The organism is Halodesulfovibrio sp. MK-HDV (assembly GCF_009914765.1).
GTDB lineage: Bacteria > Desulfobacterota > Desulfovibrionia > Desulfovibrionales > Desulfovibrionaceae > Halodesulfovibrio.
This window is the reverse complement of record NZ_WYDS01000008.1, coordinates 57,672-115,342: the sequence shown is the minus strand read 5'-3', so window position 1 is coordinate 115,342 and position 57,671 is coordinate 57,672. Positions and strand designations below refer to the sequence as shown.

Below are 57,671 nucleotides of genomic sequence, written 5' to 3'. Positions count from 1 at the left end.
CTGTTGAGCCAAAATCACGCAGACGTAAACGCTCTGCCAGAGTTTCTACAAAGTCCTGTTCATCATCCACAAGCAATAGCTTTATTTCGCGCATCTCTACTCAACTCCACGTTAAATGGTTACAAGACCATAGCGTATCTGATCTGGTCTAAGCCCTACTGTTTCCATAAAGGACACAAATTCGTACTCGCATTCAGGCTGCGGAACCTCTTTGCCCATAAGCTGCAATGCAACATCCGGCTGTCCAGCTTCTGCGAACGTCAACGGAACAAAATAGTTATCCATCATGTCAAAAACAGTAGATTTTTTTTCCCGATCAACGCAGGCAGTCCAGTCACCTTCTGTCATTGCTGCACACACCATCTGTTCTTCAAACCACCCTTCTGCAGGGCTTGGAAGTTTTGCAATATCCCGTGCTGTGGAATGAAAGCCAGCTTCCGCAAACGTAGCTGCCGTAAACGAATTCTCAAGAAACATAAAAACATTCTGCATAACGACCTCCTTAATGCTCTGTCGCTGCTGATACCGACACCCATGCGGCGAGGCGTATCAACAACGACTCAAAACAGCTCGTAATCCTAAGCCTTTGACTCAGCTGAGAACGGCAATGTTACGGTAAACACGCTACCGGTTCCCACATGGCTGATTACTGAAATATCACCGCCTAACTTTCGGATAATGCCGTATGAAATAGCCAATCCAAGTCCGTTTCCGGCGTTTCTCTTTGTGGTAAAAAACGGTTCAAATATTCGGCTCATAGTGTTTTCACTCATGCCGCAACCATCATCGCCGATAATAATTTTGACCCCGTTTTCTACGGTTTTACTCTCAACATATATGACTCCGCCCTCATCTACTGCTTCCAGAGAGTTGCTGACAATATTAAGAAATACCTGCTGCAACTGCCCCTTATCGGACTCAATTTCTGACAACGATTCTTCCAACATCATATTTATAGAGATTGAACGTTTAGTGATTTCTTTTTCCAAAAATTCAAGTACTTCGCTCACTATCTCATTTACGCTCAACCATTCATTTTTTGCTTCAACTTTACGGGCAAATCCAAGAAGCCGGTGCGTAATAGCGCTACACCGCTCTACTGACGAAGTAATTCCGTTTATCTGCCGTTCAAGCACACCAGTTACTTCTGTTGCGGGTGACCTCGCCAGAATATCCATCATCAATCCGGATTTCTCTTTTATGACAGCAAGCGGGTTATTGATTTCATGCGCAACACCAGCTGCCAAGCGACCAATTGAAGACAGTTTTTGCGTGTGCTCAATCTCTTTCAATATATTTTCACGGCATTCATCCGCGAAAATTAACTGGCGAATAAGTATATTTGTCAGCCCGAAGGCAACTATGGTGATAAGAATTGCGCCGCCAATAAGGACACCGAGCAAATCAGTCCGCAACGAAAACCATGCGCCGGTTGCCTGAGCCGCAGGACGTACCGCCATTAACACAAATTCAGGTTGCATAAAGTTTACGTAGGTAGCAGAAAAATCACCTTTATCAGTCGATAGAAGCGCATTGCCGCCTCGATACTCTGCGTGAGGCAATTGGAATGGAACAGGGCTTAAGACAGAGCCGAACAATCGAGATTCCGTTTGAAGCACTCTGTTTCGGTTAAGCAAAAACGCATCCACTCCCGGGGCTAAGTTCATGAAAGAAATAAGCTTCGAAAAGGGCTCCGTTGCGATGGTTGCCCGCAAAACCCACGGCTCACCACCTGCGGTTACACTTTCAACCGCTATGGCAATATGAGGTAACTTTCGATAGCCCAAAAACACACTACTTATATATGTCCCACGCACTCTGGTTTCATTGAACCAGTCATGCTCTGAGTAGTCATTTCCCAACAATTTATATGGTCCGGCATAGGCGACTTGTTTTCCTTCAGAATTGATCAGTCCTAGATCAACAAGCCCTTCAAATTCTTGTTTTGCCGTATGAAATATCTTCCTGATGCTCTGTGTATCTGACAGCTCTTCAAAGCTATGGGTTGCTGCAATAAAGCTCACAGCAGAAAGACGTTCATTCAAATACAATTCAAAAGAATATTTTGTTTTATTTACAAGGCTCAACATGGAAAGACGCTGTTCTTTATCCAACGAAGACTTGTAGATATGAAAATTAATTAACGCCATAAGGCATAATGGAACAAGAGCGACCAAACCAAACAGACCAATCATCTTAAACCGCAGCACATTGTACCGCCGCAATCCGGCTTCTTCTTTAGGTACAAAGTACTTCACAAAAAAATTTGATAAACGGCTTAATGCAATCATGTACGAATCCACACTATAGAAAGTCATTACAAGGCTTATGGTCATTCCACTTTATGAGATAAAGGCAAAACACATGCCATACTTTTAGTCTTTCAAAACAGATAGTTAGATTTTTACACCATTCCTATTACGCAAAAAAAACGTCAGGTCTTTTTACAATCGTAAAAAAAACTGACGCATACATCGGCAAAATATGAACCTACAGCAACTACTACAAATGGCTTCCCAAAGGGTATAAAACACCCAATCGCGTGGCTCATTCAACATAAACACTTCTGGCAGACAGGAGCCTGAAACTCCTTCAGCACGAACCCAAAAGATACGACCGTTTCGAGCACGTTTTCAAAAAATACCTAATCTTTTTTATAGTTATAAAAAATATGATCATAAAGAGTTCTCAACCTGCTAAATTAGTACGGAGAATCCCTTTAAACACACGGTTTCCGACGATTCAAGTTCCAAACTTCTAATTGGACTTTTCACGTCAGAGTCGTATATTTTATAATACGTTTTTTTTATAACTCAAACTTCAGGAGTCAGCCATGCTCGTTGATTGTTTCAAAGATGCTGACAATTCGTTTAAGGTGTATTTTTGTTCTGCGAGCAAAAAACATGAAGCCATTCCAGAGACGGCGCAACTTGTAAGTTCGCAGCCCATTGAAAAATGGCAATGTGCAGCGCTTTACAGAAGCTACAATATCTTTGAGGAAATCCAGAGCCAAGGGGTCTGTATTGTTGACCACGACGTTAAAGGTTAGCCCGAATTTCTATAAAAATGTCCCGCACGAGAACAACTCATGCGGGACATTTTGCGTTATGTAATAAATAAGGAACGAGCGTGAAGAACAGCGAATAAGCACCACTAGGTTACGTGGGCAGCTTTGCAGTTCGCTCAGTAGTTTGCTCTGTCGCTAGACTACAAGCTGAATTTCGCTCTCTGAAATGTTTTGTCCTATTGCAATCAAAAAGTCGGACATTGCATCTGAAGGATGCGGAGTAATATCGTACCGCCCTGCTACGTACTGAACAACGCTCGGATTTTCATCACCAATGAACGTCAGTGCACCTTTAACGCGATACACTTTTTCAGGAAGAGCCTGAATCCATGTCTCAAAAGCCTCCCTCTCAATTTCCTTCGGAAGTTTAATTGAGATTGAAGACATATTGTCGTGCGTATGGTTCCGCAAATCTGTCAGCAACAATGGCATCCTTTTTTCCCTCGCATTTCGGGGAACATCGGATTCCAATGCAGAAGGATGTACATCACCATGAACAGTTTCCAGAACAGATGCCCGAGGGTTCATTCTACGGATCTCTTCATGCAGAAGTGCCAGCTGCTCTTGTGTGACCAGATCAACTTTATTCAACAGAATTGTATCTGCCATAGCAGCCTGACTCCGTGCAACTTCAAAGTTTTTCAGGCACCGCACGCCTGCTTCAGCATCAAAAACCGTGGTTACAGAGTCAAAAACAATCAAGTCTTCCAGCTCTGCAATCTCTGAAAGCAAGTTAGCCGGATTTGCAAGCCCTGTCGTTTCCACAACAATATAGTCCGGCTGGAATATCTGTGTAAGTTCAATCGCTGCGGCTTTTAACGAGCCTACAAGCGAACAACATACACAGCCCTCATCCACCTCTGTTACGGCATATTCCTGCCCGAGGATTTTGCCATCCAGCCCTTGCTTGCCTATTTCGTTCTGCACAACTGCTACAAACTGATTTCGTGCAATCTGGTACTCTATGAATTCTCGTAAAAAGCTTGTTTTTCCTGAACCCAAAAAGCCAGTCAGAATAATCAGGCGTGGCTTATCCACAATTCCGAGTACTTTTTTATCGAGACTCTTGTGTTGTGAATCCGGTAGCGACTGCCACCAAGCTTCTTCAGCATATTCTTCAGGAACCTGCTCATTACGACACCAAAGATCATGCAACGAGTCACTCCATGACGGATCATGCAGGACGGTGTTTGCACTATCAGGAATGGTGCCGTACTCAAGTACCAATTGTTTTTCGTGCTCATCCGTGTCCGGAACCGCATAACATGCGCCCTTGGCAGTATAGTGAACCATACGCCCTTCGCGGATACGCTGCATCATCCTCCCCGGTTGATGCTGCATACAGTACGAAGCTGAGGCCGCAAGTACGCGGAAAAAATCGTATGCTATATCCCAAGCGGGAATATTCTGATCAAAATCTCCGGCAGCAATTACTTCTGCCAACTCTGTGCCCTCTCCAGCTACCACACCATCGACAGCAACAGATGCTAAACGCGATGAAGACTCCAAACCTAACGTAAAGCCTGTTCCATCAGGTAACACCGCAACATGCACGGCACCTATCGTAAAGGCATCACACAAGGCTTCATGCTTCACATATTCGCGCAGCAACGTTTTATACTCTTTCAATTGCGTAATCAGTCCTGCCTGAACAGAAAATGATTCAACTATGTCCTCATCCGGCTGTGGAAAATAGCTTACAGGAAAAACACCGACAGAAACTCCGTCCTGTTCCACAACAGTTGCTCGACGAATTCCGAATACACCGGAATACCCCGCGAGTTTCATCGTCCATGCATCAGAAGCGAAACAGCAGTCTTTGACACCGCGCCACCCTAACTGAAAACGAATTCCCGGAATAAAATTAGAACGGACAATGATTGCCTTCAGTACTTCTGATGCCGCAACATCCGGTTCCTGCAAGGCAACATGAGGACAGATTGAACTTGGAATCACGCGCATAAAAACTCCTGGGAGCCGCCTGAAGCCCCTTTCGGGAGCGTAGTGCTTCAGGCGGTTCAAATGACTTACTATCCCCTTTGTAGGGAGTGCAGGGGAGTTAGGGAGCTATCCAAATGTAATGGTATCACCATTACCAAGATAGGCTGTGTCTTTAGAACGGAATTGAGCGGTGCCTTCTACGACAGGGTAGCCGGCGTTAATGAACTTCTTGGCACACAACACACCCGTACAATGGTTGCAGCCAATGCGCTCAAATCCGTATTTCCCTAGGGAGATAACTAAGTCGTCATATTTTGGATCCCAGTCGTCAAACGGAGAGATATGCAGACCGCCATAGATTCCATGGAAATTGTCGTTCTCGTACGCAATTTCCTGATAGGCAGTTTCTGCGAACCGGATAATGCCCTGATGGCAACAGCCGGTAACACTTACAAGCCCTTTATCTGCAATGTTGAAGTACAATGACTGTTCACCGTACACTCGGCAGATAATCGGAACAGGGAATACGTAGGTTGCAAATCCCGGTGCGACTTCAAATAATCCGTTTTTAACGGTATGAACCTCACCTTTGTGCCCGCAGTCCTTAATGTATTGCAGCCCTTCTTCATAAAACCCTTCAGGTATATAAATGGTTATTTCCGGATCATATTTTAATGTAACCGGCAATCCCCAGTAATGGTCAAAGTGTTCGTGGGAAATGAACAACGCTTCAATTTCTTTGTTCCGCAGCATGGTATCGATGCCTTCGCGCTTAAAGCACTCGTCCATCCATTTGTATGACCAGCCGGAATCCAGCAGAAACTTACGCTTGTTACCATCCATTTCTTCCATTTCAACGAGGCACGAGTACCCACCAGCGTTCTCTGGATGAATGCAATTCTCTAAAACTACGTCCCACGCCTCATCAAGACGATCAGGAAGGAACTCTTTAATCTTGGCCATACCATCTGCGTATGAACCTTTGCCGAGTCCTTTTCCATTACCGAACGGTGGCCAGTTGTAGTCGTACTGGTTTACAAGCAACCCGCCACCTTTTTTAATATCACCAATCAATGTGGCGTTATCAAACCAGCTTGTTTCTGAAATGTTTGTAACGTGGATAGAACGGCATACACCGATATCTTTTTGCTTACGCTCCACTTTTGGAAACATTTCTTTACGGGCATCAGAGTATGAATACATACCCATGGCTGCGAATACACCAACGCCAACACCGGTGGCTGCGCCTTTTAAAAAGTCACGGCGTTTCACTTCTTTCTTTTTAGTAGTCATGACAGATATCTCCCTTGTACTACTTTAGAATATCGACGGCTGCGTACAAACCCGGAAGCGCGTAGATGGTAAATGCATAGAATGCTACCCCTGCGAGCGCGCCCATACCCAATCCGGCACCGAGACTTGGAGACCAGCGTACATCATCAATTTCTGCCTGATGCGCTACATGATCTGCTTCAATTTCTTCCACAGTTTTCGGAACCATTTTCCAACCCGGCCAGTTGTCCATAAACCAGTGGTTTACGAGCCAAATATTTACGAGCCAGATCATAGGAATCATAGGAAACTGCTGCGGATGCGAGAATCCTTTCTGTGTTCCGAGGAACAAGTGGGAAACTTTGTAGTAGCCGATGTACAGTGCAATAGTGGCAACCAAAGTAATGATGGTTCGCACAAGCACGTTAACAGGCATACTGAATTTTTTTGGCCAGTTACCGCAATAGAAATGAAGGAAAAGAGCCGGAACAAGGAAGAAAATAGCCATCTCGCCTACGTGTAACCAACGCCAGTCCGGTGCAAAGGCACGACGGGTACCGCGAATAGCCTCACCCCATGTCAGTTCCTGTGCAAAGTACAAGAAGAAGTGCATGGCAAGAGAAATAGCAATAATACCAAAGAATAACGCGAAGCGTCGTAACCACGGATGACGGATAAGATTGAACGGGTAGCGTTGCCAGATAGTTTCAACCAGCCAGACAACAACCGTACAGCACATAATCCATGAAACATGGAAGTTACCGGAAACAGTATTAGCAAACTTTTCCCAATATGGCGGTGCAATAGATGTAAAAGACTGCCAAGGGTGGTAGAGAATACCCATGTGTGGATGCATGGTTACAAAATACACAATGGTTGAAAGGAAGAAGGTGCAGATAAGCATACTGAACCCTTTTGCAGGCTGTGGGAGTTTACTCCACGGCTCTTCTTCCATTGCAACAACCCATGCAGGACTAAGCCATGATGCAATAGCTGCAAACATGAGAATAGCTAGACAGGAATATTCTACTGCAAAAAATTCTGTAATTCCGGGAAGCTTTACCAGCTGATCCGGATTAAAATATGCGAGCCCGTAGTTACCGAGCAAGCCTTCAAAAAAGCCTTTGATGAGGATATACAACACACCCACAGATACCGCACTGAGCACGATCCCTTTAGTGAGAGGGTGAGTAGATTCTAACCATTTGCGTTTAAACGGCCAGAAGTTGAACAAGTATACCATCCAAATCATAACGATCAGCCACCAGCGTGTGTACATGTACCCAACATACGGAGTATACATGCGCATAACACCTCGTGGATCATGGAAGAACCACCATGTGGCGTAAAACACGATCAACGTGAAAAGTAGATTAAGCAGAGCTGGGGTTGGTCCAGACCACCGTTTTACAAGCTTTCGCTCTTCTAAATAATTAGTCCCGTACCGTTCCATTAGCGACCTCCTATTCCCTTGCGGAATGCATTTGTTCTATCAACAAGACTCTATGAAGAATTTTTGCAGCTTTCCAAGGCAGCTTGGATAGCCCGACACACCTCGTCGCTATCAGCATCTGGCGATAGCCCCAGTCGTTCTGCTTCCATTGCAAGCAACTCGGCTGGAAACTCGCTGAAGAGCTCCGTACTGACTTCAATAGAGTCCGGATGTTCATTCACAATATCAACCGGTGTCTCATCAACGGATGATGCAAATGTAAATGGTGCAGAGAGAAAGCCCCTTCTGGTCAGTTTCATGACCAATCCCCCTCATACTCCTGCATTGCAGCAAAAACCAAATCTGTTGCTTTCACATTGCAATGCACTTCGGCTGCGTATGAAAAAAACAAGATATACCTTTTCATTATCTCAGCAGCGTGACCCCTATCCCGCTCCCGCAGTGCATGAATTAACTTCACATGGGATGCGAACAACTTGTTTCGTTGCTCTTGCGTCAATCTGGTAATCGTTGTTCCTAACGAATCTGAATAAGCGAAAAGATGCTCAACAACCGCCACTAAATATTGGTTATTAGTACCTTGCGCTAAAATACGGAAAAAGCTCAGCACATCGTCGTAGATCATGGGTGTAGCACCGGACAGCAGGCTGCGAGACAGCGCAATATTTGCCTGCTGCAATTTATCAATAAGCCGCACCCCTATATTATCTGCACTCTGTGCCGCAACAATTGGGAGAATCAAAAACGACCCCTCATTTCGTTCTGCCATTTGCCTTTCAGAGTCATGTCCGCTTGATTCCTGTACATCTTCAAATTCGAGTAAACATGTATGTAAAAAGGTACCGCTACCTTTTCGAATGGAAACAAGCCTGCATGCTTCAAGCTTATGCAAAACATTCCTCAGCGTATTTCGGGAGACTCCCAGAAGTGGTGCAAGCACCCTTTCCGGTGGCAGGCGGTCTCCGGGCTGAAGATTATGTTCGTGCACAATGGCTGATAGCTTTTTCAATAACTCCTGATAACCTTTCACAGTCCCTCCAGCACAGATTCTGCTGTATTGCTACAGGTTAGAGTAAGTAGGTAATTACATGCGCAAAAAATCAATAACAATAAAAAGTGTTTTTTTATGCTACTATTGACCCAATCTAATCAATTTGTAACCCAAAAATACAATTGGGTGAGCCAATTATAATAAAAAACCACCCTAACTCTCGTTAGGGTGGTTTAATTGTGGGTCATTTATCTTAAACCCGATATATTTAGTCGACTATATTTTAGCGTGATCCTGCCTACGCCAAGGACGTGCAACCTTCATGAAAGGCTCTAAAACATCATCATACGAATCAATCAATTTATCTTTAAAGGCAGCCGTCTTTTTAGAACAGATAATTACCACGCTACGAAGCACTCCCCGTACATAATACGGTTTGGCATAGTAGGAACGAATCCCACGCGGAACAAACAAAGCCCAGTCGATGGGCTTAATGCTGTCCAGCGTGTCATCCACAATAAGATAGTTAAGATTGTACCGTTCAATATCTTGAGCAATTGTTCCCTTGTATGGGTAAATTTCTCCCTGAACAGCACCTTCAAAAACTTTACCACTGTAATGCACGCTTACTTTATTTTTTCGGGTCTGCACATCTGAAAACAACAAACCATCCGTATGTTCCTGCTGATGCAACCGTTCGTGCATAGCCATCAACGCATCCGAAATATTGATTTCATACTGGCTTCCGGTTGGCGCCACAACTGCCGCGGCCTTATCTTCCTTCAAAACAATTTGTGCACCTTCGACAAGCTCTTCTTCAGCTATCTTTGTTACCACTGCGGCAGTGTCTGTAACATCGCTTAATGTGCCGTGGTAATAATTAGGGTCGCAAGAACTACGTGTACCAATGAGCTTAAGCCACATGAGCACACCAGATTTGTTGATAATACGAAAAACAGTAGAAGCACTTTTGCGCTCCTTCATTTTATCAAAAAAAGCATCTACACGCCCTTTTTCACCAGGCAGCAATAACTCATCCCTAAAGGATATATTCTTCATAAAAAGTGAAGTATCCTCACCTAACCCTTCGATGACGAATTCATTCAAAATCTCAATTCGAGAACGGGGAATCTCAACTCTCCATAGCAGTGCTTGAAAATCGTTCACAAAACATAACAGATCCTGATCTGATATATTTACTAAGGCTCTGATACACCCATTTTGTTCCTGATACATGCTCAATCCGTCTTTAAAAAATGCGAGTTGGTGAAACAATACGTACAAGAGGCAAAGATATGAAGCTCTCTGTACAAATTGCAAGCTCTAAAAAAATAAGTTCTTACTTTTTTCTTCAACTAAAATAACATATTGTTTTTAAAAAGAAAAAATAAAATATAAATCTTAAATCAAATTCATTGACATAACAACATATGACATAGCAAGATTATGGTTCTGCAAATTTATTGCACATTACACGTCATCAATCTGGTACTTTTAGACTAGACAACTTCCTTGCGAAGAAAATCTTATGAATAGCCCATCGGTAACAACCTTCTATGGAAAGTCACACTTTCCTCACAAGCTTGACATGATGAAGTATCTATGTCGGATTATGTATGTCATCCTTTTTGCCTTAGATGTCCATACTAAGCATTTCAAACAAAACTTGATCTTTTTTAGGTACAATCAACAAGACCCAACGAGATAATTATGCACTCTCCATTACCAGAACCACAAACCGGCACGCACAGTAATACTCCGGTGTTGACATTTAAGAACGTCAGTTTCACATGGCCCGGTGGAGCCGGTCTACACAACGTTTCATTCAATATTCCGCAAGGCCAGTTTGTTCTCATCTCCGGCGCATCCGGTTCTGGAAAATCAACACTCCTACGGCTTGTTGTTCGTCTTGAAGAAGCCTCTGGTGGGGAGATACTATTACGCGGCACTCCAATTACGTCATTCTACCCGCCCACCTTGCGTGCGCATATAGGATTCGTGCAACAACAGCCGACACTTGTACCAGGCTCTGTACGTCAAAACCTGCTATTCCCATTTGCACTACACAGCAGAAAGAACTGTATGCAGCCAGAAGAAGGAAGACTTCTTCAATGGCTTAAAAAATTAGCGTTGGAGAATGTTTCGCTGGATGCACCTGCCGAAACACTGTCGGTCGGGCAGCAACAGCGCCTCTGTTTCATCCGTGCAGTACTTACCGATCCTGACGTAATCTGTTTTGACGAACCAACAAGCTCTCTTGATCTTGAAAGCAGAGAGCGCGTTGAACAAGCAGCTGAAGAACTGGTGCAGCAGGGAACATCAATCATGATGGTGAACCACACAAGTTACCATCCAACCTGTCCGCATATGCATATTTCCGTTGCAGACGGCACTGTGAGCATACTTCCATGACATCATTCATCTCCATATCATGGATACAGCTTGTCATAGCTCTCGGGCTTGTAAGCATATCCGCAGCAGCATCATTGTATTATCATTTAAAGCTTGAGCGCGACTTATTTGTAGGCGTAATCCGCACCTTTGCCCAGTTGCTGGCAATGGGGTATTTGCTGAACATTCTTTTCGGCCTCGACAACGCATTCCTTGTACTGACAGTCTACGCCATCATGACATTCTTCTCTGTGCATATTGTCTACGGGCGAGTGAAAGAAAAGCAAGTGGCCTACTTTGCTCCCACAACTCTTGCAGTAATGATCAGCTACACGCTCATCACAATTCTTGTTACGAAGATTATTATCGGCGCAGATCCTTGGTGGAGCCCGCAATATTTTATTCCTATTGGTGGAATGGTGGCTGGTAACTCCATGAATGCCCTTTCCCTTACCTTGGAACGGTTCTTTTCAGAACTACGCTCAAAGCGCGATCAGGTTGAAATGTATCTATGCCATGGTGCAGACTACAAAGAAGCCACAGAAGAAATTTTTCGCACATCACTTCGCGCAGGTATGATTCCGGCAATTAACTCTATGATGAGTGTCGGACTGGTCTCCATTCCCGGCATGATGACCGGTCAGATCCTCGCTGGAGTTGATCCACAGGAAGCCGTCCGCTACCAGATCGTCGTTATGCTTATGATCGTCGGATCAACAGCCCTTGCGTCAATTCTAGTACTACTGCTGGTTCGCAAACGCTGTTTCACTTCAGCAATGACACTTGTACTGACAAAGCACATCCCGTCATAATATTTCACTGTACGTTACTGCTGAATAACATCCGCAATGTTGATCAACAGACAAAAAAAGAGCCTGACACCAATGTGTCAGGCTCTTTTAATAGCAGTGTTTATCGTCTAAACGCGTTTCAATCCTTCAATTACCTGTGATAATTCACCGGAAAGACGCGCAAGTTCTGTCATCGCCAATGCTGACTGACTCATAGATTCAGCAGTTTCACCAGCGATTCTGTTCACCTCTTCTGTGTTCTGACTAATCTGTTCAGAAGCAGCAGACTGCTCTTCAGCAGCGGTAGCAATTGTTCGCACCTGATCAGAAGTATCTTCTACGATACGGACGATAGCACCAAGGGCTTCACCGGCCTGTTCAGCCAGTTCTGTACTTGAGCCAACGGTTTTAACTGCACCCTGCATACCTACGATATTTTCGCGGGTTCCTTGCTGGATTGCAGATACTGCTCGCTCAACCTCAGAGGTTGCCTGCATGGTTTTTTCGGCAAGTTTACGAACTTCATCCGCTACTACAGCAAAGCCTCTACCTGCTTCACCTGCACGTGCAGCTTCAATCGCAGCATTGAGGGCAAGTAAGTTAGTCTGATCTGCAATATCAGAAATAACGCTCATAATGTTACCGATACCTTCAGCCTGTACACCCAAATCACCTAAACCGGATTCCAGTCTACGCGCCTCTTCGTTCACACGCTGAATCGATTTGACCACGCCTTCAACAATTTCTCCACCGGACTCTGCATTAACACGGGCTTCATCAGCACTTTCAGCTGCCCGACCTGCGTTCTGTGCAACTTCAAGAACGGTCACGTTCATCTGTTCCATTGCGGTAGCAGCTTCTGTCGTGCGTTCGCGCTGAACATCAGCTCCACGGCTTGCTTCATCAACCTGAGCTGCAAGTTCATCAGAGGCAGAAGAAATCTGCATAACAATACCTTCAAGTTGTGATGCCGCCTGAAGCATACCTTCACGCTTTGCAACTTCAGCCTGAGCACGGGCTTCTTCAGCCTGCCCCAAAGCAACCTCGGCCTCGCGGCTTTTAGTCTCGGCTTCCTGTGTTTTATCATCAGCCATGCGCATATTCTGCACCAGCTTGAGTACCATGTCTTTCATGGCAAGATGCAATGTCAGAAACTCACTAGAGAAACGGTCGTCCTCCGGCAATGCATTGTAATCACCAGCTGAAACATCCTGTGTAGCTTTAATCAATAATGCAAACGGCTTGGTGAGATAAGTGACAATACCAAAAATCACCAATGAAATAAGCAAGATTGCTATAACTGAGAAAATCAAACTGAAATTAAGAAACTCGTTTGCGTCCTTAAGAATAGTCTCTGTAGGGATAATAACGAGGATACTCCAAGGGCTGTCTGTTCCTGTAATAGTGATCGGCTCAAAAACGTACATGTTCTCTTTGCCGTCCAAAGGAGATACTGCTGTAAACTGGAGAAACTCTCCGTTCTTTACGGCATTACTTACCTTGTTTCTATCTTCAGGAGAAAATGCTTCTGTAATGTTCTTGCCTACAAGATCCGGATTTGGATGCGCTACAAGGTAGCCGCTTGTAGACATAATTGCAGCACGCCCTGTGCCCATCGGCTTAATTCGCTGAATCATCTCGTCAAATGAAGACAAGGTAAAATCGACACCGACAATACCTAAGAATTTTCCTGCTTCAAACAACGGAACACAGATGGTAGCCATGTATTTTTTCGCAACAGGTGCAAAATATGGCTCTGTTAGTACAATAGAACGTTTGTCTCTAGGTTCCATGTACCAGCTTCTGTTTGTTTCAGGACTGTGCTGTGTTAAATCTTCAGCCTTAAATGTTCCGTTAGCTTTCCAGAAATATGGACCATATCGTCCGTCTGCCCCCCACCACTCACGTTTGCCAGCATGTTCAGCGTCACGACCATCAAGACCGTTCGGCTCAAATACTGCCTGAATACCATAAAAAGATTCACCGTTACGAATAGACTCTTTCATCATGGTATCGATTACGTCTCGATCCATTGTCTCAGGATTGGTGCGCATTGACCGGATAACTTCGATCAATGTCTGTGAGACGTTAAGCGCTTCTTCGATCTCCAGTTTTACCTCGTTACCGTATTTCCCCCCAACAAGCTTAGCTTGTGCCTTTGCCTGTGCAACAGACATGTCACGTGCTTCTCCAGAAAGCTGGAATGAATACACGCCAAAAACAACACACATTGCAATACACAAACAAAGAATAATCTTATTCCTAAACTTCATGCGATCGAACATAGTATACCCTTCTAACAAATACGAACGTCACTGCCCCCAGTGCCTGTTCATTTGTGTTAACCGTGGATAAGCAAAGGGAATAACCACCCCATGTTTCAGCCATTGTGCCGGTCGCAATAATCCAGACTTGATGCTATAAAAAGCATCAACTGCCCTCTTATGCCTTTAATATTGTCAACAAAACAGTCAGCATACGTCTATACTGACTGTTATCCAAGTGAGCTTTGAAAAACTAAGTGTTTATTCACATATTACCACTATGGAAATATGGCTCTATATTCAGCACATACGTCAGCAAAATCTGCCGACATCTTCCTATCGGCTAACAAATAGATAACATTACTAGAAAAAACGCACTGTATCGTTGCAATAATCCAACATATAGAGTTAACCTCTTAATTACTATGAGGTTAACTCAACGCATTATTTTACCGATACCTTTCAATAACCCCTGAAGTGAATACATCTTTACTAAGTAGTTACGTACTACAGAGGTAGATAAAGAGTTCTGAAACATTAGTTTTGCAAGGAAACGAGAGTTCTTCTGTGCCATTTCAACCCGTTCCTTTTGGCGTATTACATACTTTTCCAATGCTAAAGCAAGATACTCTACATCAGTACGAGACAATTCATCTGCAAGAACAGACGCTGAGTTCATCGCCATAGACGCGCCTATACCCGCAGTAGGTAAAAAGGCAGTCGAGGAATCCCCCAACAGCACAACGCGCTTAGAAAACCATTGTGTTGCACGGCAATCTTCCATGTCCCAAAAATATGCATAATCAAGCCCTTCCAAAGACTGCAAGGCAGAATGCAGGATTCCGGCAGGTAATTTCTTGCGCAGCATCTCTACAAACTCTGCGGCTGTGGTTGTAGAGAGTTCTTTCTTATTTCCGCCCAAAAAAACGGCAAGCTTGTTCTGGACTGGATAGAGTCCGATAAACCAACCATCAGCCCACAGTTCTCTATAAGTCGCTTCATCAAAACCTTCCAAGGAACGCCACACGCCCCAGCCACCCCAGCCCGTCGCCTTGTATGCGAACTCATTTTGGGAAAAGATCATTCCTCGAACCTCTGAATGCATCCCGTCTGCTCCGACAACAAGATCAAACTCATGCGCTGAACCATCAGAAAAAGTCACAACGGCACCATGAGGGTTGTTCTGTATATGCTGAACCGTTGTATTGTAGAATACGTTTTCCTGGGGAACGGTGCTTCGTAACAAAGCAAGTAATAAGCCCCTATCCACTCCGCGGATATCCCCGTACCTATCTGTGAATTCGGCCAGCGGAAATTCTTTCAACACATCACCGGTTGACTCGTGCAGTACATACCGCTCCATTCTCCGGCTTATCTGCCGGTACCTGCGGTACATACCAAGCCCATGCAGAACTCGCGCGCCTAAAGGATACAAACCGAGAGCATACCCACCTGCATCATCTTTACTTCCTCGCTCAACAACTACAGGAGTTTCGCCGTGCTGATACAGCAACGCTGCCAGCGTACTACCTGCTATGCCGTTACCGACAATAAGAATGCGTAGCCGAGCCTGAGCCAGCACAGAGTTCACACAACCACCAACAGTCAAACGACACTCTTTACTTTGCGTACTCATAACACTCCCCCTTATGTAAAAGGACTTGCCCTATAATACGAAAATAACGGCCGGACGACCTGTATATTGTGCTCCCCAAGCTATAAATCCGTTGAATTTGCTCCCTCGTGATCCACAAAAAAAGCCTCCCTATTTAGGAAGGCTCTTTATAACAATGTAAATTTATGGCTACAGTCGGTCACATGCTTCAGCATTTTTTTTATCATCTTCCAATGCCTGTTCCCATGCAACTCTACTGATGGCTCTAATTTCAGTATCTCCATATTCCTGAACCCATGTATCCGCCGAAGTTGTGCCGTCTGTAATAAAGTAAATACGCTCAGGTGCCTCTGTATTTGTTACAAGTACATCAGCATTAGGAAACATTTCTTCAAGAGCAGTGCGCACCACTTTACAGTATTCTTCCCGTTCTTTTATAGAAGGATTCTGAACATCAGTACGCAACACATTATATTCAATTCCTTTAATCCGTGCATAGTCGTCGTACATTTTTTGCCCCTTTTTGGTGACAATTTTACCACACCCTTCGGACAGAAACAGCAGAACTCCACCCATTGCTTACGATTAATCATCCCTCACAGTAAAACAGACTATGTAGTTAAGAATTATTAAGCACAGTTAACGACACTTATACCAAAAATGACTCAGTATTAAGTCACCTCCATATTCATAACCTCAGAAAAACCCATGTCGCTCTCTGTGGCGTTGTGGAGCGTGACGTATGCAGGGACGCATCCAACCTCGATATTTCCAATTCTAGTTTTTTACCTTACCCAGATGATTATCGATAGCTTCATCATTTCACGCCTCAAATTACGCGATTACACAGAAATCGAGTAACAAAAAAGCGCGGCCTGATTTGACCGCGCTCTTGGTATCGTATCTATTTTTAGATCGAAAATCCGGCTCGCTTCCAAGCACGAATTCCGCCATCAAGATGTATGAGCGAAAGCCCCGCATCTTTCATAATCTTTTTTGCATGTTGACTGCGATTACCGGAACGGCAATACACTACATACGTTACATTTTTGGGCAGACTGAACACAGAACGTTTAAAGCTGGATGCTGAAACAGGGAAAAATTCCGCACCCGCAATATGCCCTTCAGAATATTCCTGAATGGTTCGCACATCGAGAATAAGAAACTTCTCTGTTGTCGTATTAATGTAGTCATGCACCTCAACCGGAGAAGCATCAATAACCTTTTGTGCCTGCGCAGTTACTGCAAGCAGCAAAAACCCCAATACCAGAACAATCTGTAGTCTCTTCATATGTTGCGGCTACCCTGCAATGTTATCTACCGGTTGTCTTTGAAAGCTATTTGACTGAAAAGACAAGCTCAACACGTACACTGCATGTAGATGCCTGCGGCTCGTACATGTTTTCATCTGCTACCATAGCAGATTTTGCCAAGTACATACGCGGTGCAGCATCTGAATTGATAACTGCAGTGTTGATTCCACCAAGCTTGCTATCCATCAACATTGCCATAACTTCAGCACGTTCTTTACCACGCTCAACAGCCTGTTTTAACGCTTCTTTCTCACATGTGCGACGGGAGGCTTCATCAATCAGGGTATAGAGCTGTGAAACTTCTTCCACACCACTTTTCAAAACAGCCTGAGTTACATCCTGAGCTTTTTTAAGATCAAGTACTGTAATTGAGTAGCTGGTTCGAACCTGATAGCCAATAATCGTATTTTGAGAATCTATCCGCTTGTAGTGAGGGGAAAAGGACGCATTTGCATCAAAATCTTTAGTGAAGGACTTTGCAAACTCCAAATTCTTTTTAATGGTGCCCGTTAATGCTTTTGCCTGCTCAGCAAGTTTATCTTTTGCTTCCTGTGCAGTCAGAGCTTTACCCTGATCCTGTTTAAGAAGCACAACAGTCACCTGAGAAAAAGAAAGAGTACCGGATGTCGGCATAACTTTAGATTTGCCAGTTTCATTCAAAATAATCTGTTTCGGAGGCTCCGGCGCTGCCGAAGAGGTCTGGGTGAACACCGGTGCCAACAATAAAGCAAAAACAATAAAAGCTGAAATATATCGCATACGTTTTCTCCTGATTATTTCTAAGATTTTCAGACGCCGCACAAAGTAGGCTTTGCACTGCGTTACTATATACGCATTCTTCTCAAAAGTTCATATTTTTTCAATGTGTTTTTTGGCTACACAAAATTTTCTAGCTGCAAAAAAGAGTAAAGCTATCATTAAAAGATTCCTGACGCTAACTTTTGCCATTACAGCAACACCTATTGGAACAGTGTTCACAAAAACTACAATTTAGGAGCTATTATCCACCCGATTTGTGCAATTTCTTTCAACATTTTCTCACATTGTATCCTCGTACCAATAAGAACAGATAACATACATTAATAAATAATCTTCTTGTTATTTTTTTGACATAATTTTGACATGTTTCTAACCACTAACTTGAAAAACTTTTTCCGATTCTATTGTCTTAACCGGTTACATACTCTATTAGAGGCGAAGAATAGGTCGTTCGAGTTTTTTTCGTTTAACGATGTATCGCACACTGTTCTGGTAGTGCGAATTGCTTAGCTCTATGCTGGAGAAACACATGAAAAAAATTATGTTGCTTGTTGCCATGGCATTTCTGTTAGCGTCTGTTCCTGCTCTCGCTGCAGACTGCACCAACCGTAGTGGTTTGGATTCCAAATACTGTGATGAGGACAAAGACCTCGTTGCTGACCTCGCTCCTGCTGACGAGTGTAAGGATCCTAGCACGTTGGTGTTCACCTACACTCCTGTTGAAGACCCTGCTGTTTACAGAGATGCTTTTGCTGATTTCCAGGAATACCTCGAAGAAGCAACCGGCAAGCGTGTAATTTACTACACCGTACAGTCTAACGCTGCTGAAGTTGAAGCAATGCGTTCCGGCAAACTTCACATTGCTGGTTTCTCAACCGGCCCTACCGGTTTTGCTGTTAACCTCGCAGGTTATGTACCAATGGCTGTTAAAGGCTACCCGGAAGGCTTCCAGGGCTACAACCTTATCGTTGTAGTACCACAAGACAGCCCTATCCAGTCTTTAGCTGACCTTAAGGGTAAGAAAGTAGCACACACATCTGCTTCTTCTAACTCCGGTAACCTTGCTCCACGTGCTATCTTCCCTAATGAAGGCATTACACCTGATGCAGATTACACTGTTGTTTACTCCGGTAAACATGACCAGTCTATTCTCGGTGTAGTACATGGTGACTACGATGCAGCACCAGTTGCTTCTGATGTATATGACCGCATGGTAGCCGCTGGCCGCGTTAAAGCAGATGCTCTTCGCATCGTATACCGCAGCCCTAAATTCCCTACCTCATCTTTCGGTTACTCAAGCCAGCTTTGTGCTCCGCTTGCTCAGAAAATCGTTGGCGCATTCAGCACCTACCGTTTCCCTGAGTCCATGCAGAAGTCATTCCACGGCGCTGATCGTTTCTACCCAATCACCTACAAGGCTGATTGGAAAGTTATTCGCGACATCGCTGATGCAACTGGCACTAGCTACAATGCTGAAGGCCTGAAAAAAATGGCTGCTAAAGAAGCAGCTAAAAAAGCCAAAAAAGCTAAAAAGAAATAAGAGTCATACGTGCCTGTTGAAAATACCATTAAAGGGAACGAGGAAACTCGTTCCCTTTTGATCGAGAATTTGGAAAAGGAATATGTAAAAGGAAAACCTGTTCTTAAAGGTCTTTCTTTTGAAGTTTCTGGCGAAGAAACTGTTGGTATTATCGGACCTTCCGGTACCGGTAAATCCACTCTTTTGCGCTGCATCAACCGCCTTATCGAACCGACTAAAGGTTCCATCACCGTAGCTGGCCACGACCTTACTACCTGCTCTGGTAAAGAACTGCGCCTTGCGCGCCGTCGCATCGGCATGGTTTTTCAGGAATACAACCTCGTTGAGCGCTTATCCGTCATCGAAAACGTACTCTGTGGTCGTCTCGGATACATTCCTGTTTGGCGTGCTTGGCTTCGTAAATTTGAACCAACTGACATTGCCCGCGCGTTTAAACTTATCGACCACGTAGGTCTTGGTGAGTTTGCAACACAGCGTGCAGACAGTCTTTCTGGCGGTCAGCGTCAGCGTGTTGGTATTGCTCGCGCAATGATGCAGAGCCCTGCCGTCATTATGGCAGACGAACCAACAAGCTCACTTGACCCGAAAACTTCTGTTGAGATTATGGAACTGCTCAAGAAGGTTTCTTCTACTGAACACATTCCTGTACTCATCAACATCCATGATGTGAACCTTGCTAAACGCTTCTGCGACCGTATTATCGGTATGAGTAAAGGTAAAATCATCTTTGATGGTCCACCATCTGCACTCAAAGACAGCCACTTATCTGAAATTTATGGCGGTGAGGACTGGCTCTCATGACCTCGGATGCACAAAGAAAATCTCCATTCAAAGCGAGTATAAAAACACGACTCGGCTGGCTTGTCCTGGCCTGTTATGTTTTCTATGCTTTGAATGCACTTGATTTTACGTGGGTACGCTTCATTAATGGTCTTGGGAACGGTGCTGACTTTCTTGGCGAAATGATCCCGCCAAACTTTGAGCGTTGGAAACTACTTGTTGGCAACTTGATTGAAACCATCGAAATTGCAGTAATTGCTTCTGCTTTCGGTATTGGTTTTTCTTTGCCTATCGGTATGTGTGCTGCACGAAATCTTATGCCGGACTGGGTTACATGGCCTGCTCGTACTGTTATTGCAGTATGTCGCTCATTCCACCCGGTTATCTTTGCGATTCTTTTCGTTAAAGCAGTTGGTTTTGGTCCGCTTGCAGGTATTCTTACACTGATCTTCCTTTCAATCGGCTTTATCGGCAAACTTTTTGCCGAAGCTATTGAAGAAATATCTTTGAAGCCTGTTGAAGCTATCAGAGCTGCTGGTGCGCCTTTTATGAGCGTGATTGTTTTTGCAGTACTCCCTCAGGTGTTTAACCGATTCATCGGTTTTGCCACCTACCAGTTCGATGCAAACTTACGTAACTCTACCATGGTTGGTATTGTCGGCGCTGGTGGTATCGGCGGTACTTTGTTTGCTGCATTCCAGCGCTTTGATTATGATTTCCTCGCAGCGATTCTTATGTCAATCATTGCACTTATCATGCTTAGCGAACTTCTTTCCGTAAAGATAAAGGCGATTTTCAATGACTGATACTATGACATGGGAACGCTTCACTCCCGGGCAGCGCCTTGCCCGCTTTACGGTGTATCTTTGCGTAGTTTCCCTGCTTGTATTTTCTCTGAGTACAGTAGAGATTATTCCAGAATTTCTCTACGACGCACCATACCAGTTGCAGGATTTATTTACCCGCATGTGGCCAATTGACTTTGCGTCATACACTCAAGAAAATATTCACGAAGCACTCATCGAAACACTGAACATTGCATCGCTTGGCACCGTCCTCGCGTTGTTCTTAGCAGTGCCGGTTGCATTGCTTTCTGCAAACAACATTACCAAATCTCCAGTTCTTAACTGGTGTGGTAAGTTCATTCTTGTTTCTTCACGTACAGTAAACTCACTTGTATGGGCTATTTTGTTTGTAGCAATCTTTGGACCTGGTGCTTTGGCTGGTACCTTTGCTATCGGCTTCCGTTCCATCGGTTTCTGTGGCAAGTTGCTCGCGGAAGCACTGGAAGAAGTAGATCAGGGCCCTATCGAAGCGCTTCGCGCTGCCGGTGCTCCAACCGTTAGTATCCTTCTTAAAGGTTACTGGCCGCAGGTTGCTCCAGCATTTTGGGGTCTCGCACTCTTCCGTTGGGACATTAACGTTCGAGAATCCTCTGTTATCGGCCTTGTAGGTGCTGGTGGTATCGGTGTTGCACTTGATACCGCGCTAAACCTCTTCCGTTGGCAGCAGGTTGCACTCATTTTGCTGTGCATCTTCTCCATCGTTATTGTTGCAGAAGTAGTTGTTACCAAGATTCGTCAAAGCATTATCTAGGACAACGAAACTGTGTAGTAAGTGCAGCATGCATTTACAGATTACAAACAAGAAGAGGGCAAAGTTATTTGCCCTCTTTTTTTAAGGGATTTTTCTCATTATTGACTCCGAGAAGAACCCGGGGAACGCATTTTTCATGAAGCCTTTTTCTACTATGCCAGCAGATGTTAAACAAAACATCCGCTATATTCTTACCGATATTGACGACACCCTCACAGACGAAGGTCGCCTGCGCGCTGAAGCCTACACCGCTTTAGAAAAGCTGCGTGAAAATGGCTTTGTTGTCATCCCCATTACCGGACGCCCTGCAGGCTGGTGCGACCAAATTGCTCGCATGTGGCCTGTTGATGGAGTTGTGGGCGAGAACGGCGCATTCTACTTCCGCTACGACGATGCATCTAAGAAAATGATTCGCCGCTATGCTACCGCAGACGAACTGCGCGCTCAGCACAAAACCAAACTCGTTGAACTTGGCGAGCTGGTAGTGGAAGAAGTACCCGGCTGTGCAATTTCTGCGGATCAGCCATACCGCGAAACAGATATCGCAATCGACTTTTGCGAAGATGTTCCTGCTCTTTCAATAGAAGCCGTACACAAAATAAAAGAAATTTGTACAAGTGCTGGAACAACCGCAAAAATCAGCTCAATCCATGTAAACGCATGGTTTGGACAGTACGACAAACTCGCTATGTCTGCCCGTATCCTTAAAGATGAGTTCAATGTTGAGCTAGAAGCTGTGCGCGAGCAAGTTGTCTATGCTGGCGACTCTCCAAACGATGCTCCTATGTTCGGCTACTTCCCTAACTCTGTGGGTGTGGCAAACGTACTTGATTTTGAAGATACCATTGAACATAAACCATCATGGATTACTGAAAAACGCGGCGGCGCTGGTTTTGCCCAGATTGCTGAAGGATTGCTGGCAATCAAATAGCGGGTGTCCTGTCGAGATGCCTCCGGCTGATAAGGGCAATGCAATAACCTTCGCAGAAGAAATGCTCTCTCGACTATATAGTTCTTCCCAAATGAAGTTTACGGCTCATCATCAATCTCAATTCATCTTAAGAATATTTTTTTTCATAGATGCACCGAAATCTCTTCCTTAAAAAACAAAAAGCCCTCTTAATGAGGGCTTTTTTTTATACCTATACTGAAACAACTAACACATCCTGAAGGGATAGATCAGCTCTTCAATTGACCATTTAATTTTTCAATACAAATGGTCCTTCTGACAAATAATTTATTTTCTCTGTTACAACCACTTCATAGATCATATTCGTTTTAAAATTAAGCGTCATAACAAGTGTCTGAGCATACTCTTCGCTTCGCCAAGTAAGATAAAAGACCTCATCGTCAACCTGCACTACATCAAACTTGATAGTGCTGGGATTTGCCATCTTCATGCCGGACTCAACAGAGAGTTGCATGGTATTAGGATCAACAATGAGCAACAAATGGGAAGCACCTTTAAAAGGTCCGGTCTGCCAAGTATAGGAAATAGTTCTACCAACTAAATCCTGCATTGATATCGTATTATCCTGCTGAACCGTAACGGTTTCGTCCTCTTCTGCATTACTTACAGTCGCAAAAACCAACGTCAGCATTAAAATTACTAACAGCCTTTTCATAACCACCCCGCCTATTGTTCATTTGTCGCTTCTTCTTTGAACAACTCCGGTAAGTCTTTTCTGTCTTTCATTTCGTCTTTACTTTGCTCTATCGTAAAAGTGCCCTGCAACAGAAAATCTCGCTTGCTCTCCACAATCACACCAAACATTTTCATTGTCTTAAAATTGTAGGTTACAATTGCCTGAGAACCCGTTGTTTCTTCACGCCATGACACCTGTAAAATTTCACGTCCAACTTTTGTGCACGCGTACTTTACTTCTTCACTTTTGCCTTTCAAATTTCCGGTTAGTGCATACCATCGCATTAAAGTTGGCGTCAGAATACTTGTTTTGTAGGAAGCTCCTACAAAGCTTCCTCTCCGCCATGTTTCTGTCAGAGTCTTTCCTATCAGATCATCCGGTTGGATATCCACCTGTTGCGCCATACCGCATGCGGTAATTTGCACAAAAAAATAGAAAAAACAGTAGAATGGGAATTTTACGCATAACTACACCCACTATGTACTTATCCATTAAGAACCCTGAACTACTCGAATGCAACAACGCCCTCGGATAATAAATTCTGTCCTTTATCAACCCGCACCAAAAAACATCGTTCTGAATCAAAATCCATTGTGACAACATAACTGACGTGTGCTCGATCGCTTCGCCATGTCACTAAAATGGTTTTGGGATTTACCTTGGAAATCAGATAATCCGCTGCACCAGTCGAATTACCCAAATTTCCTGTAAGCCTCCACACAATATCTTTGGAAGAAAGAAACTGCATCGTAATAGTAGAATCAGGAAATGCCCCCGACTCCAGTGTCACAATTACTGTCTGCCCCACTAGTTGACTGGGCGTAATCTTGGAATGAAAAAGATTACACCCTGACAGGACAAACAAGAGCAACAGAAGACCAAACACTCGCTGTTTCATGAACAAACCTCACATGCTCTAAATAGAGGAACTGTTCGTCATGAAGAACAGGAAACAGAGCCCCCGTTTCCTGTTCCTTCACAAACTATGTGTTCAGCATACCTGTTACTGAATTGTTCTGCTCAGAGGTATTCTGTTCTTCAGAGCTATTTTTTTCAGGCATAGTTTTATCCATGTCATCTTTCATGGAACTATCATCTTTCTTCATGGTATCAGTGCCCATATCTTTATTGTCAGCACCGTCCTGCATCATCTTGTCCTGTGACATGCCTTTATCAACATTTTCCTCAGGCATAGCTTTTTCTACACCAGCATCTTTGTTGTCCATCTGATCTTTCTGCATTGTGTCAGGAGCTGTATCTTGTTGTACTTCCTGCTGTGTATCAGGAGCTTTTGTGTCTGTAGCAGATTTGTCGCTACCACAACCAACCATGAACAATGCTGCACAAATAGCTAATAATATACCATATTTCTTTAACATACTTTTTCCCCCGTTATAGATACGGTCTGATTTAATTGTCTTAAAGTGACATAAAAAGATATGCACTAGATAGTATAGGCATAGAAAAATAATTTAGATTTCAGTATATAATAATGAAAAAAAGACTAGTACATTGCAATTACATACTATTTTTAAAGCAACTTTAAAAAATAACTATTTTTAGCGTATTACAACAATAAAAATGCAACCACTTGTCGATATTACAATATGTATTTCAACCACACATAACATACTGCTTTCGTAGTTATTCTTAAAAACGTTTCTTGACTTCAAAAACCAACTTCCTAAAATGCGCAAAGAATTTTCCACTAATAAGTACTCATATAAAAAAGCGTAACATACTGAAAAAGGATATCTATATGTTCATCGTATCTCTCACGTACACATGTGAAATGGTTCAAGTTGATGCACACTTAGCAGCACACGTTGCCTATCTGAAGGAACAGTATGCATTGGGAAACTTTGTTGCATCAGGCAGAAAAGTTCCCCGTACAGGCGGCATAATTCTGGCTCGCTGCGAATCCCGCGAAGCACTTGACGCAGTGCTCGAGCTTGACCCGTTCCACAAAGAAAAACTTGCAACTTACGAAATTCAGGAATTTATTCCGACAATGGTAGGCGAAGGTCTTGAGGCGATGCGAGAAGACGCGTAATTGATGACAATGAACAAACCATCTTCTGATAAAATGACAGTGGTGGAGCAGGAGAATCTGCTCCAATCCAGAGGTTTTTCGCGAGCTCCAGAGGGGAAAACACCTCTTCCCGGACAATATGCTATTGAGCAAGATACAGACACCGCTACAACTGACGCGAACAGAACACAGATCTTATACTCGTTCCTTGTCAATTCAGGTCACTGCCTAAAAAGACTGACTGGCTTTACAAGCAGCCCTTAGCACAGACACATTTTCAGCTTAGAAGGACGACATCATGGGACACATCATTGCAAAAGATATCTACAAAGAACTCGGAGAAAAACTCGACGGCTCTCTAGTACGTATGCCTTGGAATGATGCCATGAAAGAGATGGTTACGTATCTCTACACTCCTGCTGAAGCAGAACTCATTGTAGCAATGCCATACAGACCGGCAACACTGGAACGCATTGCAGGCACGACTGGTCTCAATGAAACCAAACTCCGCTTCATGCTCGACGGCTTGTGTAAAAAGGGACTTGTCTGCGACATATGGAACGGCAATCAGTACGAATACATGGTCAGCCCTTTTGTTGTCGGATTCTTTGAATTTACGATGATGCGTACCGGTCCGAATTTGCCGCAAAAAAAATGGGCAGAACTCTTTCAAGGGTACATGTTCGGGAAAAAAGAATTTTTGGATGCAAACTTTGCTGACGGGCAGAAAATTTCGGTCATGCGCGCTTTGCCGCACGAAGAGACCATCATTGCAGATTCGCATGTTGAAGTTTTGGATTATGAACGCGCGGCCGCACTCATTGATGCTCAGTCGTCTTTTGCTGTTGGGTTATGCTCGTGTCGACATGAAAAACATCATCTAGGCGAACAGAAATGCACTGTTCCATTGGATACTTGTACGACTATCGGCGAAGGAGCAGAATTTCTGATCCGAAACAATCTCGCACGCCGCTCCAGCAAAGACGAAATGTACGATATCCTCGACCGTTCCAAAGACATGGGATTCACTCTCACAGCAGATAATGTGAAGCAAGATGTAGGCTTCATCTGTCACTGCTGCGGTTGCTGTTGTAACCTTATGAACGGAATCAAAAAGACCGGATACACCAATATTCTGGTGTCATCTTCGTTTGTTGTCACATGCAGCGACGAAGACTGTATAGGCTGCGGCCTCTGCGCTAAGGCATGTCCGGTTGATGCCATTACCATGCAGAAACGCACCGGAGCTGTCATCGGCGAGAATCGCCCTAAAAAGCTAGCAATCATCGACGAAGATCGCTGTCTTGGTTGTGGCGTCTGCGCATTAAAATGCAAGCCCAAAGCCTTAGTACTGGAAAAGTCCACAAAGCGTGTCATTCATCCCGAAGACACCTTCGAGCGCGCGATTCTTCAGTCACTGGAACGAGACACTCTGCAAAACCTACTGTTCGACAACCCTAATAGTAAGGCAGAGAACTTCATGCGCGCCGTTCTTGGTGGTTTTCTCAAACTACCTCCTGTTAAAAAAGGCCTCATGAGCGACAAGCTGCGATCCCGATTTTTAGATGCCTTACGCTTTATGTCTTAAACTTAACCATTTATTAACCTCTTTTAATATAAACTAAGAGATTTTTCATTGCACTCATTGTATCTAGGCGTATTAAACGCCCTGCCCATAGGGAAATCTTTCCCGTCAGGGGCACTGAATACTGAGCCTATGCCGCTCGTTATCAGTAGAGAAAGGATTTGCAATGACCTGTCTCAAAAAAGAAAAAAACCGTTCAGTTTATTACGATGAAGAAAAAAAACAGTATATCAAGATTTTTACTCCTAAATTTGAGTTAAAGCTTAAATACTGGCTGCATCTACGAAAGTATCCAGGACTCAACTTTGCTCATATTGCTAAAAGATTACAGAATGTTGGGTTAAACACACCTTCGATAACTGCTGCTGAAAAATACAAAATCGTAACACAAGAAATTGACGCACCAACGCTTGAAGAATATCTGGACAACACCAATGACCAAACCGTTGAATCAAGACTCGTTGAACTGATAGCGTCAATCCTCAATTCAGGAATTATCTTTTTCGACTTTCATTACAGAAACTTTCTCTACAAAGACAAAGAAATTTACGTCATTGACCTTGAAGGGTATTGCGATTCTGTCTTTGTATCTCGGGGTCGTTCCGGCGTTCTTTACCGGATTGAAAAGCACTTAGGCCTCCAGTTCCGCCAAGAGGTTGAAAAACGCTGGACAAAGACATCTCTACCGCTAAAACTTTCTGATATGTTTCAAAAGTTGCGGGGTATCAAATAGCTCATTGACGCCGAGCCCTGTTCGTCCTACCTGTGTCAGATAATGCCAAAGACACTTATTATTGCAGAAAAACCCTCGGTTGCCCGCGAAATTGCCCCGCATGTAAACGCCACCAACCGCAAGGAAGGCTATTTAGAAGGTGCCACACACATTGTCAGTTGGGCAGTGGGACACCTTGTAGGCATTGCTGAACCCGAAGAACAGCATGAAGCATGGCAGGGTCGATGGACCATAAGCCAACTGCCGATAATTCCCCCAAAATTTAAACTTGCCGTCCTTAAAGAAGGTCAACGTCAATATGCAGTTCTCAATCGTTTACTGAACGATCAGAATGTGTCTAACATTGTCAACGCAACGGATGCTGGGCGCGAAGGTGAACTTATCTTCCGCCGCATTTACCTCATGGCAGGCTGCGACAAGCCTGTGAAGCGTCTGTGGGCGAACGACATGACCGAAGAAGGGTTGAAAAAGAGCTTAAACAAGCTCATGCCTGACTCGAAAAAACGAAATCTCGGGCTTGCCTCATTTGCCAGAGCTGAAGCTGACTGGCTGATAGGCATGAACTTTTCCCGCTTATTCACGGTAAAAGCTAACCGTCTCATTTCTGTAGGACGTGTGCAGACTCCTGTACTCAGGCTGCTTACTGAACGCAGTAATGAAATCGACCATTTTGAGCCCAAAGACTACTGGACTGTTGAAGCTACCTTCTGCCGTCCTGATAAGTCGAGTGCGCCCAAAGAAATTGATCCAGAATCCGGCGCACAACAGGAAGCCCCCGCTGAGTGTTTTTCCGCGACCCATCATCTGCCTGAAGATGAAAAGGAAACACGCATAAACTTTGAATCCCGCGCTCAAAAAGTAGTCACGGAATGTAAAGACAAAGCAGGTAAAGTCGAAGGCGTTGTAAGCCGTAAAGGCACCACAAAACCACCGCTCCCGTTTGACCTCACAACACTTCAGCGTGAAGCAAACACCCGTTTCGGGCTTTCTGCAAAGGACACGCTCGGCATTGCGCAGGCGTTGTACGAGCAAAAAAAACTTATTACCTATCCACGTACTGATTCACGCCATTTAACTAAAGAACTGTTTGCAGAAATCCTCACCTATTTCCGCGCAATCTATCCTTTATATAAAGAGGAAACAGTTCCGGCGGTGAATAGAATTAAAGACGGTAAAAAGTTTCCGTGTGTGAACGATAAAAAAGTTACCGATCACCACGCCATCATTCCCACAGCCCGCAAGGCAAATATTCTTCAACTCTCCGGTGATGAGCAAAAAATTTATGAAATGATCTGCCGTCGATTTATTGCAGCATTCAGTCAGGAAGCTGTGTACCAGTCCTCCACCATCCGCGTCCTCGTGGGTGAACATTTGTTCATTGCAAAAGGAAAAGTCTTTAAAGACAAAGGCTGGCTTGTGGTCGAACCTTGGAGAACCGCGCAGGACAACCCTCTGCCGTCCCTCCGTAAAGGTACCACTGTAGATACACAGACGATTGATACCGTAAAACGGCAAACTAAAGCACCCGCACATTTTACTGATGCATCTCTCCTGAGTGCAATGGAAACAGCCGGTAAATTTGTAGAAGATGAAGAGCTTCGTCTTGCAATGAAAGAGCGTGGGCTTGGCACTCCGGCAACTCGCGCACAGGTTATTGAAACCCTGCTTTCACGCAAGTACATTGCAAGAAACGGCAAAAAACTTCAGGCAACAACTTCCGGTCAGGAAGCTATTGAAGTTATCTCTGCCATGCTGCCCGATATCGTTTCCCCTGAAATGACCGGTCAATGGGAAAAGAAACTCAAGGACATTGAAGGCGGCACTGCCACCTATCCAGAGTTCATGCATTCCATCCGTCATCTTGTTGCGGGCAGTATCCATAATATTAAAGATAGAAGCGTTGCGCCGATTCTACTGGCAATGAAGGCCAAGGAAGTCGGAGAACGGGAACCGGACGGAAAATGTCCGCTCTGTGGCGGCGAAGTTACTGATCTGGACAAACGATACGCCTGCTCAAACTGGAAACGTGACGACGGCGGTTGCCTTTTCGTTATTTGGAAAAATATGTTTGGCAGAGCCATCGACAAAACAATCGTTGATGAATTGCTCACCAAAGGGCGCACAGCAGAACCACTAAATCTCATCTCCAAAGCAGGCAAAGAATACTCTGCCTATTTAAAGATAGAGCTTGGTCAGGTTAAATTGGAATTTGACAATTCCCCGCGCCAATTTGCGCCGAGTCAGCAGTCCCAATCGGCTCAATCTGCGCAACAGGGTCAACCGTTTCAATCGTTTCAAGAAGCTGCACCATACGACGGTGTCGACCCCGAAGATATGCCGCCGCCATCGCCAATTCCTGGACAAGAAGATTGCATGCCTCCTCCAGCGAATGATGAAGTAGCAACACTACCATCATCACCACAATCTCCATTAAATGAAGAACCTGCTGACGCATCTTCGCAGGATTAAACAGCCCTCTTATAAAAAAACATAAGCCCACAATGTATTGTGGGCTTTTTTTATGGAGCTTCACCAAATAAAATTTAAATCAATAAATACTGGTAATAAGACATAACAGAGGTACGTTACACTCTTAAGAATGCACCTTGTATTGCATTCAACAGCTAGAGAAAATTAGAAAAAGTTCTTTTTCCGCTTTACAAGAACACTTCTTTTCTATAAACAGTAATGATTCCTATTAACAAGTTGCTTAACAACAAATCTGACGGAGTAACCCATGAGTAAAACTGCTGAAAATTTGATGGCTGCATTTGCAGGTGAATCACAAGCAAACCGTAAATACCTTGCCTACGCTGCTAAAGCAGAAAAGGAAGGCCATCCACAGGTTGCAAAACTTTTCCGTGCGGCAGCAGATGCTGAAACCATCCACGCACATGCACACCTTCGCAATGCAGGACAGATAGGTACCACTCTTGAAAACCTCAAGGATGCCATCGCAGGCGAAACTCATGAATTTAAAAATATGTATCCCGAAATGATCAAGGACGCTGAAGCTGAAGGGCAAAAAGCAGCACTTCGCTTCTTCCAATATGCCAACAAGGCAGAAGAGGTGCATGCAACCTTGTATCAAAAAATGATGGATACCGTAGATAATCCGGTAGAAACCGACTATTACAACTGTTCTGTTTGCGGCTACACACACGAAGGGCCGTTTGAAGGTGATAAGTGCCCTATCTGTAACGCATCCCCTTCAGCGTTTTACAAAGTAGACTAGCACTTATACGCTGCCAACATAAATATGTGCTGATAACGAAATACAAAAGCAGGAACCTGTACAACTCCACTTGTATTCAGGTTCCTGCTCTTTTTAGGTGACGCATATACATTGCTGCGGAAGACTTTCCAACAGACAACGTACGTCGATTCTACCCGTTTGCTGGGAAACCTTTAGTGCCAGACGCTTTAAGGATAACCTCTGTCCTGTGGCAAATTAGGGTTTTCCAGCAAACCTTTTCCCTACTATTACAAAACATACTACGCTGAATGTTTTGTAATGCTCAGAAGATAAATTTTTTCGGAAAAAAATAGAACTATATAAAAAAGTTATTTTTTACTTTACAAACTTGATTGAGAAATATAAACAGTAATCATTCCTGTTAAGGTATATCTAAACAACAAATAAACACACTTGTGGAGTGAATAATGTCCAAGACTCTTGAAAATCTCATGGCTGCTTTTGCTGGCGAATCTCAGGCTAACCGTAAATACCTTGCTTACGCTAAAAAAGCAGAAAAAGAAGGTCATCCTCAGGTTGCAAAACTCTTCCGTGCTGCTGCTGATGCAGAAACCATCCACGCACATGCACACTTTCGTAACGCTGGCAAACTCGGTGACACCGTTGCTAACCTCAAAGATGCAATCGCTGGTGAAACTCACGAGTTTGAAAACATGTACCCTGCAATGATCAAAGACGCTGAAGCAGAAGGCGAAAAAGTAGCAGCACGTTACTTCGGCTTTGCAAACAAAGCTGAAGCAATTCATGCTGGTCTCTACACTAAAGCTCTTGAGAACATTGAGAACCCAGTAGACGTAGATTACTACAACTGTTCCGTTTGTGGTCACACCCACGAAGGTGAAACTTCTGAAAAATGTCCAATTTGTGGTGCAGCAGCTTCTGCGTACAACAAAGTAGACTAATATAGATAATAAAACCGGATTTGTTTCCGGTACCAGTAGAAAGAGTTACTGCCACTGGCACCTCTTACTGAACTGAGCGCAAGCCCCTCTTTATCAACGTGATAGAGAGGGGTTTTTATATAAGAATGGGCGTGGCTGCTGGGGTCTTCCATCATTCCATACATCTGCACTCAAGTTTCTTGCGGGTAGACATGCTTTACTCTATTATTCCGCAAAATCTTCATACGTAGTATCATTACGACAAACCAAGAATACAGAACATGGACAACGCCCTCCCGTTACAGCCATAATAAATCTGTACAGCACACAGGCGCGGGCGCCGGTACTTCAGCGAGTACTTTTGAAAATGTTTTCCGTAGCGCCAGTCTACCGCAGGCTAATTTCCCAACTCGTGGGGAATCAGAACCTTAGGGGACGCCGCAATCTGCAGAGTTCTTACACTGCACGCGGCACACAATTTTGGTATACTAGTAGTGTTTTCTTCAACCCAGCTTGATATAAAAGGAAGTTCTTTTGCGATACAGAAATACACAGCAGCTTATTGCTGATCTGGAACAAAGTGGGCAGCTCATCCGCATCCATGACGAAGTTGACCCGCATTTGCAAGTGGCTGAAATCCAGCGCCGAGCTTTTCGAGCAAAAGCACCTGCAATCATGTTCACCAACGTAAAAGGTACCAAATTTCCCATGGTCTGCAACATCTTCGGCACCATGGAACGCACCCGTTGGATCTTCCGCGACACGTTGGGTGCACTGGAAGGCATTTTCAAGCTGAAGGTTGATCCGTTCGATTTCTTCAAGCACCCGTGGAAGTATGCTGGTGTTCCACGCGCTGGGTACTCCACAATACCTAAAAAAGTGAAAACTGGACCTGTACTGGACAACACCACCACTGTGAGCCAACTCCCGCAGTTGCATTCATGGCCTATGGACGGTGGCGGCTACGTCACTCTGCCGCAGGTATATACAGAAAGTCCGGACAAACCAGGTTTCATGAATTCAAACATTGGCATGTACCGTGTCCAGCTTACAGGTGCTCCGTTTGAAAAAGATAAAGAAATTGGCTTGCACTACCAGATTCATCGCGGAATTGGCTACCACCATGCCGAAGCAATCCGTCGTAATGAGCCACTCAAAGTAAATGTATTTGTAGGTGGCCCTCCTGCCATGACAATGGCAGCTATTATGCCGCTCCCAGAAGGCATTGCAGAACTGATCTTTGCCGGTGCCCTCGGTGGATTCCGTATGCCTATGATCAACCGCGAAGGTCAGCTCCCTATCCTTGCTGAAGCAGATTTCTGCATCAGCGGCACAATCCACCCTAACGAACAGAAGCCTGAAGGACCATTCGGCGATCACTTGGGCTACTACAGCCTTGCGCACGACTTCCCGCTCATGCATGTAGACAATGTCTACCATCGCAACGATGCTGTCTGGCCGTTCACCACTGTTGGACGCCCTCCACAGGAAGATACAGTATTCGGTGAATTTATTCATGACCTCACCGCAGAGCTTGTGCCTACAGTTTTCAACGGTGTGCACGAGGTACACGCAGTTGATCAAGCCGGTGTACATCCGCTCCTTCTTGCCATTGGTAGTGAACGATATGTCCCGTACGCAGAAGAACGTCAACCGCAGGAACTCATCACCTGTGGTCTGTCACTGCTCGGCACAACACAGACTTCGCTTTCAAAATACGTAATCCTTGCAGCAAAAGAAGATAACCCAGGGCTTACCACCCATAACTACAAAGAATTTTTCACACATATACTTGAGCGTACCGATTTTGCGCGTGACTTCCATTTCATAACACGCACGACAATCGACACACTCGATTACACAGGAATCAGCCTTAACCAAGGTTCCAAAATTATTTGGACAGCTTGCGGTCCGGTAAAACGCACCCTTGGTTCAAGTATTCCATCTCACTTCACTCTGCCGGAAGGTTTCAGTGATACGAAAATGTTCATGTCCGGTGTGATTGTTGTCAAAGGGCCTAAACATACCGCTGCACGTGACGAGCACGACGACGCAATGTTCCGCCTTGCAGAACATCTGAAAAGCATCGGCAAGCTCGAGTCACTCCCGCTTGTCGTTGTTGCAGATGATGCAGACTTTACCGCTGCCAACTGGGACAACTTCCTCTGGGTAACATTCACCCGTTCAGATCCTGCCACAGACATGTACGGCGCTGGATCATTCACCCACTGCAAACACTGGGGTTGTTCAGGACCTGTTGTTATTGACGCCAGACTTAAATCCTTCCACGCTCCGGCACTGGAAGAAGATCCGGATATAACGAAATCCGTCGATAAAATGGCAGCCAAAGGTGGCAGCCTGCATAATATCATTTAGATAAAAAGCCTGCGGTGTTGCCATTCACCGCAGGCTTTTTTCTATATTCCCCGCCTTCAAACAACTCCTTTTTCACAAAGATTATACTTCCAGCTTCTCCTCAGTGTGGTAGTGGGTAAATTCATCCGTAATTTCATGCCATTGTATCGTGTGAGATATAACTAGTTTTGTGAAAAGGGAGTCAACATGACTACATCCGGTTCTCGCAACACACCTTCAAAAGCTACTGTTCGCAGTGAAAAGTTTTCAAATACACCGGAACAACAATATGATTCCGCATCCACTCTCGCTGCTTACGCCGAAAAAATGCGCGAAGAGGGAATACCAGCTAAAGTCATTGACCTGTTCACAAGCTATTTAGCAGATGTATCTGAACTCGCGACTGGGCATATTCCTGAGATGCACATCTCACCGATAACGCAATCACATCTCAAGCATATTGATGCGCTGGATAAATACGAAGAAGCAGGAAAAACTATTGCTCACGAAGCCGTTGCTATTAAATTGAATGGCGGGCTGGGCACAAGCATGGGAATGCAGTTTGCAAAATCCCTGTTGCCTGTCAAAGATCATATGTCATTTCTGGACATCACAGTTAAGCAGGCTATTGCATGGCAGGAACAGTACGGCGGTCCACTTCCGCTGGTACTCATGAACAGCTACAACACGCATAAAGATACGCTCAGTGAATTACGGCACATGAGCGGGTTATCCCAATTACCGCTCTGTTTTGTTCAACATAAGTTTCCTAAAATACGTCAAGATACATTGATGCCCGCTGAGTATCCAGATAATCGTGAATACGAATGGAACCCTCCGGGACACGGCGATATTTACGCATCTCTCTATCTTTCCGGTGTGCTGGAAACACTTATTCGGCAGGGACGCAAATACGCACTCGTGTCCAACATAGACAACCTTGGCGCCACGTTAGACATGCGCATGTTGGGCTACATGGCTGAAGAACAAGTTCCATTCCTTATGGAAGTGACTGAGCGCACAGAAAACGACAGCAAAGGCGGACATCTCGCAAAACATAATAACGGACGCCTTATCTTACGCGAAGTCAGTCAATGTCCTAAGTGCGATCTGGAAGAATTCCAGAACATCACACGCCATCGTCTTTTCAACACCAACAATATTTGGATTAACCTTATTGAGTTGAAAAACACCCTGCATCAGTCCGGACTTCCAAAGCTTCCACTTATTTTAAATCCAAAAACAATAAACCCGCACGATGAATCCTCTACTCCGGTGTATCAAATCGAAAGTGCTATGGGTGCAGCAATTTCTCATTTTGTAAACGCACAGGCCATCGTGACGACTCGTGACCGGTTTATCCCAGTTAAACGCACTGACGATCTGCTCAAGGTTATGTCTGATTATTACCTGCTCGATCCCTCCGGCACGCTCAAATTAAATGAAGCAAACATCGCGGAAAACCTTCAGGTAAACCTCGATCCTCGATACTACAGCAAGTTCGACAACATCTATGAAAAATTCAAAGAGGGTGTACCATCTCTTGCCTCGTGCACTAAGCTTGGTATCTCCGGCGATATTATCTTTAATCCTTCCATATCGCTCGTAGGCGACGTCAACATAGACAACCAGACAGGCAATGTTCTGCTAATGCCGGAAGACATTACGCTCCAAGGAACAGTAGACATCAAGTAGTCATCCCCGATAGATAATTGCAATATTTTTTAAGCTATCTTACTTATATATAGATATTTTCATTTCGGACTCGGTACACTCCGAAGATTTACCCCAGAGACACATGGGAGGTTCTTCTGTATGCCGCAAGTAGCCGCTCGTATCACGAACGAACAGGAAAAATGGCTGAAAGACTACTTCCGCACAAAAAGTGCCGGAGCAGAATTCATCCTGCCTTGGGTTGTGGATACCTTTTTCCGTGCAATCACGTCCATCAAGCACAGCTTTTCTGACAGTGAACTTGCGCTCATTATAGCTGCGCACAAAAACCTACGAATTCAGCCGGACAATTCCAGCGGAGACTACTTGCGCCTGCGCGTTGAAGATGCCTGCAATACCAATCAGCTACATAACGTATACGGCATCAGCAGAGAAACGCTCGAAGCAAAGCTCTGCCGACTCAACAACACCGATGCCGCAGCACTCATGGTATGGGCTGCCGCCTTCTGGGTGAGCAAAAACTGCTCTGCCGACAATATTTCAGAGTATATCAAGCAATATTAGGCAAAAAAAAGGTGACGCGATAAGCGCCACCTTTTCTGTAGGTAAGTTTTTTTTGGGAGAGGAGTGCCTCCGGCGGGCGGGGCCTTGCCCCTGCACCCCACAAGAGGGACGCCCTCTTGACTGCGATTATGGCTAATTCTTTTTGGGTGGACACGCACGATCTTTCAAGCAGGTGAACATCCGTCACTTTAGGCAGCAGTTCGAAGGTACTTTGGACGACAATTCGTAAACTACTCTTTTGGGTTAAACCATCGCAAGCGGAGTGCGTTAGAAACAACCGAGACTGAGCTTAACGCCATCGCGCCGCCAGCAATCATTGGGGATAATGTCGGACCATTAAACAACGCGAACAAAAGCCCCATTGCAACGGGAATTCCCAGCGTGTTGTAACCGAATGCCCATACGAGGTTTTGTTTAATATTCCTAACGGCTACGCGGCTCAGTTCAACCGCAGTAATCACGCCAGTTAATTCACCGGACATAAGCACCACATCACCGGCCTCAACAGCCACATCAATACCCGTTCCCATGGCAATGCCCACATCAGCAGTAGCTAACGCGGGAGCATCGTTGATGCCATCACCAACCATAGCAACGAGCTTTCCTTCCTTCTGAAGATCGATAATCGTATCGCTTTTATCTTCCGGATGAACTTCAGAAATAACAGTTTCAATGCCTGCCTGCTTTGCCATTGCAGCAGCTGTGATACTGTTATCGCCTGTAAGCATAACGACAGAAACACCACGTGCCTTCAGTCGAGAAACGACAGAAGCAGCCTCCGGCTTAATAGTATCTGCCACAGCAACGAGTAACGCAGGTTTGTCATCAACGGCCATGACAAGAGCTGTACGGCCTTGCAATGCCTGAGTCTTCATTCGTTCCATAACATCCGTATTCTGATCTACTCCAGCATAAGCGGCATTACCAATACGAATGGTTTTACCGTCCACGGTACCATAAATACCTTTACCGGATTCTGCGGTTACATCCTGCGTTTCGAGTAACTCTACTCCACGCTCTTTTGCACCTTTCACGATGGCAGTTGCCAATGGATGCTCTGAAAGACTTTCAAGGGATGCAGCATACGCCAGCGCAGTCTTTTCATCGATTCCATTCAATGATTCAACATGAACAAGCTCAGGCTTACCATGTGTAATTGTGCCGGTCTTATCGAAAACAACAGTTTGAACACGCCCGGTCTGTTCCAAGGCTGTACCATTTTTAAACAACACACCGAGCTGTGCGCCGCGTCCTGTAGCAACCATAATTGATGTCGGAGTTGCAAGCCCCATAGCACACGGGCAAGCAATAACCATTACAGCTACAAATATTCGTAACGCAAACGGAAACGATGCCCCGGCAATAAGCCATGCAAGACCGGAAAGTAGCGCAATGCCCATAACAATCGGTACAAAATACAAACTGACCGTGTCAGCCATGGATGCAATCGGCGCTTTAGACCCTTGAGCATCCTGCACGACGCGAATAATTCGAGAAAGAACAGTATCTGCACCCACATGCTCTGCCTTCATAGTCAGAACGCTATGGGTATTTACAGTACCTCCCGCAAGAGAATCTCCAACTGTTTTTGAAACAGGCAAAGATTCACCCGTCAGCATGGATTCGTCCACACTCGAGGAACCTTCTACAATACTACCGTCAACCGGAATGCGTTCACCCGGGCGAATAAGCAGAATGTCACCTGCGGCAACTTCTGTTGCAGGCACTGTCTGCTGCTCTCCATCTACAATACGGATAGCGGTATCTGGTGTTAATTCCATCAGACCTTTAATAGCATCTGATGTATGCGCGCGGGATCGTGTTTCAAGGAATTTACCAAGCGAAACAAGAGCAATCAGCACACCGGCTGCCTCAAAATATAAATCCATAACACGGGCCATTACATCAATACCGAGATAGATTTCTACGGTTCCCCAAAGGCTGTAGGCAAACGCAGCGCCTGTTCCCACAGCGATGAGCGAATCCATATTAGGAGCGCCCCTGAAAAGGTTTTTGAAACCGTGTATATAGAAATCGCGCCCTGACCACATGATAGGGATAACCAAAATCAATTGAATAAGGGAAAAAGTTTTTGGTGAAGAGTGAGGAGCCAACCACTCAGGCAGACTGATTCCTGCCATCTCAGTCATGGCAATAATGAGCAAAAGGGAAGCGAAGAAAATTTCAGGAATAAGCTTAGCTTTCATTTCAGCAAGGCGTTCCCGCATAGACTCCTGCTGATCTTCCCACATAGCGGTTACGTCTTGCGCACCACCGTCTTCGGCTTCCTGCAATGTTGCACCAAAGCCAAGCATGGCAACTTTCTCGGAAAATGCTGTTACTGCAGAATCCTTATCAACATCAGCGGCAGGGGTTACTCTGGCTGATTCAGTTGCAAGGTTTACCTCAACAGCCGCAAATTCCGGCATCAATGCTGTAACTTTTTCTATGCGTGCAGAACATGCGGCACAATGCATTCCAGAAATTGAAAAGCGCAGTGTTCCACCGTTAGCAGAACTTGTTTCCGGTGCCACAGCTTCGTATCCTGTATTAGCAACCTTTTGTACTATGTCAGCAACGTTGATCTTCGAAGGATCAAACTCTACCTGCATAGAATCGGTGGCCAAGTTTACGGCAATAGTGGTAACTCCCTGCACTTCTGAAACATCCTTTTCAATACGGGCGGCACAAGAAGCACATGTCATACCTTTTACAGGCATGGTGACCTTACGAAGCACCTTTGGATCAATTGACTCGATATGGTTATCAGTCATAACAAACCTCATTTTTTCGAACAGATACCATCACAGATGTTCAGTACCTGAACAAAAAAAAACTTGAATAGTTGAGCGATACTAAATGATTCGGTATGCTACGCCTGAGACTGAGTTAATACAATTCTTTTTAAACAGTTGCATGAGGATTATATATGTCAGCAATTACTGTTACCGGAATGTCCTGCCAGCACTGCGTAAGCGCAGTTACCAAAGCTCTTGAAGCTATTGATGGAATTTCCGATGTTACTATTGATTTGCTTTCAGGAAAAGTAGAATGGAAAGAATCTACACCAGTTCCTATGGAAACCATTGAAGGTGCCATTACTGGAATCGGGTTTGAAATTAAAAAATAGCTGTAACATGCAGCAATAAAGAAAAAGAGCCGGAATACTCCGGCTCTTTTTCTTTACAACCATTTTTATTTTTGGAATAAACAGAGAAAGTTCAGCGTACCCGCCCTATTTCATAAGTATTGATAATGTGCCGTTGGTCTGAGTTGCAGACCAGTTAGGTGGAAGTGTCCCTTTTAAATCAAGAACAATACGGACTCGATCGTCATGACGTCCCAAGCGAACAGTCTTAACCAGTCCATCCTGTACAACCTTCGGTGCAGGCAACTCTTCACTAAACCGACCAACCACATCTACTACGAACCTGTCTGGCTCTTTCAAACCAAAAATTTTGTATGTAAATTTATTTACAGCAAATACAGTAAGCTTTTTATCCGCATAAGAAACAGAAACGAGGGGCTGAAGCCCATCACTTTTTTTCTTAACAACCACACTTTCAGGCGAAGTTACAGTTTCTTGCTGTGAAGGCTTTTTTTCAACTACTGGCCGAACCTCTGCAATCGTCACTGTTTTAGTAACAAGAGTAAGAATTTTTTCTGTATCTGCCTTCGGGGACGTAACAACTGTTGCTTTCGATGCAGAAGCCGGGGCAACTTTCGCAGTGGATGATGTTGTGCTATTCGCATCAGAAATGGCTGACGCTAATGTGTCCGACGTACTCTTGTCGATAACAACTTCTTGCAAAGCCTTACTTTCCTGTGCGCCAACATTCACTGCCAGCTGAGAAGACGCCTTATTGGAAATGGTGTACAAATCTTTCATTATCCATTTATTATAGCCAATAAGAATAGTCCCGACCACAAGTGCCAGTAATATCAACATCGAAATATTGCGGTTCATGCATCCTCCCCTCAGCGGTTACATCATCTATTTTGCTGCTCGTCCCTCACTGCGTACATACTCAAGAAAGCGCTGTGCCGATTTCAAATTTTCATTAACTGCAATCGCACGGTTCAAGTATCGAATGGTATTACCATAATCACCCATATCATAATACACTCGGGCGACGTTAAATAATGCATGGTCATCTTTTGGACTAAGTTCAACAACACGAAGCTGGTGCTGCAATGCTGCGGCAGGTAACTTCTGTTTGCGCAAGTCTGAACCAAATCCAGCAAATACGTGCTTGTGTTCAGGCAAAACACCTTCTTTGGATTCTGCTAACTTGGTAAGCAACTTTAATGCGTTACGCCTGTCTCCGCTCTCAAGAGCATCAAGCGCTTTTTCAAAGTTAACCTTCAAATTTTTTGCTACATTTTCCGGAGTTTTTTGTTCACGGGCAAAAACTTCAGCCTCTTCACGGGCAATATCAAGAGCTTTTGAAGAAGAAACAAGCTCCGGAGTAACATCCGCACCATGCTTGTCTTTAAGAACAAACATATACGGCTCATCCGGCAAAGAGCGTGCTTCATGCTCCACCAGATGCGCATGGGCAAGCACTTGCGGCTGCAACAGAACATCCGGTTCTTTGATAAATCTGTGAATAAAGTCTTCAACCCTAAGACGATACTGCTTTCCAGCAACAGTACGCTTCGCAGATAATGCTTGAATCATTACAGTGTCATTATCTGTAAACCAGACAAGCCAGTAGCGTTTTTCCTGTTCTGTTAACGCAGTCCCCTGCTCAGATTCAAGTGTGGAGTACACACCTTTATATTCTAATTGCAACACAACGTACTTCCTAATGACGTTCGAATTACTGTGGATACTACCTGTTTTTTATTGCCTGCAAAAATTTTTGAGCAGGCTCAAGCTGTGGATTTGCCACAAGAGCACGATGCAGCCATCTTTTACAATCGGCTGTTTTTCGCAAATCATAATAAACGCGTGCAATGTTATAGCATAAATGATCATCATTAGGAGAAAGCTCCGCAGCTTTCAAGTAATGTTTCAATGCTATTTCAGGTTGTTGTTCTTTCCGTAAACGTTTTCCAAAATCATTAAATAAATGTTTATGCTTTGATTTCCACGGCACATCTTTATCTGGAACAGCCAGCAACATCCGGCGACCTTGCTTTAGATATCCGCTACGAAGCATTGTCATGCCTCTATCAAATTTTTCCGTAGCCTCTTCTTCTTCTAACTTTAAGCCCGTCTTCTTGGCTCGATGGGTGGGCACCCTCGACAGCAACGCATTTGTCTCATTAGTGGAAGCTGTGCTTTGTAGTTGAAGGTCCTGCTGCGTTGTACTCAAATTAGTAGACTGTACAGCAACGGCTAACAGACCGGGTTCAAACACATATTCCTGTTCAAATTCTTCAAGTTCTACAACTCGTTTGTCACCAATTGGAGTTAAGTTACTTGTAAGAAGTTGAACCTCTACGTTGCCTTCTGCCCCTATACTCGCGTACCAATATCTCTTCGAAATGCTCTTACGTCTCGTTGCACCCGACCCAATCCAAAGATTGGACGAGGTGCGATAAACACCTTCTGTCATCTATTGCCCCCAATATATGCACTTATAATGTATCTAACCCCTATCACACCCGTTTTGTCTTGAAAACAGCATGTTAGGACATCAAACTAGTATTTTAAAAACATTGTGGACGGTTAATATGTTTTCCTTTACGTTTCTGACATGCATGAAATGGCAATAGCAGCAAGTCTAATTGATATCGTCAAGGAAGAGATGGCAAAGCATAATGCCTCTAAATTGCTTATGGTTCGAGTTTGTTACGGTAAGCTGACTAACCTTGTGCCCGACGCACTTTCGTTTGCCTTTGAAGTACAAACCAAGCAAAGCCCTTTAGAAGATGCTGAGCTGGAACTTAAAGAAATTCCTGTCACTGTTACTTGTGGTGAATGCTCGAAAGAGTTCACACCGGAGGGAACGGATCTATTTTATATGCCGTGTCCGTCGTGCGAAAATTTATTCGGCCACGCAGTGCTCACAGGAAAAGAACTTTACGTAGATCATCTTGAAGCGGAGTAAATAATCCCAATGGAAATCCCAGTAGTACGCAACATACTTGAAGCGAATGACAAAATCGCAGTAAATTTAAAAGAACTCTTTGCCAAACACGGCATTCTTGTTCTTAACCTCATCAGTTCACCTGGCGCGGGCAAGACTTCTATTCTTGAACGCACTCTTACAGACCTTAAAGGTGAATTTAAGATGGCTGTCATCGAAGGTGACTGTCAGACAGACAATGATGCCCGCAGAGTTGCAGAAACTGGAGCTAAAGCTGTCCAGATCAATACTGACGGCGGCTGCCACCTTGACAGCAACATGATCACTGCTGCGCTCGCTAACCTTGATATGAACGAGATCGATATTCTGTTCATTGAAAACGTCGGCAACCTTGTTTGTCCTGTTGAATTTGATTGCGGCGAAGACTTTAAAGTCGCGTTGCTCAGCGTTCCTGAAGGTGACGATAAACCAGAAAAATATCCGGCCTTATTTGAAAAATCTTCAGCAATGATTCTGAACAAATGTGACCTGCTCCCGTACGTTCAGTTTGATGTTGAACGTGCAATGCAGTTTGCTACTCAGTTGAACAAAGACATGCCAATTTTCCAGACTTCCTGTACTACCAGTGAAGGTCTCGACACTTGGTACGAATGGCTGCGCAAAGCGCATGCCGGAAAACAAAAGTAGCATCTGACACCTGATATTTCGTATACAGGTAACTCTTGAATATATGCCCCCGTATCACGGGGGCTTTTTTTCACCAAAGTTTTACCTTAGTAGCACTAGCGTCATCAAATAAACCAAAGTGCATAAAAAAAGCACGTTGGCCTCTGGACAACTCACATGTTAGTGACTACTGACTTTGTACTTAGATTTCACACAATCTGCCTTAATTAATCGCCGCACTGGACAGATTGTTTTTTTCAACGCGGCATATTCTACTGTTTGGAGACCAACATGAGTACTGACTGCAGCAGTGGTGACTGTTCTTCCGGTTCCTGCGGCGGAGCACCTACTGAATTAGATGCTGGTGAAGCACGGATGAAACGAACCATCAGCCGTATTAAACATAAAATTGTTGTTATGTCCGGTAAAGGTGGCGTTGGTAAAAGTACCGTTGCGACCAACATCGCTATCGGTCTTTCACTTGCTGGTAAAAAAGTCGGCTTGCTTGACGTAGACGTACACGGCCCTAGTGTGCCTCGTCTGTTAAGCATGCGTGATTCCAAAGTGCATATCGAAGAGTCCTTCATCGAGCCTATCGCATGGAGCAAGAACCTCTCTGTTATGTCTCTGGGCTTTTTACTGCCTAACTCCTACCAGCCTGTTGTATGGCGTGGTCCTGTAAAAATGGGCTTCATCAAACAGCTTCTTTCTGATGTTGTTTGGGGCGACCTTGACTACATGGTTGTTGACTGCCCGCCGGGTACCGGCGACGAGCCTCTTTCCGTTATGCAGCTCCTTGGCAACGACGCACTGGCTGTTATCGTAACAACTCCACAGGGTGTTGCTATCGATGATGTACGCCGCTCCGTTACCTTTGTAGGTGACGTTGGGAATCAGGTTCTTGGTATCATCGAAAACATGAGCGGTATTGTGTGTTCACAGTGCGGCAATGTTGAGAACATCTTCGGCAAAGGTGGCGGTAAAGACCTTGCTAAAGAAGTTGGCGTACGCTTCCTCGGTGACATTCCACTTGATCCGGAAGTTGTTCGTTCCGGCGACGAAGGTTTCTCACTCCTTACTGTAAAGCAGGATAGCCCGACAGCTCAGTGCTTCCAGAAAATTCTTAAACCAATCCTTATGCTTGATGACGGCGCAGAGCCAGCTAACAAACTGCACCCGATTCTTCCACCGCATAAAGGTACAATTAAAATTGCACTGCCTGTTACCAAAGGTACACTGTCCCCATCCATGCATTTGGCGGAACAGTACATTATCGCAGTAGCAGATGCAGAGACTAAAAAGATTGTATCTACAGAAACAGTTGATGCTCCAGCATACGAACCAAAAGCAGCAGCTTCTTTCCTCGAACGTCTTGATGCTGGATACGTTCTGGCAAAAGACGTACCGCAGGACGCATGCGATGCATTGAAAGAAAAACATATCTCCCTTGTTAAAGGCATCACTGTTAATGCACCTGTGACAGTAGTGACTGACTTTATTGAAGGAAAATTGTTAGCCGCTGGTTAACCAGTTATTTTTTAATGATCACGCTGAGAAGCAACTCCTTTTCCTAGCTGAAAAGGAGTTGCTTTTATTTTTTATGACAGGCAATCTGAGCAAGTTTCTTAAAACTATTTTTGCAATAAAATGTTAAATTACAGACAGTTCAAGGAAATTTAGAGATGTTTGCATTCGACAAAAAGTATCTTGCAGCGATTCTTGCTATTGCATTTTCAGCAATGATGCTTCCCGACTTGATGAGGCTTCCTTCCCTTTATGCTATCCCGTCTGTAATCTACCTCCTGTCCTTCAACTTTTGTGTAATGTATGCAATCTCTCAGGTGCGTGGGCTTGCCAGTATACTTATTCCACCCATCTTTTTCATAAGCGCACTTACTAGCTACTTCCACGGTATCTACCGAATTAAAATCGATAAAGAGCTCCTCTTTCTTCTGCTGGAAACAAACAGCGGAGAAGCCGGTGAATTTGTAACATCCAAGCTTCTTATGTTTGGAGCAATAGCGTTACTATTCTCACTCATTTTCGGATATTTATTGAAGCGCTCCACTGGCAAATTTCAACTTAAGACTCTTGCTTTATTGTTGTTATTCATTGTACCCGCAACCGTCCTTCTGGGTAAATTCAAAAAAACTCCCCAAGTACAAACCGTTCGTCCAGTTGTGGCAATTAAGTATGTATTTCCATATTGTGTATTCAACGGACTTGCTGAATTTTCTGGGCAATATGCAAAAAACATTACCCAAAAAGAACTTATCGGTTCAGCAAAGCTTGACTCACTTGCCTTGAAGCAAGAAACCCCGTTGCAGATAATTGTCATCATCGGCGAATCAGCACGAGCAGATAGATTTCACTTTAACGGATACTCGCGCGAAACGACTCCACGCCTTAGTAATGAAAAAAACCTTGTTAACTTTGGTGCCATCACATCTTTCGCTGCCTACACACGTCTTTCTGTTCCAGCTATGATCACCCCTGCAACATTAGCAAAACCTGAAACCACCATGAATTCCTACCTCGGAGTCTTTAAGAAACATGGTTTCAAAACAACATGGCTGTCTGCAAACGACCGTTTCACAAGTAACGACACCCCTACTACGAATGCTATCGGCGAAATTGACCAAAAATTATTCCGAAACAAATTTGGTCGAACTTCATATAATAGCTTCCATGACGCCATGCTCCTCGACCCCCTAAAGGGCGTACTAAAAAACGCTTCTGTTAACCAAGCTATCACTATTCATACTCGTGGCAGCCACGCAAATTACGCTGCGCGATATACAAAAGAATTTAGAAAATTTGTTCCGGACTCATATGGTGAGGATATGCAGATAGATATAGTTAACAATGCATATGACAACAGTATCCTTGCCACTGACGCTTTCATCGGATCGATTATCGACCTTGTCCGCAATAAAAACGCAATCGTTATTTACAGTTCAGACCACGGTGAATCTCTCGGTGAAGAAGGCCGTTTCGGCCATGGTAACCCCGACATCATTGAGCAACGAGAAGTTCCATTTTTTGTATGGTACTCCGATACTTATAATCTGCTTAATCCGGACATAGTTACAGCATTAAAGAAACAACGAGGTGCTAAACTTTCCCATGACGTTTTCTTTCCATGGGTCATTAACTTAGGGGGAATACTTCTCCCACATAGTACGCAACCTGTCCTGATTACAGCCAGAAACGTGCAGGCACTACAAGAATAAAAAAAGGGAGAAGCTGATTATCAGCTTCTCCCTTTTTCATTTCTATAGAGAAAATATATTACATGTAAATGCCTGCAAGCGCGCCTACAAAAAGCATCACAGAAATAAATCCGTTCATTGTGAAAAATGCCATATTCACACGGCTCATATCGTCGGCACTGATAATGGAGTGTTCCCAGTAAAGGATACCGGAAACAACAGCCCACACAGCAAAATAAGGCCATCCAAGCCCTGCTGCCCAGCCGCCCATCAGGAACATCATTGATGTTACCACATGACAGAATGATGAGATAACAAGAGCTGATTCAAGACCGAAATGTGCAGGAACTGAATTCAATCCTACAGAACGGTCATACTCTGTATCCTGACAGGAATAGATAATATCGAACCCTGCAACCCAGAACAAAATCCCCCACGCAAACAACACAGCAGGTACTGTAAACTGTGGGTCAACACTGATCCAACCTGCTAATGGTGAAAGCGCAAGAACAGCTCCAAGCCAGAAATGACAAAGCCATGTAAAGCGTTTGAGCAGGCTGTAGAAGGCCGCCACAAACAGCGCGATTGGCGAAAGTTTAAAACTAAGGTCATTTATAAAGAAGCAGGCAATCACGAAAATTGCAGCCATAATCGCGATGAACACCCAAGTCTGCGTTGGTGAAATCTCACCCGTCACAAGAGGACGCTGCTGGGTGCGCGGGTTTTTTGCATCAAACGGTAAATCGATTACTCTGTTGAATGCCATTGCAACTGAACGCACAGCCACCATTGCCACAGTGAGCAACAAAAACGGCTTTAACGAAGGAAATCCGCCAGACGCAATAAACTGTCCGAGGTACGCAAATGGAAGCGCAAAAACTGAGTGCTCTATCTTGATCATTCGGCACACAGCGCCAAACTTCTCAAGGGGTGTTGAAGCCGAACTCATGAAACATCCTTAGCGACAATACCGTACTTGTTGTACAATACTTTTGAATAGTTAGAAAAATGCTCGAGGGCTTGAGTCTGCCCTTTACAGCGCAGTTCATTGATCTCATCATATCGCTCAATGAGCACTTCAACAACAATAGGATCAAGTTTATTTGAATCACCAAGCTGGCGTAAAACTTTTGTTGTCTGCTTAAAGTCCATACCGCCACGGTACGGACGATCTTCTGTGATCGCAGTAAATACGTCTGCAACCTGAAGAATACGAGATCCCAAAGAAATATCTTTACCTGCTATCCCTCTTGGGTAGCCGGTTCCATCTAATCGCTCATGATGCTGACAAGCCCAGTCACGAATCACTTCCAGCCCCGGGATACCGGAGAGAATATGTTCTGTGTACGTTGCGTGACGCTGAATAATAGCAAATTCTTCCGTTGTTAACCGACCGTTCTTCTCCAGAAGTGCTGCTGGAACTGCAAGTTTTCCGATGTCGTGCAACCGTCCAGCGATCTGGAACAAAGCCTGCTCGACTTCATTAAATCCAAGCCAACGTCCGAGTACACTGGATGTTACAGCCACACCTTGTGAATGCGTAGCGGTAAAACGGCTACGAAAATCAATAACTTTAGCGAACAAACCAGTAAAGTCCAAGACGCCTTCGGCATCAAGGATATCAGAGTCGAACTGTGTCGAAAGATTTAAGGATTTTTCTGTGCGCTCGGAGTGTAACCGATGGAAGTAATTACGCTTCGATTCAGCTTCGCGAAGCGCTTCAATATAGTCAGGATTAAACATTGTGCCGGAATGCTTACGGCACAACTCAATTAGAACTGGAATCTGGTGTCTCACCGGACGGTCTCGACGAGTATGAACATCAATAAAATCAGCTAAGTTAATAATATTACTGATTTCATAGTGTTTGTTCATACCCCGCAATTCTTCCCATGGGGTATGATGATACTCCACAAGCTTAGAAACATCCTGTAACTTTTTCGATGAGCTTATTATCACCGAGCCAGCTATAGAATGTTTAATTGTATCATCTTCAAATAAGAGAGAATCTACAGCGGGATATAGTGAAACAGCGCCGATGTCGTGCAGCATAGCCGCAAGAACAACATTGCGTTTCTCAAAGCTGCTCAACCCATAGCAGTCAGCTATGCGCGACGCATAAAAACCGACATTGGTATGATGCCCCGCAAGAGTTTGCGAAACCATATCCAATGAACGAGCTAATGCGCTGACAAGATCGAACAACCGAACTTTAAAATTACTACCTTCTGTAAAAGCTAGCCCCGGCCCCTGACACTCATGCTGAAATACCACAGCTTCTCCTACCTAGTTCCCGCAATCAGCTGGGTCGCCCTGAAGTTTGGCAATGGTGTGGCCAAACGCAGGAAGAACTACCTCTAAATTTTCTGCAACAGCCTTTGTACTTCCCGGCATATTCACAATCAAAGAAGTACCTAAAGTACCTGCAATCGCGCGTGAAACAACAGCATGCGGAGTTTTCTTCAAACTCGTTGCCATCATTGCCTGTTCAACACCGCGAAGGCGGCGATCAATAACTTTAACAGTTGCTTCAGGTGTAACATCACGAGGAGAAACCCCGGTGCCGCCTGTTGTTAAAATCAGATCGAATTTTTGGTGTAGCGCCAAATCAACAAGGAGCTGACGCAACTGTAATTCTTCATCCGGAATCATGTACCCGCGAACATATGCAAGCTCGTACTTTTCCCGAACAATTGTTTCAATTAAAGGACCACTTGCATCCTCACGCTGCTTACGCGCACCCTTATCAGAAAGCGTAATCCACGCAAGACTCAACGCCTCTTTTGTGGGAGCAACTGAACAGGAAGTTCCTTCATCAAAACCGGAAAGCATCTTAACCCACATGCCTTCAACAGAGTGCATGCCGCTATGCGAAGGAAAATATCCATTCTGAACGACTATGCAGCAAGGCTTTTCAGCACTGTCTGCGGCGACAAATGTAGTGCCCACAGGAAAGAATGCAGGAGGCAAAGGAGTATTAATGCTCGCTGCGAGATCAGCGTCTTCACCAGTTCTACCGATGAAAACAATATCACCCTGAGCTAACACCTGTAATGCTGTAATAGAATATATATTCATGTATTTTCGGCTGCAATATATTGCAGGTCAGTTTTCTTCTACATTTTTTAATGATCGCATAAGGCTGTGCAGTATTACATTACGTTAGGTCAGTAACACTTGCGACAAAACATACTGCCATCAAGCACTGAGGCTCAACAGTTTATTATTGTACTGTTTTTAACTGACAATAACAGCGTTCACCGTTTGCAACCCAGAACAACTATATCAACCTTAATCCAGTTTGCTATCCTAGTGAAAATTTACAACAAAAACAATACACGTTTTTGTTACTTTCCTACTAAAATAGTAAAAAAAAAATGAAAGAACAGTTTTCGTAGCAACCTAATAAACTTAACGAATATTTTATTTCAACCAGTAAAAATCTAACACGCTCACAATTACATACAAAACTAGTGCGGAAACTATTAGCTTAGCATTACGGCTTGAGCACATACAAATTGCAAAAAAAAAGAACGGACTCAAATTGAGTTCGTTCTTTTTCTTTATCAAAAATCATCCAACTTGCAGATATGTTATAAAATCTGACTCAGGAATAATTTGGTGCGTTCATGTTCCGGCTTCGTAAAGAAATGCTCCGGTGTACCCTGCTCAACAAGCATGCCGGCATCCATAAACACAACACGGTCAGCTACTTCACGGGCAAAGCCCATTTCGTGAGTAACAACAACCATAGTCATGCCTTCTTTTGCAAGATTCTTCATAACATCAAGAACCTCACCGACCATCTCCGGATCAAGGGCGGAGGTAGGTTCGTCAAACAGCAGCACCTTAGGGTCCATTGCTAATGCACGAGCAATAGCAATACGCTGCTGCTGACCACCGGAAAGCTGATCCGGATACACATTATATTTATGTGCAAGACCAACTTTTTCAAGCAACTCCATACTCTTTTTCTCTGCATCTTTCTTAGAGCGCTTGCGCACAGTCATCTGCGCCATAGTGATGTTATCAAGCACGCTCATATGAGGAAAAAGGTTGAAGGACTGGAACACCATACCAACTTCTGCACGAATTTGGTCAATGTCGCAGTCAGGATCAAGAACTTCGGTGCCTTCAATGGTAATGGAGCCACTGTTAGCAAATTCCAAACGGTTCAGACAACGCAGGAAGGTTGACTTACCGGAACCGGAAGGGCCGATAACAACAAGCACTTCGCCCGCTGCAACATCCAGAGAAACATCTTTAAGAGCATGCAGTTCTTCTGGAATGTAGAAATACTTATTAACATTCATCGCGCTGATCATCGAACCGCTCTCCTTTCAAGGTACTGAATCGCCACAGAAAGGGCAAAAGTAAGAACAAGGTACATAATAGCACAGGAAATCCACAGCTCGTATGACATAAGGGACGAACTAATAACTTCTCGGGTCGCCTTGGTGAGTTCTCGCACAGCAATTACGCCGAGCAGTGAAGAATCTTTGACAAGGCTGATAAATTGTCCCGCAAGCGGAGGAAGAATACGACGAAATGCCTGAGGAAGAATAACCTTGCGCATAGCCTGTGGCCCACTCAAACCCAGTGCTCGCGCAGCTTCGCTCTGACCGCGATGGACTGACTGTACACCCGCACGAACGATTTCTGCCACATACGCACCGGTAAAAATAGCCAATGCAAATACACCGTACCATAATGCAGGGATTGCGTTCAGGCCGATCTTATCAAGCATGGCATTGACAAGAGATCCAACGACAAAATACCAGAGGAAGATCTGAACAAGTAATGGTGAGCCACGAATAAATTCAACATACGTGATGGAAAGCCAACGCAAACAAGGGTTTTCCGAAATTCGCATCAGGCCGGAAAGAATCCCCACGACAATGCCAAGGATAATAGCAAGCATGGAGACTTTCAGTGTTACGAAGGTAGCCTCGAGCAAAATACCCGGCTGACTTACGCGATACTCAGCAAGAGTATCACCCATGTATACGTAATCACCTTCAACCATGAAAATATTGGCATGAGGTGGCAACTGAACGACTTCGTCATAATTGCCATCTTGAACAACAAGTGTATAACCTGCAGCTGTTTTATCAATCTTAACGACTTCGCCTTCAGCTTCAGATCGAACTTCAAGATCTTTATCAAGCCAGAAATACTGAGGCACCTGTTCCCAGCGCCAGTTGTAATCTACAAAATCTGCAGCAGCATAAATAAAGCCGAGACCAAACAGGCAAATTGCCACAAACATGGCTTTCCAAAACAGGAAATAGCTCGGCTTTTTAGGACGATCAAGTCCTGTATAATTCATCATCTGCGTATCCTTATCTCAACACGTTACAAACAAGTTCCATAAAACAGTAAACCTTCCGGCTTCATATCACGCTGTGTATACCACAGCGGGCCATGAAATCAGAAGGAAGCTTTGCCTTCAAGTATATACACTGTCCCTGTAGTACAGGTGAGCGTGACAGCGGAATAAAAGGGATCGGCCAAAGCCGATCCCTTAGTAGACAAAAAAAACTATTTCTTCAACTGGGATTTCCAAGCTTCAGAACGGAACCATTTGTCGTAAAGACGCTGGTAACGACCGTCGTTTTTAAACTGGAAGATGAAGTTGTTAAGGAAGTTAGCAAAATCAGGGTCGCCCTGTTTGTAACCAATTGCCATAGGCTCAAAGGTGAAAGGATCGTTAAGTACGAACACTTTGCCTTTACCCTGAACAGAAGCGATGTTTTCGAGAGCAGGAATGTCGAAAACAAAAGCATCAGCACGGCCGGAAATAACTTCCATGCCGCAGTCTACTTCTTTCTCAAAAGATTTGTAGGTTGCTTTTGGCAGGTATTTTCTAACAGCTTCTTCACCGGTAGTACCAAGACGGGAAACAACAACGTACTTAGGATCGTTCAGCTCTTTGTAACGAGCAATTTTACCCTGAAGTTTGTTGGAAACCATAACGCCCTGCCCCATGAGGAAATATGCATCGGAGAAACCGATCTGCAGGTTACGCTGCTGGGTAAGAGTCATACCGGAGATGATAACATCAAATTTATTAGAGAGCAGTGAAGGGATAATGCCGTCAAAGTCGGTGTTAACCGGCACAAATTTCACGCCCATAGATTTTGCGAGCTCTTTGCCAAGATCGATATCAAAACCGATGTAACGGCCACTTTTATCAGTGATTTCAAAAGGAGCATAACTTGCGTCAAAACCAACGCGAAGTTCGCCACTTTTAAGAATTTTGTTGATTGTGGATTTCTTAGCAATTTCAATATCAGCCGCAGAAGCTGGTGCAGCAAGCATTAAAGTTAATGCGAGCACCATAAGTACTTTTACAAATTTCATCCCTATTCTCCCATAATAAATAAAAAAGATATAACCACTAAGAGTTAGTATTTCCCTTCGGTCAAAACTTCCTTAATGACCATCTCCCGCTTGCACTTGTCGCATTTCGGCATTGGCTCTTCGGGAACAGCGATAATTTGAGTTTTACGGCATATTGGACATATAACCTCAACGAACTCACGCTTATAACGATCTTTAAGTACTCGTCCCATACCTACTAACTCCTTACAAAAAAAATGACACTTAAGCATTACGCTAAAGGCATTCCCTTCAACGCTTTTAACATATATGTAAAACTTGAATAAAATCAAGCTTCACAAACAGCCTTTCTGCTTCAAGTCATTCTTCAATGGTTAACCAAATAAAAGCCACATCGGATTCCCTCCTAGTACACTGCAATCATACAATTAAGATATGTACAGCATATAGGTCCGACACCGGCGGCAACGGCTGTTTCCCGCAGCTTGGTTGCCGATTGATATGTGTAGTATATTCACTCCCTAACGTCCACTCCAAAACGCGCTGATCCGCATTATTCTTGCGTTGGAGCAGGCTTGGTTTGTTTTATTCTACCCCAATATGTCTCGTACAATGTCTCACTATATGTTGAATTGACAGTATGCACTCTCGGGCATATTGCCCTCGTGACTTTTCGATGCTGTTCCCTGCAAAGGTTTGTTCCAAACAGCATATTTTTTATGAACGATCCCTTCGCGGAGGACACATGTCGCAAGTACTTTTGAGCAATGCGCTCATTCTTTCCATGAACGAAAATCGAGAAATGTTCGTCAACGGCGACATTCTCATTACTGATGACCGCATTACCGCTATCGGCGCAATTGCTCCGCACGATCTTGCCCCTGATGCAGAAGTCATTAACTGCACAGACTCCATCGTTATTCCCGGCCTAATCAACACACACGTGCATCTGTGTCAGCAGCTAGGTCGCGGGCTCGGTGACGACGTTGACCTTCTCACATGGCTGCATGAACGCACTTGGCCGTATGAGCTGGCTATGACCGAAGAAGACGTAGAAATTTCCGCTCTTGCCTGTTGTGCAGAGCTTATCCGCTCCGGTGTCACCTGTTTTGCAGAACCGGGAGGACAGCACGTTGATGCAATGGGACGTGCCGTCACCAAAGCCGGCATCCGCGGCATCCTTGCCCGCTCCACCATGGACTGTGGTGAAGGTATCCCTGAAGACAGACAGGAAACAACAGACGAAACTCTTGATATCCAGCTCGACCTCATCAAACGCTGGAACGGTGCCGAAAATGACCGTATCCGCTGCTGGTTCGGGTTACGCACGATCTTCAACAACTCAGATGAACTTATAGTACGCACCAAAAAACTTGCAGATGAGTTGAATGTCGGCGTCCACATGCACGTGGCAGAGATTAAGGAAGAAGTAGAATTTGTCCGTGAAACACGCGGAGCAACAACGGTTGAGCATCTCGCCAAACTCGGCGCACTCGGCCCTAACTTTCTTGCAGTGCACACAGTATGGCTTACAGAAAATGAAATTGCCCTCTTCGCCAAGCACAATGTAAAAGTTTCCCACAATCCGGGTGCAGCTATGCGCGTACTGGGATTTGCTCCAGTGCCGGAAATGCTTAAACAAGGGATCTGCGTAACCATTGCAACAGATGGCGCACCGTGCAACAACCGCATGGACATGATGGACGAACTGTACCTTACTGCACTTATCCATAAGGGTCGTACCCTCGATCCAACGACTGTTCCCGCAGAAACCATTCTGGAAATGGCAACAGTCAACGGTGCAAAAGCACTGCTTTGGGAAGATCAGATCGGTTCACTAAGCGTAGGCAAAAAAGCAGATCTTGCGATTATCAAGCCATCACTTATGCCCGGATCTGTGCCTGTACACGACCCTGTATCCAGCCTTGTCTACTCCATGCATTCAACAAATGTTACCCACACCATGTGTGACGGTAAATGGTTAATGAAGGACAAAGAAATTCTTACCTTTGATGAAGAAACGCTGCTGAAAGATGCACAACAACACGCAGACGCCATCAGGGAACGGGCAGGCATTACGCTTAAACCGCGCTTCCCCGTTGTCCACGTTCGATAACATACGAAAAGCCCATGTGATTATTCACATGGGCTTTTTTTGCAGAATAGGGCTCGAGGAGAACGTAACAACTAAGGGGGAGCGTTACTATCCCTAGTACTGCAAGGTGCATGGTGGGAAAAAAATTTTGTGGCTCCAAGATTAGGAAACCGTTATCAGGGCGTACCCCAAGGGGTACGCCCTTCATACATTATGCTACCTGTTCACGGATCTTGAACAGAATTACGTAAAGCGTCGGCACTACAATCAGTGTCAACACTGTTGCAAAGGTAAGACCTGCCATAATAGTTACTGCCATTGATACAAAGAATGCATCGGCAAGCAACGGAAGCATACCAAGTACTGTCGTACTGGCTGCCATCATTACAGGACGAACACGACTTACAGAGGCGTCTAGTACAGCTGCAAACGGCTCTTTACCTTCACGAATTTGCAGGTTGATTTCATCCAGTAACACAATTGCGTTTTTAATGAGCATCCCCATGAGGCTCAGGAAACCAAGCAGAGCCATAAAGCCGAATGGCTGGCCTGCACCCAACAGTCCCCAGGCGACACCGATAATTGCCAGCGGAACTGTGAGCCAAATGATTAACGGCTCTCTTAAGGAGTTAAAGAGCGCAATAGTGATTATAATCATCAGTACGATGGTTGTAGGGATGGTTGCAAATAAACCAGCCTGTGCATCGGTTGAATCCTCATACTCACCGCCCCACTCCATAGCGTAGCCGGCCGGAAGCTTGATTGATTCAATCTGTGGACGCATTTCTTCAAACAAGACCGTCGGAAGTCCAATCTTGGCTTCACACGAAACGGTAATAGTGAGTTTTCTGTTACGTCTATGTAATGCATTATTTTTAAATTCAGTTTTATATTCTGAAACAAGCTGTCCCAAAGGAACCATGCTGTTTGAAACTTTACTGAAAACCTGAATAGAATTCACAGACCCTACATCAGAACGCTCGTTTTCCGGTGGACGTACAACAATCGGAAGCAATGTGTCGCCATCGCGATATATTCCGACTGGCACACCAACGTAGGCACCCTTAAGCGCTTGCGCAATATCAGGACGATCTAGCCCTGCACGACGTACAGCCTGCTCATTAAGCACTGGAACAACAACTTTTGCTTTCTGACGCCAGTTATCGCGAATCCCACGAGAGTTACTGTTTTCGCTAAATATATTCTGAGCTTCACGAGAAAGAGCACGAAGCACCTCTGGATCTGGGCCGGAAAAACGCACCTCAATAGGGTCATCTCGCCCCGGACCAAGGCGTACTTTTTTAAACTTAAAGAACGCTTCAGGGAATGTCTCACTCGTATATGCTCTGTATTCGTCGATCATTTTCGGAATATTGTGATAATCTTCGATTGTCACAATAATCTGACCATAGTTCGGATAGTTTTGCTCTGGGTTGTAAACCAGCATGAAACGAGGAGCGCCAGCACCTACAAATGTAGTGGTGAACGTTACACGCTCATCCTGCGCCAGTTTTTTCTCAAGCACTTTCAAATCATTGCTAACAGAGCTTATATCAGACCCTTCCGGTTTCCACACATCAATAAAGAACTGTGGCTGCGTTGATGCTGGGAAGAACATCTGATCAACATACTTCATGGCATAGCCAGAGGCGAACAGCATTACGAGCAACGTACCAACAGTTAGCCAGCGATGGTTCAAACACGCTCTCAGGCATTTACGGTACACCCTGAATAAGAATCCGCCATACGGATCAACGCCCGCTCCGTTTTTACTCTTATGAAGAAACATCTCACAAAAGAGCGGCGTAATGGTCAGAGCTGTTACCCAACTTAGCATCAATGAAATGAGTAATACCCAGAACAAAGAACCACAATATTCGCCGGTAGAGTCAGAAGACAGACCAATTGCAGCAAAAGCCAAAACCGCTACGACAGTTGCACCAAGAAGCGGCCACATGTTCTGCGCAACAACACTACGCGCTGCCGCTATCTTATCTTCACCTTGCTGAATACGTATGAGCATGCCTTCCGTGACAACAATGGCGTTATCTACCAGCATCCCCAGCGCAATAATCAACGCCCCGAGTGAAATTCTTTGTAACTGGATGTCCATCATCTTCATAAAAATGAATGAACCACAAACGGTGATTAACAGTACGGCACCAATGAGCAAGCCACTTCGCAAGCCCATAAAGACCATCAAAATAATTACTACGATACCTACAGCTTCAAGCAGACTGACCGCAAAACCATCAACCGCTTTGGTTACGTAGTCCGGCTGAAAGTACACAGGCTTAATTTCAAACCCGACAGGCGTAGAATTGTCTAATGCGGTAATGCATTTGGTAACGCGATCACCAAGATCTACAATGTTACCGCCTGAAGCCAGAGAGATTCCGACAGCAAGCGAACGAGTGCTACCCTGTCGCATAATATTTGTAGAAGGCTCGATATATCCACGCGTAATGGTCGCAAGATCCTGCAGATATACTAATTTTCCAGAACCTTCGTCCGTTACATAAATATCACCCAGTGCCTCGACAGAGGTTATTCCGCCGGATGGAGATATGCGAATGTATTCAGAACCGACATGAACGTTACCGGCATCGGAAACAAGGTTCCGCTGTTTAAGAGCATCGAGAATGGACTGAGCTGACACACCGAGTTGACGCAATTTTGCGCGCGGCATCTCGATAAACACAGCCTCTTGCTGTTCACCCCAAACAGTTACTTTTGCAACATCCTGAATAAGGAGCAGTTCCTTACGTAAAAAGGTTACGTAGTCCTGCAATTCTTTATATGAATACCCGTCTGCTGTT

Annotated in this window: 53 protein-coding genes (2 of these 53 cut by a window edge); 23 read left to right on the top strand and 30 right to left on the bottom strand. The window is 44.6% G+C overall.

All coding sequences use genetic code 11. The annotated features are described in order from the left end of the window. The 3 genes from MKHDV_RS08225 to MKHDV_RS08215 form a co-directional block, all read right to left on the bottom strand. A protein-coding gene (locus MKHDV_RS08225; protein WP_160714152.1) for a response regulator crosses the window boundary here: on the bottom strand, positions 1 to 94 show its beginning. It extends 287 nt beyond the left edge of the window; 94 of the gene's 381 nt are visible here — the first part of the coding sequence; it begins with the start codon at positions 92 to 94; the stop codon falls past the left edge of the window. Between the two features lie 17 nt (positions 95 to 111). Then, positions 112 to 492, bottom strand: coding sequence for a hypothetical protein (locus MKHDV_RS08220; RefSeq protein WP_160714150.1), 381 nt, complete (start codon positions 490 to 492; stop codon positions 112 to 114). 86 nt (positions 493 to 578) lie between these two features. Further along, on the bottom strand, positions 579 to 2,291 hold the full coding sequence (locus MKHDV_RS08215; RefSeq protein WP_160714148.1) for a PAS domain-containing sensor histidine kinase: 1,713 nt from the start codon (positions 2,289 to 2,291) through the stop codon (positions 579 to 581). A gap of 542 nt (positions 2,292 to 2,833) precedes the next feature. Here MKHDV_RS08215 and MKHDV_RS08210 point away from each other — a divergent pair. Next, entirely contained in the window at positions 2,834 to 3,049 is a 216-nt protein-coding gene (locus MKHDV_RS08210; protein ID WP_160714146.1) for a hypothetical protein, read from the top strand. Between the two features lie 153 nt (positions 3,050 to 3,202). Here the strand turns inward: MKHDV_RS08210 and MKHDV_RS08205 are convergent, their stop codons facing one another. The 6 genes from MKHDV_RS08205 to MKHDV_RS08180 all read right to left on the bottom strand — a co-directional run bounded on the left by MKHDV_RS08205 (position 3,203) and on the right by MKHDV_RS08180 (position 9,891). Continuing rightward, positions 3,203 to 5,029 carry a GTP-binding protein gene (locus MKHDV_RS08205; RefSeq protein ID WP_160714144.1) on the bottom strand — a complete coding sequence of 609 codons (1,827 nt, stop codon included), beginning with the start codon at positions 5,027 to 5,029 and terminating at the stop codon, positions 3,203 to 3,205. Positions 5,030 to 5,134: 105 nt separating this feature from the next. Further along, positions 5,135 to 6,301, bottom strand: coding sequence for an MBL fold metallo-hydrolase (locus MKHDV_RS08200; RefSeq protein WP_160714142.1), 1,167 nt, complete (start codon positions 6,299 to 6,301; stop codon positions 5,135 to 5,137). Between the two features lie 19 nt (positions 6,302 to 6,320). Continuing rightward, on the bottom strand, positions 6,321 to 7,733 hold the full coding sequence (locus MKHDV_RS08195) for a hypothetical protein (RefSeq protein WP_160714140.1): 1,413 nt from the start codon (positions 7,731 to 7,733) through the stop codon (positions 6,321 to 6,323). 50 nt (positions 7,734 to 7,783) lie between these two features. Next, positions 7,784 to 8,032, bottom strand: coding sequence for a hypothetical protein (locus MKHDV_RS08190; protein ID WP_160714138.1), 249 nt, complete (start codon positions 8,030 to 8,032; stop codon positions 7,784 to 7,786). Then, on the bottom strand, positions 8,029 to 8,763 hold the full coding sequence (locus MKHDV_RS08185; protein WP_160714136.1) for a FadR/GntR family transcriptional regulator: 735 nt from the start codon (positions 8,761 to 8,763) through the stop codon (positions 8,029 to 8,031). Before MKHDV_RS08185 ends, MKHDV_RS08190 begins: the two co-directional genes overlap by 4 nt. Before the next feature lie 237 nt (positions 8,764 to 9,000). After that, entirely contained in the window at positions 9,001 to 9,891 is an 891-nt protein-coding gene (locus MKHDV_RS08180) for a hypothetical protein (RefSeq protein WP_160714134.1), read from the bottom strand. Between the two features lie 543 nt (positions 9,892 to 10,434). Here MKHDV_RS08180 and MKHDV_RS08175 point away from each other — a divergent pair. Continuing rightward, positions 10,435 to 11,136 carry an ATP-binding cassette domain-containing protein gene (locus MKHDV_RS08175; protein WP_160714132.1) on the top strand — a complete coding sequence of 234 codons (702 nt, stop codon included), beginning with the start codon at positions 10,435 to 10,437 and terminating at the stop codon, positions 11,134 to 11,136. Then, complete coding sequence (gene fetB / locus MKHDV_RS08170) at positions 11,133 to 11,927, top strand: iron export ABC transporter permease subunit FetB (RefSeq protein WP_160714130.1); 795 nt, start codon at positions 11,133 to 11,135, stop codon at positions 11,925 to 11,927. Before MKHDV_RS08175 ends, fetB begins: the two co-directional genes overlap by 4 nt. 107 nt (positions 11,928 to 12,034) lie before the next feature. Here fetB and MKHDV_RS08165 read toward each other — a convergent pair whose 3' ends face one another. From MKHDV_RS08165 to MKHDV_RS08140, 5 genes are all read right to left on the bottom strand, one after another. Next, a complete protein-coding gene (locus MKHDV_RS08165) occupies positions 12,035 to 14,191 on the bottom strand; it encodes a methyl-accepting chemotaxis protein (protein WP_160714128.1) in 2,157 nt (718 codons plus the stop codon). Between the two features lie 415 nt (positions 14,192 to 14,606). Further along, positions 14,607 to 15,806, bottom strand: a complete 1,200-nt coding sequence (locus MKHDV_RS08160) for an NAD(P)/FAD-dependent oxidoreductase (RefSeq protein WP_160714126.1) — start codon at positions 15,804 to 15,806, stop codon at positions 14,607 to 14,609. A 168-nt stretch (positions 15,807 to 15,974) separates the two neighbouring features. After that, complete coding sequence (locus MKHDV_RS08155; RefSeq protein ID WP_160714124.1) at positions 15,975 to 16,295, bottom strand: hypothetical protein; 321 nt, start codon at positions 16,293 to 16,295, stop codon at positions 15,975 to 15,977. 400 nt (positions 16,296 to 16,695) lie between these two features. After that, complete coding sequence (locus tag MKHDV_RS08145; RefSeq protein WP_160714120.1) at positions 16,696 to 17,076, bottom strand: rhodanese-like domain-containing protein; 381 nt, start codon at positions 17,074 to 17,076, stop codon at positions 16,696 to 16,698. A 46-nt stretch (positions 17,077 to 17,122) separates the two neighbouring features. Beyond that, on the bottom strand, positions 17,123 to 17,857 hold the full coding sequence (locus MKHDV_RS08140) for an SIMPL domain-containing protein (protein WP_160714118.1): 735 nt from the start codon (positions 17,855 to 17,857) through the stop codon (positions 17,123 to 17,125). Positions 17,858 to 18,386: 529 nt separating this feature from the next. Between MKHDV_RS08140 and phnD the strand changes: the two genes are divergently transcribed. The 5 genes from phnD (at position 18,387) to MKHDV_RS08115 (ending at position 22,704) form a co-directional block, all read left to right on the top strand. Continuing rightward, positions 18,387 to 19,397 carry a phosphate/phosphite/phosphonate ABC transporter substrate-binding protein gene (gene phnD, locus MKHDV_RS08135; RefSeq protein ID WP_160714116.1) on the top strand — a complete coding sequence of 337 codons (1,011 nt, stop codon included), beginning with the start codon at positions 18,387 to 18,389 and terminating at the stop codon, positions 19,395 to 19,397. 9 nt (positions 19,398 to 19,406) lie between these two features. Further along, complete coding sequence (phnC, locus tag MKHDV_RS08130; RefSeq protein ID WP_160714114.1) at positions 19,407 to 20,198, top strand: phosphonate ABC transporter ATP-binding protein; 792 nt, start codon at positions 19,407 to 19,409, stop codon at positions 20,196 to 20,198. Beyond that, a complete protein-coding gene (phnE, locus tag MKHDV_RS08125) occupies positions 20,195 to 20,983 on the top strand; it encodes a phosphonate ABC transporter, permease protein PhnE (RefSeq protein WP_160714112.1) in 789 nt (262 codons plus the stop codon). Before phnC ends, phnE (MKHDV_RS08125) begins: the two co-directional genes overlap by 4 nt. Next, positions 20,976 to 21,773 carry a phosphonate ABC transporter, permease protein PhnE gene (gene phnE / locus MKHDV_RS08120; RefSeq protein WP_160714110.1) on the top strand — a complete coding sequence of 266 codons (798 nt, stop codon included), beginning with the start codon at positions 20,976 to 20,978 and terminating at the stop codon, positions 21,771 to 21,773. Before phnE (MKHDV_RS08125) ends, phnE (MKHDV_RS08120) begins: the two co-directional genes overlap by 8 nt. A 136-nt stretch (positions 21,774 to 21,909) precedes the next feature. Continuing rightward, entirely contained in the window at positions 21,910 to 22,704 is a 795-nt protein-coding gene (locus MKHDV_RS08115; protein ID WP_160714108.1) for an HAD-IIB family hydrolase, read from the top strand. 268 nt (positions 22,705 to 22,972) lie between these two features. Here MKHDV_RS08115 and MKHDV_RS08110 read toward each other — a convergent pair whose 3' ends face one another. The 4 genes from MKHDV_RS08110 to MKHDV_RS08095 form a co-directional block, all read right to left on the bottom strand. Further along, on the bottom strand, positions 22,973 to 23,398 hold the full coding sequence (locus MKHDV_RS08110) for a hypothetical protein (protein ID WP_160714106.1): 426 nt from the start codon (positions 23,396 to 23,398) through the stop codon (positions 22,973 to 22,975). Positions 23,399 to 23,409: 11 nt separating this feature from the next. Next, positions 23,410 to 23,823 carry a MoaF C-terminal domain-containing protein gene (locus tag MKHDV_RS08105; RefSeq protein WP_216846890.1) on the bottom strand — a complete coding sequence of 138 codons (414 nt, stop codon included), beginning with the start codon at positions 23,821 to 23,823 and terminating at the stop codon, positions 23,410 to 23,412. A 101-nt stretch (positions 23,824 to 23,924) separates the two neighbouring features. Beyond that, a complete protein-coding gene (locus MKHDV_RS08100; protein WP_216846889.1) occupies positions 23,925 to 24,317 on the bottom strand; it encodes a MoaF N-terminal domain-containing protein in 393 nt (130 codons plus the stop codon). 85 nt (positions 24,318 to 24,402) lie between these two features. Further along, entirely contained in the window at positions 24,403 to 24,798 is a 396-nt protein-coding gene (locus MKHDV_RS08095) for a hypothetical protein (protein ID WP_160714100.1), read from the bottom strand. Positions 24,799 to 25,178: 380 nt separating this feature from the next. On the opposite strand from MKHDV_RS08095, the gene MKHDV_RS08090 reads away from it, so the two are divergent. The 9 genes from MKHDV_RS08090 to MKHDV_RS08050 all read left to right on the top strand — a co-directional run bounded on the left by MKHDV_RS08090 (position 25,179) and on the right by MKHDV_RS08050 (position 36,499). Continuing rightward, positions 25,179 to 25,472: a YciI family protein gene (locus tag MKHDV_RS08090; protein WP_160714098.1), complete on the top strand. Its 294-nt coding sequence runs from the start codon at positions 25,179 to 25,181 to the stop codon at positions 25,470 to 25,472. 277 nt (positions 25,473 to 25,749) lie between these two features. Then, positions 25,750 to 27,039, top strand: coding sequence for a 4Fe-4S dicluster domain-containing protein (locus MKHDV_RS08085; RefSeq protein ID WP_160714096.1), 1,290 nt, complete (start codon positions 25,750 to 25,752; stop codon positions 27,037 to 27,039). Between the two features lie 163 nt (positions 27,040 to 27,202). After that, the gene (locus MKHDV_RS08080; protein ID WP_160714094.1) at positions 27,203 to 27,769 is read left to right on the top strand and encodes an RIO1 family regulatory kinase/ATPase; all 567 of its coding nucleotides are present in this window, start codon (positions 27,203 to 27,205) and stop codon (positions 27,767 to 27,769) included. 42 nt (positions 27,770 to 27,811) lie between these two features. Further along, positions 27,812 to 30,238, top strand: a complete 2,427-nt coding sequence (locus MKHDV_RS08075; RefSeq protein WP_160714092.1) for a type IA DNA topoisomerase — start codon at positions 27,812 to 27,814, stop codon at positions 30,236 to 30,238. A 268-nt stretch (positions 30,239 to 30,506) separates the two neighbouring features. Beyond that, a complete protein-coding gene (locus tag MKHDV_RS08070) occupies positions 30,507 to 31,004 on the top strand; it encodes a rubrerythrin family protein (RefSeq protein ID WP_160714090.1) in 498 nt (165 codons plus the stop codon). Between the two features lie 428 nt (positions 31,005 to 31,432). Next, positions 31,433 to 31,927 (top strand): rubrerythrin family protein, encoded by a 495-nt coding sequence (locus MKHDV_RS08065; protein ID WP_160714088.1) that lies wholly within the window; start codon positions 31,433 to 31,435, stop codon positions 31,925 to 31,927. Positions 31,928 to 32,440: 513 nt separating this feature from the next. Beyond that, positions 32,441 to 34,282 (top strand): UbiD family decarboxylase, encoded by a 1,842-nt coding sequence (locus MKHDV_RS08060; protein WP_160714086.1) that lies wholly within the window; start codon positions 32,441 to 32,443, stop codon positions 34,280 to 34,282. A 186-nt stretch (positions 34,283 to 34,468) separates the two neighbouring features. Beyond that, positions 34,469 to 35,956, top strand: coding sequence for a UTP--glucose-1-phosphate uridylyltransferase (locus tag MKHDV_RS08055; protein WP_160714084.1), 1,488 nt, complete (start codon positions 34,469 to 34,471; stop codon positions 35,954 to 35,956). Positions 35,957 to 36,076: 120 nt separating this feature from the next. Continuing rightward, positions 36,077 to 36,499, top strand: a complete 423-nt coding sequence (locus MKHDV_RS08050) for a hypothetical protein (protein WP_160714082.1) — start codon at positions 36,077 to 36,079, stop codon at positions 36,497 to 36,499. A 230-nt stretch (positions 36,500 to 36,729) separates the two neighbouring features. Here the strand turns inward: MKHDV_RS08050 and MKHDV_RS08045 are convergent, their stop codons facing one another. Further along, positions 36,730 to 39,273 (bottom strand): heavy metal translocating P-type ATPase, encoded by a 2,544-nt coding sequence (locus tag MKHDV_RS08045; protein WP_160714080.1) that lies wholly within the window; start codon positions 39,271 to 39,273, stop codon positions 36,730 to 36,732. A gap of 155 nt (positions 39,274 to 39,428) precedes the next feature. On the opposite strand from MKHDV_RS08045, the gene MKHDV_RS08040 reads away from it, so the two are divergent. Then, the gene (locus MKHDV_RS08040) at positions 39,429 to 39,629 is read left to right on the top strand and encodes a heavy-metal-associated domain-containing protein (RefSeq protein ID WP_160714078.1); all 201 of its coding nucleotides are present in this window, start codon (positions 39,429 to 39,431) and stop codon (positions 39,627 to 39,629) included. A gap of 105 nt (positions 39,630 to 39,734) precedes the next feature. Here MKHDV_RS08040 and MKHDV_RS08035 read toward each other — a convergent pair whose 3' ends face one another. Genes MKHDV_RS08035 through MKHDV_RS08025 form a run of 3 tightly spaced genes read right to left on the bottom strand, consistent with a single transcriptional unit; the run spans position 39,735 to position 42,063 of the window. After that, on the bottom strand, positions 39,735 to 40,466 hold the full coding sequence (locus MKHDV_RS08035; RefSeq protein WP_160714076.1) for an AMIN domain-containing protein: 732 nt from the start codon (positions 40,464 to 40,466) through the stop codon (positions 39,735 to 39,737). A gap of 27 nt (positions 40,467 to 40,493) precedes the next feature. Then, positions 40,494 to 41,297 (bottom strand): lipopolysaccharide assembly protein LapB, encoded by an 804-nt coding sequence (locus tag MKHDV_RS08030; protein WP_160714074.1) that lies wholly within the window; start codon positions 41,295 to 41,297, stop codon positions 40,494 to 40,496. 37 nt (positions 41,298 to 41,334) lie between these two features. Then, the gene (locus MKHDV_RS08025) at positions 41,335 to 42,063 is read right to left on the bottom strand and encodes a hypothetical protein (RefSeq protein WP_160714072.1); all 729 of its coding nucleotides are present in this window, start codon (positions 42,061 to 42,063) and stop codon (positions 41,335 to 41,337) included. Positions 42,064 to 42,204: 141 nt separating this feature from the next. Between MKHDV_RS08025 and MKHDV_RS08020 the strand changes: the two genes are divergently transcribed. The 4 genes from MKHDV_RS08020 (at position 42,205) to MKHDV_RS08005 (ending at position 46,436) form a co-directional block, all read left to right on the top strand. Continuing rightward, positions 42,205 to 42,558, top strand: coding sequence for a hydrogenase maturation nickel metallochaperone HypA (locus MKHDV_RS08020; RefSeq protein ID WP_162859845.1), 354 nt, complete (start codon positions 42,205 to 42,207; stop codon positions 42,556 to 42,558). A 9-nt stretch (positions 42,559 to 42,567) separates the two neighbouring features. After that, positions 42,568 to 43,224 carry a hydrogenase nickel incorporation protein HypB gene (gene hypB, locus MKHDV_RS08015; protein ID WP_160714070.1) on the top strand — a complete coding sequence of 219 codons (657 nt, stop codon included), beginning with the start codon at positions 42,568 to 42,570 and terminating at the stop codon, positions 43,222 to 43,224. A 270-nt stretch (positions 43,225 to 43,494) separates the two neighbouring features. Further along, positions 43,495 to 44,730 carry a P-loop NTPase gene (locus tag MKHDV_RS08010; protein ID WP_160714068.1) on the top strand — a complete coding sequence of 412 codons (1,236 nt, stop codon included), beginning with the start codon at positions 43,495 to 43,497 and terminating at the stop codon, positions 44,728 to 44,730. A 155-nt stretch (positions 44,731 to 44,885) separates the two neighbouring features. Then, the gene (locus tag MKHDV_RS08005; RefSeq protein WP_160714066.1) at positions 44,886 to 46,436 is read left to right on the top strand and encodes a phosphoethanolamine transferase; all 1,551 of its coding nucleotides are present in this window, start codon (positions 44,886 to 44,888) and stop codon (positions 46,434 to 46,436) included. A gap of 58 nt (positions 46,437 to 46,494) precedes the next feature. On the opposite strand, the gene MKHDV_RS08000 is transcribed toward MKHDV_RS08005, so the two are convergent. The 7 genes from MKHDV_RS08000 to MKHDV_RS07970 all read right to left on the bottom strand — a co-directional run bounded on the left by MKHDV_RS08000 (position 46,495) and on the right by MKHDV_RS07970 (position 52,990). After that, positions 46,495 to 47,364, bottom strand: a complete 870-nt coding sequence (locus MKHDV_RS08000) for a 4-hydroxybenzoate octaprenyltransferase (protein ID WP_160714064.1) — start codon at positions 47,362 to 47,364, stop codon at positions 46,495 to 46,497. Next, positions 47,361 to 48,689 carry an HD domain-containing phosphohydrolase gene (locus MKHDV_RS07995; RefSeq protein ID WP_160714062.1) on the bottom strand — a complete coding sequence of 443 codons (1,329 nt, stop codon included), beginning with the start codon at positions 48,687 to 48,689 and terminating at the stop codon, positions 47,361 to 47,363. Before MKHDV_RS07995 ends, MKHDV_RS08000 begins: the two co-directional genes overlap by 4 nt. A gap of 12 nt (positions 48,690 to 48,701) precedes the next feature. Beyond that, on the bottom strand, positions 48,702 to 49,493 hold the full coding sequence (locus MKHDV_RS07990; protein WP_160714060.1) for a molybdenum cofactor biosynthesis protein B: 792 nt from the start codon (positions 49,491 to 49,493) through the stop codon (positions 48,702 to 48,704). A gap of 515 nt (positions 49,494 to 50,008) precedes the next feature. Further along, positions 50,009 to 50,740, bottom strand: a complete 732-nt coding sequence (locus MKHDV_RS07985) for an amino acid ABC transporter ATP-binding protein (protein ID WP_160714058.1) — start codon at positions 50,738 to 50,740, stop codon at positions 50,009 to 50,011. Continuing rightward, positions 50,737 to 51,747, bottom strand: a complete 1,011-nt coding sequence (locus MKHDV_RS07980; RefSeq protein WP_160714056.1) for an amino acid ABC transporter permease — start codon at positions 51,745 to 51,747, stop codon at positions 50,737 to 50,739. Before MKHDV_RS07980 ends, MKHDV_RS07985 begins: the two co-directional genes overlap by 4 nt. Positions 51,748 to 51,956: 209 nt before the next feature. Continuing rightward, complete coding sequence (locus MKHDV_RS07975; protein WP_160714054.1) at positions 51,957 to 52,778, bottom strand: transporter substrate-binding domain-containing protein; 822 nt, start codon at positions 52,776 to 52,778, stop codon at positions 51,957 to 51,959. A 44-nt stretch (positions 52,779 to 52,822) separates the two neighbouring features. Then, entirely contained in the window at positions 52,823 to 52,990 is a 168-nt protein-coding gene (locus MKHDV_RS07970; RefSeq protein ID WP_160714052.1) for a hypothetical protein, read from the bottom strand. Between the two features lie 512 nt (positions 52,991 to 53,502). Here MKHDV_RS07970 and MKHDV_RS07965 point away from each other — a divergent pair. After that, on the top strand, positions 53,503 to 54,873 hold the full coding sequence (locus tag MKHDV_RS07965; protein ID WP_160714050.1) for an amidohydrolase: 1,371 nt from the start codon (positions 53,503 to 53,505) through the stop codon (positions 54,871 to 54,873). A gap of 190 nt (positions 54,874 to 55,063) precedes the next feature. Here MKHDV_RS07965 and MKHDV_RS07960 read toward each other — a convergent pair whose 3' ends face one another. Further along, positions 55,064 to 57,671 carry the 3' portion of an efflux RND transporter permease subunit gene (locus tag MKHDV_RS07960; protein WP_160714048.1) on the bottom strand. Its footprint extends 434 nt past the window's final position, so only the last 2,608 of its 3,042 coding nucleotides appear in the window; its start codon lies beyond the right edge, outside the window — the gene reads right to left on this strand; its stop codon occupies positions 55,064 to 55,066.

What these genes read in the sequence shown, in the direction of transcription:
- MKHDV_RS08220 (WP_160714150.1), bottom strand. Translation starts at nt 492, where the DNA reads ATGCAGAATGTTTTTATGTTTCTTGAGAATTCGTTTACGGCAGCTACG.
- MKHDV_RS08215 (WP_160714148.1), bottom strand. Translation starts at nt 2,291, where the DNA reads ATGATTGCATTAAGCCGTTTATCAAATTTTTTTGTGAAGTACTTTGTA.
- MKHDV_RS08210 (WP_160714146.1), top strand. Translation starts at nt 2,834, where the DNA reads ATGCTCGTTGATTGTTTCAAAGATGCTGACAATTCGTTTAAGGTGTAT.
- MKHDV_RS08205 (WP_160714144.1), bottom strand. Translation starts at nt 5,029, where the DNA reads ATGCGCGTGATTCCAAGTTCAATCTGTCCTCATGTTGCCTTGCAGGAA.
- MKHDV_RS08200 (WP_160714142.1), bottom strand. Translation starts at nt 6,301, where the DNA reads ATGACTACTAAAAAGAAAGAAGTGAAACGCCGTGACTTTTTAAAAGGC.
- MKHDV_RS08195 (WP_160714140.1), bottom strand. Translation starts at nt 7,733, where the DNA reads ATGGAACGGTACGGGACTAATTATTTAGAAGAGCGAAAGCTTGTAAAA.
- MKHDV_RS08190 (WP_160714138.1), bottom strand. Translation starts at nt 8,032, where the DNA reads ATGAAACTGACCAGAAGGGGCTTTCTCTCTGCACCATTTACATTTGCA.
- MKHDV_RS08175 (WP_160714132.1), top strand. Translation starts at nt 10,435, where the DNA reads ATGCACTCTCCATTACCAGAACCACAAACCGGCACGCACAGTAATACT.
- fetB (WP_160714130.1), top strand. Translation starts at nt 11,133, where the DNA reads ATGACATCATTCATCTCCATATCATGGATACAGCTTGTCATAGCTCTC.
- MKHDV_RS08165 (WP_160714128.1), bottom strand. Translation starts at nt 14,191, where the DNA reads ATGTTCGATCGCATGAAGTTTAGGAATAAGATTATTCTTTGTTTGTGT.
- MKHDV_RS08160 (WP_160714126.1), bottom strand. Translation starts at nt 15,806, where the DNA reads ATGAGTACGCAAAGTAAAGAGTGTCGTTTGACTGTTGGTGGTTGTGTG.
- MKHDV_RS08155 (WP_160714124.1), bottom strand. Translation starts at nt 16,295, where the DNA reads ATGTACGACGACTATGCACGGATTAAAGGAATTGAATATAATGTGTTG.
- MKHDV_RS08145 (WP_160714120.1), bottom strand. Translation starts at nt 17,076, where the DNA reads ATGAAGAGACTACAGATTGTTCTGGTATTGGGGTTTTTGCTGCTTGCA.
- MKHDV_RS08140 (WP_160714118.1), bottom strand. Translation starts at nt 17,857, where the DNA reads ATGCGATATATTTCAGCTTTTATTGTTTTTGCTTTATTGTTGGCACCG.
- phnD (WP_160714116.1), top strand. Translation starts at nt 18,387, where the DNA reads ATGAAAAAAATTATGTTGCTTGTTGCCATGGCATTTCTGTTAGCGTCT.
- phnE (WP_160714112.1), top strand. Translation starts at nt 20,195, where the DNA reads ATGACCTCGGATGCACAAAGAAAATCTCCATTCAAAGCGAGTATAAAA.
- phnE (WP_160714110.1), top strand. Translation starts at nt 20,976, where the DNA reads ATGACTGATACTATGACATGGGAACGCTTCACTCCCGGGCAGCGCCTT.
- MKHDV_RS08115 (WP_160714108.1), top strand. Translation starts at nt 21,910, where the DNA reads ATGAAGCCTTTTTCTACTATGCCAGCAGATGTTAAACAAAACATCCGC.
- MKHDV_RS08110 (WP_160714106.1), bottom strand. Translation starts at nt 23,398, where the DNA reads ATGAAAAGGCTGTTAGTAATTTTAATGCTGACGTTGGTTTTTGCGACT.
- MKHDV_RS08105 (WP_216846890.1), bottom strand. Translation starts at nt 23,823, where the DNA reads ATGGCGCAACAGGTGGATATCCAACCGGATGATCTGATAGGAAAGACT.
- MKHDV_RS08100 (WP_216846889.1), bottom strand. Translation starts at nt 24,317, where the DNA reads ATGAAACAGCGAGTGTTTGGTCTTCTGTTGCTCTTGTTTGTCCTGTCA.
- MKHDV_RS08095 (WP_160714100.1), bottom strand. Translation starts at nt 24,798, where the DNA reads ATGTTAAAGAAATATGGTATATTATTAGCTATTTGTGCAGCATTGTTC.
- MKHDV_RS08090 (WP_160714098.1), top strand. Translation starts at nt 25,179, where the DNA reads ATGTTCATCGTATCTCTCACGTACACATGTGAAATGGTTCAAGTTGAT.
- MKHDV_RS08085 (WP_160714096.1), top strand. Translation starts at nt 25,750, where the DNA reads ATGGGACACATCATTGCAAAAGATATCTACAAAGAACTCGGAGAAAAA.
- MKHDV_RS08080 (WP_160714094.1), top strand. Translation starts at nt 27,203, where the DNA reads ATGACCTGTCTCAAAAAAGAAAAAAACCGTTCAGTTTATTACGATGAA.
- MKHDV_RS08075 (WP_160714092.1), top strand. Translation starts at nt 27,812, where the DNA reads ATGCCAAAGACACTTATTATTGCAGAAAAACCCTCGGTTGCCCGCGAA.
- MKHDV_RS08070 (WP_160714090.1), top strand. Translation starts at nt 30,507, where the DNA reads ATGAGTAAAACTGCTGAAAATTTGATGGCTGCATTTGCAGGTGAATCA.
- MKHDV_RS08065 (WP_160714088.1), top strand. Translation starts at nt 31,433, where the DNA reads ATGTCCAAGACTCTTGAAAATCTCATGGCTGCTTTTGCTGGCGAATCT.
- MKHDV_RS08055 (WP_160714084.1), top strand. Translation starts at nt 34,469, where the DNA reads ATGACTACATCCGGTTCTCGCAACACACCTTCAAAAGCTACTGTTCGC.
- MKHDV_RS08050 (WP_160714082.1), top strand. Translation starts at nt 36,077, where the DNA reads ATGCCGCAAGTAGCCGCTCGTATCACGAACGAACAGGAAAAATGGCTG.
- MKHDV_RS08045 (WP_160714080.1), bottom strand. Translation starts at nt 39,273, where the DNA reads ATGACTGATAACCATATCGAGTCAATTGATCCAAAGGTGCTTCGTAAG.
- MKHDV_RS08040 (WP_160714078.1), top strand. Translation starts at nt 39,429, where the DNA reads ATGTCAGCAATTACTGTTACCGGAATGTCCTGCCAGCACTGCGTAAGC.
- MKHDV_RS08035 (WP_160714076.1), bottom strand. Translation starts at nt 40,466, where the DNA reads ATGAACCGCAATATTTCGATGTTGATATTACTGGCACTTGTGGTCGGG.
- MKHDV_RS08025 (WP_160714072.1), bottom strand. Translation starts at nt 42,063, where the DNA reads ATGACAGAAGGTGTTTATCGCACCTCGTCCAATCTTTGGATTGGGTCG.
- MKHDV_RS08020 (WP_162859845.1), top strand. Translation starts at nt 42,205, where the DNA reads ATGCATGAAATGGCAATAGCAGCAAGTCTAATTGATATCGTCAAGGAA.
- hypB (WP_160714070.1), top strand. Translation starts at nt 42,568, where the DNA reads ATGGAAATCCCAGTAGTACGCAACATACTTGAAGCGAATGACAAAATC.
- MKHDV_RS08010 (WP_160714068.1), top strand. Translation starts at nt 43,495, where the DNA reads ATGAGTACTGACTGCAGCAGTGGTGACTGTTCTTCCGGTTCCTGCGGC.
- MKHDV_RS08005 (WP_160714066.1), top strand. Translation starts at nt 44,886, where the DNA reads ATGTTTGCATTCGACAAAAAGTATCTTGCAGCGATTCTTGCTATTGCA.
- MKHDV_RS08000 (WP_160714064.1), bottom strand. Translation starts at nt 47,364, where the DNA reads ATGAGTTCGGCTTCAACACCCCTTGAGAAGTTTGGCGCTGTGTGCCGA.
- MKHDV_RS07990 (WP_160714060.1), bottom strand. Translation starts at nt 49,493, where the DNA reads ATGAATATATATTCTATTACAGCATTACAGGTGTTAGCTCAGGGTGAT.
- MKHDV_RS07985 (WP_160714058.1), bottom strand. Translation starts at nt 50,740, where the DNA reads ATGATCAGCGCGATGAATGTTAATAAGTATTTCTACATTCCAGAAGAA.
- MKHDV_RS07980 (WP_160714056.1), bottom strand. Translation starts at nt 51,747, where the DNA reads ATGATGAATTATACAGGACTTGATCGTCCTAAAAAGCCGAGCTATTTC.
- MKHDV_RS07975 (WP_160714054.1), bottom strand. Translation starts at nt 52,778, where the DNA reads ATGAAATTTGTAAAAGTACTTATGGTGCTCGCATTAACTTTAATGCTT.
- MKHDV_RS07970 (WP_160714052.1), bottom strand. Translation starts at nt 52,990, where the DNA reads ATGGGACGAGTACTTAAAGATCGTTATAAGCGTGAGTTCGTTGAGGTT.
- MKHDV_RS07965 (WP_160714050.1), top strand. Translation starts at nt 53,503, where the DNA reads ATGTCGCAAGTACTTTTGAGCAATGCGCTCATTCTTTCCATGAACGAA.